The 40,610-nt window shown below is 53.0% G+C and carries 39 protein-coding genes, 1 tRNA gene and 1 pseudogene; 18 read left to right on the forward strand and 23 right to left on the reverse strand.

The window, feature by feature from the left end:
• The 7 genes and pseudogenes from P3X23_RS00310 to P3X23_RS00340 all read right to left on the reverse strand — a co-directional run.
• Positions 1-113, reverse strand: a pseudogene (locus P3X23_RS00310) (Photosystem Q(B) protein 1); the annotation flags it as partial.
• Between the two features lie 242 nt (positions 114-355).
• Positions 356-508, reverse strand: a complete 153-nt coding sequence (locus P3X23_RS00315) for a hypothetical protein (RefSeq protein WP_300871951.1) — start codon at positions 506-508, stop codon at positions 356-358.
• Between the two features lie 489 nt (positions 509-997).
• Positions 998-2,539: a Gldg family protein gene (locus tag P3X23_RS00320; RefSeq protein ID WP_300871953.1), complete on the reverse strand. Its 1,542-nt coding sequence runs from the start codon at positions 2,537-2,539 to the stop codon at positions 998-1,000.
• A 12-nt stretch (positions 2,540-2,551) separates the two neighbouring features.
• Entirely contained in the window at positions 2,552-3,379 is an 828-nt protein-coding gene (locus P3X23_RS00325) for an ABC transporter permease subunit (protein ID WP_300871955.1), read from the reverse strand.
• Positions 3,372-4,343, reverse strand: coding sequence for an ABC transporter ATP-binding protein (locus P3X23_RS00330; RefSeq protein WP_300871956.1), 972 nt, complete (start codon positions 4,341-4,343; stop codon positions 3,372-3,374). Before P3X23_RS00330 ends, P3X23_RS00325 begins: the two co-directional genes overlap by 8 nt.
• 188 nt (positions 4,344-4,531) lie before the next feature.
• Positions 4,532-5,281, reverse strand: coding sequence for an MBL fold metallo-hydrolase (locus P3X23_RS00335; protein ID WP_300871958.1), 750 nt, complete (start codon positions 5,279-5,281; stop codon positions 4,532-4,534).
• Positions 5,282-5,332: 51 nt separating this feature from the next.
• Positions 5,333-5,935, reverse strand: coding sequence for an aminodeoxychorismate/anthranilate synthase component II (locus P3X23_RS00340; RefSeq protein WP_300871960.1), 603 nt, complete (start codon positions 5,933-5,935; stop codon positions 5,333-5,335).
• A gap of 66 nt (positions 5,936-6,001) precedes the next feature.
• On the opposite strand from P3X23_RS00340, the gene P3X23_RS00345 reads away from it, so the two are divergent.
• Positions 6,002-6,751 (forward strand): HAD family hydrolase, encoded by a 750-nt coding sequence (locus P3X23_RS00345; protein ID WP_300871962.1) that lies wholly within the window; start codon positions 6,002-6,004, stop codon positions 6,749-6,751.
• A gap of 37 nt (positions 6,752-6,788) precedes the next feature.
• Here P3X23_RS00345 and P3X23_RS00350 read toward each other — a convergent pair whose 3' ends face one another.
• On the reverse strand, positions 6,789-7,463 hold the full coding sequence (locus P3X23_RS00350; RefSeq protein ID WP_300871963.1) for a RibD family protein: 675 nt from the start codon (positions 7,461-7,463) through the stop codon (positions 6,789-6,791).
• Positions 7,460-7,816 carry a DUF1830 domain-containing protein gene (locus P3X23_RS00355; RefSeq protein WP_300871965.1) on the reverse strand — a complete coding sequence of 119 codons (357 nt, stop codon included), beginning with the start codon at positions 7,814-7,816 and terminating at the stop codon, positions 7,460-7,462. The genes P3X23_RS00350 and P3X23_RS00355 overlap by 4 nt, the downstream gene beginning before the upstream one ends.
• Positions 7,817-8,030: 214 nt before the next feature.
• On the opposite strand from P3X23_RS00355, the gene P3X23_RS00360 reads away from it, so the two are divergent.
• The 6 genes from P3X23_RS00360 to P3X23_RS00385 all read left to right on the forward strand — a co-directional run bounded on the left by P3X23_RS00360 (position 8,031) and on the right by P3X23_RS00385 (position 14,410).
• Positions 8,031-9,593, forward strand: coding sequence for a photosystem II high light acclimation radical SAM protein (locus P3X23_RS00360; RefSeq protein ID WP_300871967.1), 1,563 nt, complete (start codon positions 8,031-8,033; stop codon positions 9,591-9,593).
• Between the two features lie 87 nt (positions 9,594-9,680).
• Positions 9,681-10,694: a type I glyceraldehyde-3-phosphate dehydrogenase gene (locus tag P3X23_RS00365; protein WP_300871970.1), complete on the forward strand. Its 1,014-nt coding sequence runs from the start codon at positions 9,681-9,683 to the stop codon at positions 10,692-10,694.
• Between the two features lie 33 nt (positions 10,695-10,727).
• On the forward strand, positions 10,728-11,882 hold the full coding sequence (locus P3X23_RS00370) for an alanine--glyoxylate aminotransferase family protein (protein ID WP_300871973.1): 1,155 nt from the start codon (positions 10,728-10,730) through the stop codon (positions 11,880-11,882).
• 15 nt (positions 11,883-11,897) lie between these two features.
• A complete protein-coding gene (locus tag P3X23_RS00375; RefSeq protein WP_300871975.1) occupies positions 11,898-12,350 on the forward strand; it encodes an MEKHLA domain-containing protein in 453 nt (150 codons plus the stop codon).
• A 45-nt stretch (positions 12,351-12,395) separates the two neighbouring features.
• Positions 12,396-13,406 carry a DUF389 domain-containing protein gene (locus P3X23_RS00380; RefSeq protein WP_300871977.1) on the forward strand — a complete coding sequence of 337 codons (1,011 nt, stop codon included), beginning with the start codon at positions 12,396-12,398 and terminating at the stop codon, positions 13,404-13,406.
• A gap of 92 nt (positions 13,407-13,498) precedes the next feature.
• Positions 13,499-14,410, forward strand: a complete 912-nt coding sequence (locus P3X23_RS00385) for a branched-chain amino acid transaminase (protein ID WP_300871979.1) — start codon at positions 13,499-13,501, stop codon at positions 14,408-14,410.
• A gap of 20 nt (positions 14,411-14,430) precedes the next feature.
• Here P3X23_RS00385 and P3X23_RS00390 read toward each other — a convergent pair whose 3' ends face one another.
• From P3X23_RS00390 to P3X23_RS00400, 3 genes are all read right to left on the reverse strand, one after another.
• A complete protein-coding gene (locus P3X23_RS00390; protein ID WP_300871981.1) occupies positions 14,431-14,835 on the reverse strand; it encodes an ATP-binding protein in 405 nt (134 codons plus the stop codon).
• Positions 14,836-14,998: 163 nt separating this feature from the next.
• A complete protein-coding gene (locus P3X23_RS00395) occupies positions 14,999-17,587 on the reverse strand; it encodes an AAA-like domain-containing protein (protein WP_300871983.1) in 2,589 nt (862 codons plus the stop codon).
• Positions 17,588-17,693: 106 nt separating this feature from the next.
• Positions 17,694-18,083: a DUF4359 domain-containing protein gene (locus tag P3X23_RS00400; RefSeq protein ID WP_300871986.1), complete on the reverse strand. Its 390-nt coding sequence runs from the start codon at positions 18,081-18,083 to the stop codon at positions 17,694-17,696.
• A gap of 46 nt (positions 18,084-18,129) precedes the next feature.
• On the opposite strand from P3X23_RS00400, the gene P3X23_RS00405 reads away from it, so the two are divergent.
• From P3X23_RS00405 to P3X23_RS00445, 9 genes are all read left to right on the forward strand, one after another.
• A tRNA-His gene (locus P3X23_RS00405) sits at positions 18,130-18,202 on the forward strand.
• A gap of 38 nt (positions 18,203-18,240) precedes the next feature.
• On the forward strand, positions 18,241-19,830 hold the full coding sequence (locus P3X23_RS00410; RefSeq protein WP_300871989.1) for an ABC transporter substrate-binding protein: 1,590 nt from the start codon (positions 18,241-18,243) through the stop codon (positions 19,828-19,830).
• Positions 19,827-20,621, forward strand: a complete 795-nt coding sequence (locus P3X23_RS00415; RefSeq protein WP_300871994.1) for a TlyA family RNA methyltransferase — start codon at positions 19,827-19,829, stop codon at positions 20,619-20,621. Before P3X23_RS00410 ends, P3X23_RS00415 begins: the two co-directional genes overlap by 4 nt.
• A 31-nt stretch (positions 20,622-20,652) precedes the next feature.
• Complete coding sequence (locus P3X23_RS00420; RefSeq protein ID WP_300871997.1) at positions 20,653-21,489, forward strand: amino acid ABC transporter permease; 837 nt, start codon at positions 20,653-20,655, stop codon at positions 21,487-21,489.
• Between the two features lie 92 nt (positions 21,490-21,581).
• Positions 21,582-22,175 carry a peroxiredoxin gene (locus tag P3X23_RS00425; protein ID WP_300872000.1) on the forward strand — a complete coding sequence of 198 codons (594 nt, stop codon included), beginning with the start codon at positions 21,582-21,584 and terminating at the stop codon, positions 22,173-22,175.
• 128 nt (positions 22,176-22,303) lie between these two features.
• A complete protein-coding gene (locus P3X23_RS00430; RefSeq protein WP_300872003.1) occupies positions 22,304-23,602 on the forward strand; it encodes a hypothetical protein in 1,299 nt (432 codons plus the stop codon).
• A gap of 3 nt (positions 23,603-23,605) precedes the next feature.
• The gene (locus P3X23_RS00435; protein ID WP_300872006.1) at positions 23,606-24,757 is read left to right on the forward strand and encodes a hypothetical protein; all 1,152 of its coding nucleotides are present in this window, start codon (positions 23,606-23,608) and stop codon (positions 24,755-24,757) included.
• A 30-nt stretch (positions 24,758-24,787) separates the two neighbouring features.
• On the forward strand, positions 24,788-25,258 hold the full coding sequence (bcp, locus tag P3X23_RS00440) for a thioredoxin-dependent thiol peroxidase (protein ID WP_300872009.1): 471 nt from the start codon (positions 24,788-24,790) through the stop codon (positions 25,256-25,258).
• Positions 25,255-25,710, forward strand: a complete 456-nt coding sequence (locus P3X23_RS00445) for an NUDIX hydrolase (protein ID WP_300872012.1) — start codon at positions 25,255-25,257, stop codon at positions 25,708-25,710. Before bcp ends, P3X23_RS00445 begins: the two co-directional genes overlap by 4 nt.
• Here P3X23_RS00445 and P3X23_RS00450 read toward each other — a convergent pair.
• Genes P3X23_RS00450 through P3X23_RS00480 form a run of 7 tightly spaced genes read right to left on the reverse strand, consistent with a single transcriptional unit; the run spans position 25,707 to position 33,197 of the window.
• A complete protein-coding gene (locus P3X23_RS00450) occupies positions 25,707-26,429 on the reverse strand; it encodes a precorrin-2 C(20)-methyltransferase (protein ID WP_300872014.1) in 723 nt (240 codons plus the stop codon). The genes P3X23_RS00445 and P3X23_RS00450 overlap by 4 nt on opposite strands.
• A complete protein-coding gene (gene feoB, locus P3X23_RS00455) occupies positions 26,429-28,219 on the reverse strand; it encodes a ferrous iron transport protein B (protein ID WP_300872017.1) in 1,791 nt (596 codons plus the stop codon). Before feoB ends, P3X23_RS00450 begins: the two co-directional genes overlap by 1 nt.
• A complete protein-coding gene (locus tag P3X23_RS00460; protein ID WP_300872020.1) occupies positions 28,216-31,104 on the reverse strand; it encodes a GAF domain-containing protein in 2,889 nt (962 codons plus the stop codon). Before P3X23_RS00460 ends, feoB begins: the two co-directional genes overlap by 4 nt.
• Before the next feature lie 30 nt (positions 31,105-31,134).
• Positions 31,135-31,515, reverse strand: coding sequence for a DUF1818 family protein (locus tag P3X23_RS00465; RefSeq protein ID WP_300872022.1), 381 nt, complete (start codon positions 31,513-31,515; stop codon positions 31,135-31,137).
• Between the two features lie 11 nt (positions 31,516-31,526).
• Complete coding sequence (locus tag P3X23_RS00470) at positions 31,527-32,330, reverse strand: MlaE family lipid ABC transporter permease subunit (RefSeq protein ID WP_300872025.1); 804 nt, start codon at positions 32,328-32,330, stop codon at positions 31,527-31,529.
• A gap of 9 nt (positions 32,331-32,339) precedes the next feature.
• The gene (locus tag P3X23_RS00475; RefSeq protein WP_300872028.1) at positions 32,340-32,885 is read right to left on the reverse strand and encodes a DUF3172 domain-containing protein; all 546 of its coding nucleotides are present in this window, start codon (positions 32,883-32,885) and stop codon (positions 32,340-32,342) included.
• Positions 32,886-32,924: 39 nt separating this feature from the next.
• On the reverse strand, positions 32,925-33,197 hold the full coding sequence (locus P3X23_RS00480; RefSeq protein WP_300872031.1) for an RNA-binding protein: 273 nt from the start codon (positions 33,195-33,197) through the stop codon (positions 32,925-32,927).
• A gap of 617 nt (positions 33,198-33,814) precedes the next feature.
• Between P3X23_RS00480 and P3X23_RS00485 the strand changes: the two genes are divergently transcribed.
• Together P3X23_RS00485 and P3X23_RS00490 are read left to right on the forward strand one after the other, a co-directional pair.
• Positions 33,815-34,255 carry a hypothetical protein gene (locus tag P3X23_RS00485; RefSeq protein WP_300872034.1) on the forward strand — a complete coding sequence of 147 codons (441 nt, stop codon included), beginning with the start codon at positions 33,815-33,817 and terminating at the stop codon, positions 34,253-34,255.
• Between the two features lie 56 nt (positions 34,256-34,311).
• Positions 34,312-35,700: an NAD-dependent malic enzyme gene (locus tag P3X23_RS00490; protein WP_300872036.1), complete on the forward strand. Its 1,389-nt coding sequence runs from the start codon at positions 34,312-34,314 to the stop codon at positions 35,698-35,700.
• Between the two features lie 3 nt (positions 35,701-35,703).
• Here P3X23_RS00490 and P3X23_RS00495 read toward each other — a convergent pair whose 3' ends face one another.
• From P3X23_RS00495 to P3X23_RS00510, 4 genes are all read right to left on the reverse strand, one after another.
• On the reverse strand, positions 35,704-37,068 hold the full coding sequence (locus tag P3X23_RS00495; RefSeq protein ID WP_300872039.1) for an S-layer homology domain-containing protein: 1,365 nt from the start codon (positions 37,066-37,068) through the stop codon (positions 35,704-35,706).
• 114 nt (positions 37,069-37,182) lie between these two features.
• On the reverse strand, positions 37,183-39,060 hold the full coding sequence (locus tag P3X23_RS00500) for a sodium:proton antiporter (RefSeq protein ID WP_300872041.1): 1,878 nt from the start codon (positions 39,058-39,060) through the stop codon (positions 37,183-37,185).
• Between the two features lie 258 nt (positions 39,061-39,318).
• Positions 39,319-39,621, reverse strand: coding sequence for a DUF2499 domain-containing protein (locus P3X23_RS00505; protein WP_300872043.1), 303 nt, complete (start codon positions 39,619-39,621; stop codon positions 39,319-39,321).
• Positions 39,621-40,610: alcohol dehydrogenase catalytic domain-containing protein (locus tag P3X23_RS00510; RefSeq protein WP_300872047.1), on the reverse strand; the 990-nt coding region annotated here is incomplete at its 5' end. The genes P3X23_RS00510 and P3X23_RS00505, both read right to left, overlap by 1 nt.

Genomic DNA, 40,610 nt, shown 5'->3' on the forward strand with positions numbered 1-40,610 from the left:
ATCATCAACACGCCGAACCAGCCCACATAAAGGCGGTTGTTGGTGCTGGTGACCCAGCTACAAAATTGCTCCCACAGGTTCAGTTGCTCGCGACGTTGTAAAACAGTCGTCATAGTGATAAGTCCTGTTGAACAAGATGAATGAATATTACAAACCGTTTACAATTCTCCAGCAAGTTTCTGAGAAATCTCAGGAGCACCCGCTGGCTTTGTGCAACGGAATGTAACCATATATTAATCAATCTCTCAGGAAATGTAAAGGGTTACATCCGAATTTTATATTCTGTTAATCATTTCTCAGGGATCAGGGGGAGCCGCGCGCGATCGCTGGCTGGGGATGCAAGCAATGGGCAAGGTCAATAGGTAACGTAACTGGTTACGGTGGCAATCGTAATCAGGGGCAGCATTGCCGTATGGGAAATGACCGTCAGAATCACCGCCAGCTCCAAAGGCGTTTTCGTGACAACCACCGTGATTGCCCCCATCATGCCAGCTAAGGACACATTCAAAAAACACACCCAGACCCGTTGCCATCCCACAGAGGGTAAGAATGCGGGTGCTATCTGGGGGTAGATTCAAACGATCCGCTAACCAACTACCCAAGCCACCATTTCCATCATTGGACTTCCAGAGCCAGCCCTACTATCAAAGAGTAAGGATAGGCTAGAAGCCAATGCCATACCCGGTAGTAAGCGATAACTTCACCGACCTTGGCAGTGTAACTCTGCGATTGCATCCGCTAAGCCCCCTGTTGCCCCAAAAAATTTGACCGATAGACCCACCCACCAGCCACCAAAAGTCGTAACAAGAGGAGTATAAGAATATTTATCTAGGTACTCCCAACTGCCAATGCTTACGTTGCTAGGATCAGTGCCCATAACAGCGCAAACCCTAGCTTGAGGCCCAGATAAAAGACCGTGGCCACGCAGCCGCCGAAAAGACTAACATCAGGGCACAAAGGAGCAAACAAGGGTAAGAAGAGGAGGCTGTTGCTATGGCTAGCGTCGTCGCCACCAGACAAAAATAGCTGAGCCAAAACCCACAAGGGGCAATAGCAACACGCTGATAATCTCAATCCAACGACTGGTAGTCACATTGAGTTGAAGGCGGCGGTTGGTGGTTTCACGAGGACGAATAGAGAGGGCCTTTTGGTCGCGATCGCCCAACCAGAGTACGGAATTGACAAAAAGATCGCTATTAATTCCTTGATAGGCAATCACGCCATCGGTCGCAAACTCTGAGTCGCCAAAGACAACCAAGCGGGCTTCCTTTGGTGGATTGGCACTCAATTGACGAGTAATTGCCACGGCAATCGGCAGTGGACCTTTGGTATCTACGCCTTCAGTGAATTCAAGGTTGCCCGACTGCCACTCGGTTTCTGCCCAAGTTTGTGGTCCAGAGAGGGCAATCTCCACAATGTTATCATCCTTTACAGGATTAATACGAATGGCCTGTGCCCGCGGAAAGACACTAGGCCCTTGGGCAAAGCGTTGAGTAATGGGGTGATTGCCATAGGTGGTAACAATGATGGTGTCAGGACCTAGTCCCACCTGTTGACCCACCCCAGAGCCATCAATAACCCAGCGGTTATCCAAGGTGAGTCCCCAGTTTTTCAGTAAATCCTCAAGACCCGCGTTGACATCAACATCGAGCATCAACAAAAGGCTACCGCCACGATTGAGGTACTCTTTGAGCAGATCCTGCTCAAGCCGCAAAAAGGGCTGCCGCGGGCCAGCCACAACAATGACATTGGCATCCCCAGGAATTTTGCCTTTTTCTAGTAAGTTGAGGGGCTGTAGTTGCACATCTCGTTGCTCTAGGAGCTTAGCGACCTCACTGAGGCTAGCTGCCCCACCTGTGAGGGGGAGTTCATTGTGCCCCGTAGTGAAATAGGCGCGGATTGTGCGATCGCTGGTAACACGAATCAAGGCAGGGGTGAGGTTGCTTTCGGAAAGGTTTTCATCAATGCGCTGAGTTTTCTTCCCCGCCACAACAATCACTTGTCCCACTTGAGTCACGTTGTACTTTTTGGCTAGGGCGGGCTGTTTTTGGGGGTCAATGAACTCGAAGGAAAACTGGTTATTGGCTTGGCGGCGGTATTGCTCTAACAGCAGGCGATCGCGACTGGCCGCATTGGCATCAAATACCAAAACCCGCACCGGCTGATCTAGATTTTGCAAAATATCACGAGTTTCTGCCGCTAGAGTAAAGGCACGGTTTTCAGTGAGATCAACCTCAACACGATAGCGATCGGCCAAAAAGTTGACGATGGCCAACAGGGCAATTACGGCAATCACAGTGAGGATGGCATTAGTACTCGTTTGGGTGGAACGCCGTCCCCAAAACCCTGTGGAGACATGACTTTGCTGGATCAGCCACAGCAGCAAGGCAATCCCCCCCAAGGTTAAAAGACTCAAGGGGAGCCAATTCCAACGCTTGGTGACAATCCCGGCACTCAAGCCAGCAATGATAAAAAGTGGCGCTGCCCACAGTAATACCGTGGTGAATCGGGTGGGTGACTTTAGGGCAAAGCGTTTCATGACCGATACTCCCTAATTGCGCTGGTAACGAAAGGCATCAATGGACTGCGCCGTAAGGAAAATACCTAGAAAAATATAACTGCCAAAAACGACAAGGCTACTGCTGCGAAAAATTCCCCGTGTCAGATGGGTAAAGTGTTCTAGGGGCGAGAGATAGGAAAGGATATCACTGAGATTCCCTCCAGTATTTTTAGCCAAAACATCCAGCACCCAGAGAACTAGCAACACAGCAAACCCCAAAATGGCTGCCAAGATCGTGCTGTCGGTCAAGGATGAGAGAAACATTCCTAGGGAGAGAATGGCGGCGGCCAAAAGAATCAATCCGCCATTGCCCGCCAAAATCAGCCAAGGGGAGAGGGGCGGCGTACTCTGCTGAAGGGCAACAAACTGATAAATAATGACAGGCAGCAGGAGCGTAGTATAAAACGTCAGCACTGCCAAAAGCTTACCCGTTGCCACACACCAGTTGGTAATCGGCGAGGTGGCCAACAGTTCTAGGGTGCCGTGCTTACGCTCTTCGGTGTAAAGCCCCATAGAGAGCATTGGCAAAATAACTTGGGAAATAGATCCTAGGAGTCCAAGGAAGCTTTCCAGAATCAGCTTGGGAACATCAATGGCTTGACTTGGCGCTCCAAACTGCTGTTGCAGTAAATCCTGCTGAGCCACTTGGCTAATAATTGTTGTCATGACAACGAGGAAAAAGAGGCCGCTAAGCAGCCAGAATACTCCGGCAATTACGTAGTAGAAGGGGGCAGTAAAGTAACTCTGGAGTTCGCGGCGGTAAATGGCAAGAATGTTGGCAAAAAGGACACGCAGCCCGTGGCGGGAAACGCTAAGCATGGGCTTCTTCGGGTGCATCGCTGGGTTCTGCGACTGGTTCATCGGTTGTTAATTTCAAGAACACTTCCTCTAGGTTGGCACGGGAGCGGCGCATTTCAAACAGTTGCACTCCATTTTGGACAAGGAGACTGGCGAGATCGGCACCAATTTCTACGGGACTACTTACCCGAAGCTGCTGTCGCTGTTGGACAGTGCTACTGTCCCATGTCATCTGCTGTAGATGGGGAAGGTGTTGTAACAGGGATTCAATCTGGGAGCGATCGCCCACGAGTTCGAGGTCATAGGTGTAGCTACTGCTGAGGCGTTGCAGCAATTCATCCAGTTGACCAATGCCTGCCACCTCCCCTTTGTTGATAATCACTGCGCGATCGCAGGTCATGCTCACTTCCGCCAAAATATGGGTGGAAAGAATCACTGTATGCTGTCCTGCCAAGTTTTTAATTAAATTCCGTACCTCAATAATTTGACGCGGATCAAGACCCACGGTGGGTTCATCCAAAATAATTGCCGGCGGATCGTGGACAATGGCTTGGGCAATGCCGACCCGCTGCCGATAGCCCTTGGAGAGTTTGCGAATAATTGTCTGTTGCTGATCCCAGAGACCACAGCTTTTGAGGGCATATTCTACCCGCTGGGGGCGATCGCCCGCACTGACCCCCTTGATCCGAGCCACAAAGTGCAAATAGCCCGCCACCGTCATTTCCGTGTAAAGGGGGGGATTTTCTGGCAGATAGCCAATGCGCTGGCGTACCGCCATTGGATCGGTGTGGACTTCATAGCCGGCAATGGCAGCCGTACCACTCGTTGCCGGTAGATACCCTGCTAAAATCCGCATTGTGGTGGTTTTGCCTGCGCCATTGGGACCGAGGAGACCGAGAATTTCACCACTGGCGGCTGAAAAGCTGACATCCCGTAGCGCCACGGTTGTACCGTAAACCTTGGTCAGGTGTTCGACCTGAATCATGGTGTTTCCTCAACTCGTTTTACAGCCCTTTTTCCTGAGAGAATACTCTCAAAACAGTCAAAACCACTGTCAAACAGGAATGCATACCCGCAGCCTGCGCGCATCTCCAATCCTTACTAGAAAAGGGCGGTACGGCAAACCCTGACACATAAGACACATAATAATAGCGATAATAGCGGTTTTCCCAATCAAATCCTGAGAACTTGGATAGTGGTCTTCTGGGGCAAATTGGCTGCCGATAAACTGAGGGATGCACTACCACTGCGGCGCACCGGAGTTCCCTCCATCACCTTCAAAAAGTCTTCTAGAGCCGTAAGATTACAATTGTTGGGGTCGGCAGCCGCCGTCCGATAGTGGGAAGGAATCACCAAACGGGGTTGTAGAACCTCAATGGCCGCCTTGGCCTCCTCAGCCGTATAGGCCTTATCACTCCCGCCTACAGGCACAATCACTACATCAGGTCGTCCCATGAGAATTCGTTGCTCAATGGTAATGGGCATGGCAATGCCCCCCATGTGCAGAAGATTGATGCCCCCTTGTTGCCAGCGCCAAACCACATTGATGCCAAAGCGGAAGCCACCGACGCGGTCATGGCTGGTGCGGATGCCCTGAATATTCAGACCATTAACTTTATAGGAGCCCGGTTGAAAGAGCAGTTTAGGTCGGCCCGGTAAGCCTTCAATGTAGCCTTCGTCGAAGAGGCGACTGCTAATCATGACAATATCGGCAGCCACACGGGGAGGCCGTAATCCTTTGGTGCAACCAATGGGACGGAAGGGATTCACCAGTAGCCGCTGACCACTGCCAATAAAGAGAAAACAGGTGTGGCCAAACCACTGTAGGGAAAGACCATTCCCTTGAGCATGGGCTGCCCAGTGTCCACCAAGGCTGGCGATCGCCCCAATTTGAGCCCAACGCAAGAACTGCCGCCGTTCCATTTTTTCTCTCCCCACTCCTATTCCAGCTCAGTGTACCGAAAAGTGGCTGGTTTACAACGATGGACTAGACACCCGTCGCAAAAAGTTCCGTAGCAGGTCTTTGCCGCAGGTGGTGAGAATGCTCTCTGGATGGAATTGCACCCCTTCCAGCGTCGGATATTGGCGGTGGCGCACCCCCATAATTAGGCCGTCTTCTGTCCAAGCGGTAATTTCCAATACATCGGGACACCTGTCACGATCAATGACGAGGCTGTGGTAGCGGGTTGCTGTAAAGGGTTGGGGCAAATCTTGGAACACCCCCACACCACTGTGGTAAATTTCTGATGTTTTGCCATGCATCAGTGTAGGTGCAAGTGTCACCGCAGCGCCAAAGACTTCCCCAATGGCTTGATGCCCCAGACAAACCCCCAAGATTGGCAGTGTGCCAGCATAGGTGCGGATCAGTGGTTCAGAAATTCCCGCGTCCGCAGGGCGACCAGGGCCTGGGGAAATGACAACAGCTGCAGGGGCGAGGGCAGTGATCTCATCGAGGGTAATCTTGTCGTTGCGAAAGACCCGCAGATCCGCAGCAATTGGGAACTCCTGCGCTAGCTCCCCTAAGTACTGGACAAGGTTGTAGGTGAAGCTGTCGTAGTTATCAATGACGATAATCAAGGGGGAAGTATCCTCATCATTTTCTATGCTTCGTGTTTTGATCCTACTACCGAAGAGGTTTGGGCAATGGTGCAGCTGTGGTGTCAGGGACGCTGTTTTCACTCGGTAGCAGCGGTGATCTTTGATAAGGATGGCACATTAGCGGATGTTGCCCATTACCTGAGGTGGGTGGCGATCGCCCGCGCTGTGAAAATTGCCGAACATTTTCCCAATTTGAAAGAGACGCTACTTCAGGCCTTTGGGGTGATTGGTGAGCATCTCGATCCAACTGGATTGCAAGCAGTGGGGACACGGCAGGAGAACTTGATTGCCGCCGCAGCTTTTGTGGCCACACAGGGAATTCCTTGGATTGCCGCCCTAGAACGGGCGAAGGCCGCCTTTTCTGAAGCAGACCGAGAATTTACTGTTAAAGCAGCGTTAACACCGCTCCTGCCGGGGGTGATTGAGCTAGTGCAACGGCTCCATGGGCTAGGATGTGCCTTAGCGGTTATCTCCAACGATCGCACGATAGAAATTGAGGCTTTTCTAGACACCTATCACTTGAAGCCCTTCTTCCAACTCTGGCAGGGGGGAGATGAGCCACCCATGAAGCCCGATCCACAGGTATTCCTCAGGGTGTGCGATCGCCTTGGAGTGCAACCAGAGCAAACAGTGGTCATTGGTGATGCGGATAGCGATGGTCTGATGGCACGGCGGGGGGGAGCCGCGGGGAGCATTGGTGTCACGTGGGGGTGGCATGCGCCACCCATCCTCAACTACTGTGATTGCATTCTTGCCTCACCCTTGGAAATGCAGATTATCCCTGAGGAGAATTGATTGGACGCAGTGGCGATCAAGCATTCTTTGCAATTGGTCAAACATAGTTGAGACGGTAGTGGAGATACACTTCATTGCCCACAGGCAAGACATTGAGCAGCGTCAACGTCCCCGAGAATTCCACTCCATTGGGATAGAGGCTAGGGGCTGCCGACCCTAGGAGTAGTGGGCAGAGGGTCAACCATAATTCGTCAATAGCAGCAATCTGCAATAGGGATGCTAAAAGCTGTCCGCCCCCCAACACGGCCAAGGTTTGCACCCCTGCCCCTTGAAGGCACGTAAATGCCCTCGGCCAGTCAATTGCTTCTTCTCCTACGCACCAACAGTCGTCAAAGGCAGTAGATCCTTGCCAATGGCTAGCGCCCTTCTCAGTGGTCAGCAGGGCGCGGCGAATCGGCTGGCGAAAGAAGGGAAGCGCAGGATCTAAGTTACCACTGGCGGAGCAGACAATTTGCAACGGTTGGGGCGATCGCCCCTGACCTTCGCGCTCAGCAATCAGATGGGGAGATTGAAGGCGCATTGCTGTTCCCCCCAGGCGCAACGTTGTCGCCCCAAAGAGTACGGCGTCCACCTGGGCGACCTGCTGTTCAAGGTGTTGAAAATCGTAGTGAGAGGCAATACGCTTCCCCGCTGCCTCCGAACGGGCAAGCTTGCCATCTAAACTTGTGGCTAAAATTGCAGTGGTGCGAGGGCGCAGACTAACTTGACTCAATGACTTGTTACTTTTGTTACTACCGTCTCAGGAGTCTCATTGATCAATTCTAACTGCTGTTGGATAACGGGATCACTGGGAAAAAAATTACCACCACCTTCTTGAACAAGTAGCTCTGTACAGGGGATGGTATCAGAAAGAATCGCACTGGCCATCATGCCGCTATGAACTTCCAGTTGGCCTGCCCGTGGTGATTCAAACACCAGTCGTTGACCCGGAAAAACAACCCGCTCGAAATACCAATTGGCAATATTTGTAATCCGCACCACCTGAATTTTGCTGGTGGCGTTGACATAACAGCAGAGGATGCGATCGCAACTTTCAGTGGGGATGAGATCAAAGATTTGCGGCATAGGAATTAAGTGGCTTTGCTATGAGAGGTGTCTTTACCCTTGTTAGCCTAACATTGCCAATTCGACATAGTTGTAAACTCAATTACAGATGGATCGTTGATCCTTGCCTTGAGTCCCTGTGATCCCCTGCTAGAAAGGCGCAAATGTGTTAAAACCTAAACAGCGATAGAGATTTATTAAAAATTTAGCGTTTCTATAGATCTTGGGCTAGCCGATGTCTCCCCGTGTCCTCTACGTCCGTCTGCCGTGCAACCCCATTTTTCCCATTGGTGTCGTGTATCTTGCGGACTATATCCATAAGCAATTGCCAAGTGTTGAACAACGAATTTTTGATTTGGGAACGGTGCCGCCCCTTGATTTTCGCCGAGCCCTTGCCCAGGTCATTGAGGAATTTCAGCCCACGCATCTTGTGTTCTCTTGGCGGGACATTCAAATCTATGCCCCTGTGGGGGGACGGGGAGGCAATCCACTGCAAAATGCCTTTGAGGTCTATTACGCTCGCAATCCCTTGGTGAAGTTGCGGGGGGCGATCGGGGGGCTGCGGGTGATGAGTGCCTACTATGGTGAACTCTGGCGAAACCTCAACTTAATCCGTTTGGGACTTCACCATGCTAAGCGTCACCATCCTGAAGTTACGACCATTGTTGGTGGCGGTGCGGTCAGTGTCTTTTATGAACAGTTGGGTTCTCAACTGCCCAAAGGCACCATTGTTTCCGTGGGTGAAGGGGAAACGCTACTGCACAAAGTCTTAACGCACCAACCGATTGGGGGAGAGCGTTGCTACATTGCCGGTGTTGAAAAGCCCCGCGATCGCCTGATCCACGAATGGCCAACCCCCATCGAAAAAACCGCCTGCAACTATGACTACATCGAAACCATTTGGCCAGAATTCGAGTATTACCTTCAGGGGGGTGATTTTTATATTGGCGTGCAAACCAAACGGGGCTGTCCCCACAACTGCTGCTACTGCGTCTATACCGTAGTTGAAGGCAAACAGGTACGCATTAACGCCCCTGCGGAAGTCGTCGCTGAAATGCGGCAGCTCTACGATCGCGGTGTGCGCAATTTTTGGTTTACCGACGCCCAGTTTATTCCCGCTCGCAAATTTATCCCCGATGCGATCGCCCTGCTGCGGGAAATTCTCAAAGCAGGCATGAAGGATATTCACTGGGCAGCCTACATCCGTGCCGACAACCTCACGCCCGAACTGTGCGACCTCATGGTGCAAACCGGCATGAACTACTTTGAGATCGGCATTACCAGTGGCTCCCAAGAACTGGTGCGGAAAATGCGCATGGGCTATAACCTGCGAACGGTATTGCAGAACTGTCGCGATTTGAAAGCTGCGGGGTTTAATGCACTTGTTTCTGTGAACTACTCCTTTAATGTTATTGACGAACGTCCCGACACCATTGCCCAGACGATTGCCTACCACCGCGAGCTAGAACGCATCTTTGGTGCCAACAACGTTGAACCAGCCATCTTCTTCATTGGCCTGCAACCCCACACCCACCTTGAGGAATATGCCCTCGAGCGCGGCATTTTGCGCCCCGGCTACAACCCCATGAGTCTTATGCCTTGGACCGCCAAAAAATTGCTTTGGAACCCCGAACCCATGGGATCCGTCTTTGGGGAAGTGTGCCTTGCAGCTTGGCGACTCAATCCCAATGACTTTGGTCGTACTGTGATGGCTCTTTTAGAGGAGCGCTTTGGCTGTGCTCCCTTAGAGGAAGCCTTGTCCGCTCCTCTGGAGGAGCGACCTTTGGTGCGCCGTTAAAAAAAAGGAAATAAAATGACCATTCCCCCTTAGAATGTTTCCTAGATCATTTCTGGCAATGAGTTAGTAAACAGAGGAAGGGATCAGGTGGTTAGAGTCGCTATCAATGGTTTTGGGCGCATCGGTCGGAACTTCATGCGTTGCTGGTTACAGCGAAAAGCCAATAGCAAGCTAGAGATTGTAGGCATCAACGATACCTCCGATCCCCGCACCAATGCCCATTTGCTGAAGTATGACTCGATGTTGGGCATTTTCCAAGATGCCGAGATTACTGCTGACGATAACTGCATCTATGCAGGTGGGCATGCGGTTAAATGTGTCTCAGATCGCAACCCTGAAAATCTGCCTTGGAGCGCTTGGGGCATTGATCTGGTCATTGAAGCCACGGGGGTCTTTACCAGCCGCGAGGGTGCCAGTAAACACCTAAGTGCGGGAGCCAAAAAAGTTCTGATTACAGCACCTGGTAAAGGCAACATTCCCACCTATGTGATGGGGGTGAATCACCATACGTACGATCCCAGTGAAGCCATCGTCAGCAATGCCAGTTGCACCACCAACTGCTTAGCCCCCATTGTCAAAGTGCTCCATGAAACCTTTGGCATTCAGCAGGGGATGATGACAACAACCCACAGCTACACCGGAGATCAGCGCCTACTCGATGCCAGTCACCGCGATTTGCGGCGGGCGCGGGCAGCAGCCATGAATATTGTACCCACCTCTACGGGTGCCGCTAAGGCGGTGGGATTGGTCATTCCCGAGTTACAAGGTAAGCTGAACGGGATTGCTCTGCGGGTACCCACCCCCAATGTTTCTGTGGTGGACTTTGTGGCTCAGGTGGAAAAACCCACCATTGCTGAGCAGGTGAACCAAGTGATCAAGGAAGCCTCTGAAACCACCATGAAGGGGATTATCCACTACAGCGAATTGGAACTGGTGTCTTCGGACTATCGGGGTCACAACGCCTCCTCGATTTTGGATGCGTCCCTAACAATGGTGATGGGGGGCAATCTGGTGAAAGTGGTGGCTTGGTACGATAACGAGTGGGGCTATAGCCAGCGGGTTTTGGACTTGGCAGAGCATATGGCCGCTCACTGGGCTTAATTTTTCATTTTCAGGATTGGTTCGTAACTCACGATGCAAGATAAATCAATGTTGATGATTCCGGGGCCTACGCCGGTACCGGAGTCGGTACTTTTGTCCCTCAGTAAACACCCCATTGGCCACCGCAGCGGTGACTTTAGCCAGATCATGGCGGCGGTGACAGCGGGATTGAAATGGCTGCATCAAACAACAGATGACGTGCTGATTTTGGCTGCCAGTGGGACAGGGGCGATGGAGGCCGGGATCATTAACTTTCTCAGTGCGGGCGATCGCGTCCTTGTGGGCTGTAATGGTAAATTTGGCGATCGCTGGGCAGAGGTCTGTGAGGCCTACGGTCTGAAAACGGAGCGCATTACCGCCCCTTGGGGACAGCCCCTCAACCCCGATGACTTCAAAGCAGTTCTAGAGGCAGACACGGCCAAAACCATTCAGGCGGTGATCGTTACCCACAGTGAAACTTCAACGGGGGTAATCAACGATCTAGAGGCCATCAATCGGCATGTGAAAGCCCATGGCCAAGCCTTGATCATTGTCGATGCAGTCACTAGTCTAGGAGCTGTCAATGTCCCTGTGGGTAAATGGGGATTGGACGTGGTCGGCTCAGGCTCCCAGAAGGGTTACATGATCCCGCCGGGATTGGCCTTTGTCAGCGTCAGTGCCAAGGCATGGCAAGCCTACGAGCGAGCTAACCTGCCGAAGTTTTACCTTGACTTGGGGAAATACCGCAAGGACGCCGCCAAGAACACCACCCCCTTTACACCGCCTGTGAATCTCTTTTTTGCTTTGAAGACAGCACTGGAGATGATGCAAGCGGAGGGGTTGGAGAACATTTTTGCGCGGCATCAACGATTAATGGCCGCCACACGGGCAGCGATGAAGGCGCTGAATTTGCCCCTTTATGCTGCGGATCACTGTGCCAGTCCCGCAATTACCGCCGTCGCTCCTCAGGGGGTGGAGGCCGAGAAGATTCGCAGTCTGATGAAAAAACGCTTTGACATTGCCTTGGCGGGTGGTCAAGATCATCTGAAGGGGCAGATTTTCCGCGTGGGTCACCTTGGCTTTGTTAGCGATCGCGATATTCTGGCGGCAGTTAGTGCCCTTGAAGCGGTGCTCGGCGAATTGGGATACAGCAACTTTAGTCCCGGTGCTGGGGTGGCCGCCGCGAGTCGGATATTGACCACCATTTAGAGGATGGAGCCTTGGTTGCAGCCGCACGCCGTTCAGCAAGCGCGGCGAATCTGTGCCAGTTTTCAACACTGGACGGGGCGATCGCTCCTACCTAAGGGAGCCAAGGATGACCTGGAATTGGCACAGCAGTTGTTCCACTGGTTCCAACCTGTTCTTTCCCATGGGTGCGAAGCAGATCCAGTGCTCAACTACGGCAACCAAGCAGCCCTTGCCCTATGGGAACTCTCTTGGCCAGAACTGGTACAGCTCCCCTCACGGCTGACTGCGGAACCCATTGCTCAGGCAGAGCGCTCAGCACTTCTTGCCCAAGCAGCAAGGCAGGGCTACATCAACAACTACGGCGGCATTCGTATCTCTCGATCTGGGCGGCGCTTTCGGATTGAAAATGCTTGGATTTGGACTGTCTTGGACGAGGCGGGGGGAGCGGTGGGACAGGCGGCAACTTTTGATCAGTGGCAGTTCCTGTAGGATTGATTTAGTCTTTTCTTGAAAAACTGCCGCCTAGAGTTGCCCATGAAACAAGTTTTTACTCATTGGCTCCATCAACTTCAGTCTTTTCGCTACCACCGCCGCAGCCCCGAAAGCCTCAGTCAGCTCATCCAGATCCTCTATGCCGAATCCCAGCTCAATGTGCCCTACATTGTTCTGATTATTAGCTCATGCGTGATTGCCACCTTTGGTTTGCTGGCCAATAGTGCGGCTGTCATCATTGGGGCGATGGTGATTGCTCCCCTGATGTTGCCGATTCGCGGGCTGGCTCTGGCAGCTCTCATCGGTGAACTTAAGATGTTTCGCGAGGCGGCAACTGCTCTAATTGTTGGTACGCTCATGGCCATTGGCATCTCTTGGATGCTGGGAATGATTGTTGGTCTTGAGGCCTACGGCAGTGAGATCATGGCGCGATCGCAACCGACTCTTCTAGATTTAGGCATTGCTGTTGCGGCGGGAGCAGTAAGTGCCTATGCCATGGCTGAGCCTCGTGTCTCGAATACCTTGGCAGGAACAGCGATCGCTGTTGCACTGATGCCGCCTGTTTGCACCATTGGTTTGGGCATTGCCCAATGGAATACTAGCCTCAGTGGGGGGGCAACACTGTTGTATTTAACCAACCTCTTGGGAATTACCCTTGCCTGCATGCTGGTTTTTGTTCTAGTTGGCTATATTCCCCTGCACCAAAGCCGCCGTCCCCTGAGTATTGCCGCTGCCCTGACGGCTCTTTTGATGATTCCCTTGGCTATTAGTTTTAGCCGCCTCATCGAGCAAGTGCGCTTGCAACAAAAAGTGCGCCAAGCCCTCCTGAGGGGGACATTGACATTTCAACGTTTGGATTTGTTGAACATGGAGACAACCTGGGTAACCGACCCCCCCGTCGTGCGCATTAATGTCCGTGCCCGTGAACCTGTGACCCCAAAACAGGTAGAACTGATGGAGCAGTTTATCCAACAGCGGATGCAACGGCCGTTTCGTCTGGTGCTCCAAGTCTCGAATATCGAAGAAGTAACCTCTGAGGCGCCGTTACCCTAGTTTTTTTGAAGGGTAAGCCAAAATGTTAGACTATGGAAATTCCAGCCTAATTCTGAGTTTCATTCGGCTTTTACAACGCTTCCAATCAAGCCATGAGTAACTTTCTCCCCTACGCCTATCTCAATGGTCAATTTGTGCCCTTTGCAGAGGCTAAAATTTCTGTGGCAACCCATGCACTGCACTACGGAACGGCAGCCCTAGGAGGTCTGCGCGGTTTGCCCAATCCCACGAATGCTCGGGAGATTCTTCTCTTTCGCCTTGAGGATCACTGTCGTCGTCTCAGTCGCAGTGCCCACTATCTGGGCTATGAATTACCAACAAGCGAGATTAAGTCCAAAATTGTCGAATGGGTACAAAAAAATCAACCCAGCGTGCCCTTCTATATTCGCCCTCTAGTCTATACCTCTGGGCTAGGTATTACCCCCCGACTTCACGATCTTGAAAAAGACTTCCTGATTTACGGCATGCCCCTTGGCGACTACCTTTCAGCCGCGGGCGTCACCTGTCGCATTAGCTCTTGGCAAAGGCAGTGCGATCGCTCGTTTCCTTTGCGGGGTAAGCTGACCAGCTCTTACATTGTCTCTGCTCTTGCAAAAACAGAAGCGGTTGCCAGCGGTTTTGACGAAGCAATCCTCCTCAATGATCAAGGGAAAGTCTGCGAAGCCACAGGCATGAATCTCTTTCTGGTGCGGGAAGGCCAACTGATTACCCCCAGTGTGGATCAGGATATTCTTGAGGGGATTACCCGCCGCAGTGTGATTGAACTGGCAGCAGCAGCCGGCGTCAAGGTCATTGAGCGCCCCGTGGATCGCACGGAACTCCTCATTGCCGATGAAGTTTTTTTAACCGGCACGGCTGCGCGAATTGTGCCCGTCAGTCGCATTGAGACCTATACACTGCCTAGCGATCGCCCCTTGACACTCCAACTGCAAAAACAATTACAGGCAATCGTTGAAGGTCGAGAGCCACAGTATCGCCACTGGATTGATGTCATTGCGCTTTAGCCCAACTGGCTGTTATCCACTCATGTGAGGTACTTGCAGAGGCTCAATTCCGTTCCTTTAGGGTTCCAATAGACCTCATCAAAAATGGCATAGATTAAAAATAAGCCCCGACCACATTCACAGTCGGCGGCTGGCAACAATTCATCCGCAGTCTCAGAAACATTACTGGGCGGTGAGAAGCCGTCCCCCTGATCCGTAATTACCCACCAGCATTGATCAGGGGAAAAGGTATAACGGACAGAAACCAGCTTTTCGGGGTTGAGTTGATTGCCGTGCCGAGCCGCATTGACCAGGGCTTCTTGGAGGCCTAGCCTAATTTCATCTTTGTACTGGGGGGGAAGATCACTCAACAGAATTTCTAAAACAGGTTGAAGAAAAAGTGTTGAGGGAAATGCTAGGGTTTGCCATTGAGGTGCAACGTACATTAACGTCATAGACGGCATAACCCGCGAAGAATAACTGGGCAGCGGGATACAGATCCGAGACTAGTCAGAGTCATTGGCGGATAACCGAACCCCTCCACCTCTAGCTTAGCAAGGGAGTTGTTGCTCGCACAACCGCTACTTGGACTACCCATACTTCAGTCAACTAGTGCAGGCGATCGCCAAAATAGCGGCGGTAAAGATCACAGCGCACCTGAGCTAAATTTCCCTCTAGGGTAATCAGTCCCAAACTGTGGAGCTTAAAGCCAATGGTGCTATCAACAAGACTGCCCTTGTCCGCTTGGAGAATCTCCCTAAAGGCGGGCACGAGGTCTTCCTGCTGCTGGAGATGCCACCACTGTCGCCGCAGGTGATCGCGATATAACCCCGTTTCTGAGGCAGCGTTAGCGATTAACTCTTGCCACGAAAGCTCTTGGCGAGCAAGGTGGTACAGGCTAAGACGAATGAGATAGGGATGTCCCCCCACCAAGTGCTGAAGTTCTTGAAGTTGTGCCTCTGAAAGGTTGAGACCGTGGAGGCGACACAATTCGGCAATTTGTTCTTGATTGAACTCAGGGAGGTCAACCGCTAAGCCAACGTTAAAGGGGGACTGGTTAATGTCCAAGGGAATATAAACTTCGGTGCCATGAACCACAATCAGGCGAAGGTTACGCCAAATATCGCGATTTTTGCCCTCTTCATGCCATGCCCGCAACAGGCCAAAAAAGTCACTGGCCACGTTGGGATATTCAAACACCCGATCCACTTCATCTAGTCCCAGAACCAGGGGGCGACTCTCAAATCGTGTCCCCGCTTTTTGACAGTTGGGTAAAAGATACTCCTCAAAATAAGCTGTGCAGTTGTATTTGCTGCCGAAGATGTCATCCCAATACTCATTGAGGCGGTTTTCTAGCCCTAGTCGCCGCCCGACACTGGCACAGAGCCAACGCAGTAGTTTTTCCAAATCGCTGAACACTTGAGCATCTGCCAGTTGGAAACTGAGGGGGACAGTGCCATAGCCCTCTTGGGTGGCGCGGTAGAGGAGCCTTGCCATCAGTGAGGTTTTGCCCATTTGGCGGGGGGCTTTGATGCGAATGAGGGAGCCAGGTTGCAAGAGGGTTTCGCGACAGCGCTGCTCAATCGGAGGTCGCTCAATATAAAAAGCCGAGGCCACTTCCACTTGACCTTCGGGGAGTTCTGGCTCCGCCACGGGAACGGGAGCACCATCCCTCACCAATGGGTCGGCTGGAGCGGGTTCAGCAATAGTTTCTTGGGCGGACTCGCTACTGATGGCCACAGGGGCTGTCGTGGCATTCACTAAGTCGAGAATCTCTTGCAGCAATGGGTCGGTATCCGCTGGCGATCGCCAGAAGCGCTGTTGCAGTCGATGCAAATACCCCCGCAGCTCATAGTTCAAGGGCATATCGAGGGGAAAATTCACCCGTACAGGCAAGATAAAGGGACGGCGATCGCTCCTTTGGGCTTGCAACTGTTTGACGGTGCGGACTTCTTCAAGCACCATTTCACTTTGAGCTGCTGTTTGCGAAAGTAACAGAACAAAGAAATCACACCGCTTTAGCTCCTGATCAATCCGCTGCGCCCATGCCTCCCCAAGGCGGATACTTTGGCTGGCCATAAAGGGTTGGTGCCCTGCTTTTTGCAACACCGCTTGGAGGGCACTTGCCAACTGCAAATCGGTACCGTTACTGGAGTGACTGATGAACACATGGCGACCTTGGTTGGCAGGGACTGCGGTGGCAGCCGGTGTAGAGAAGAGCGGTTTGGGTTCAGTGGCTTGCAGTGGGGAAACAGAAGGCGGCGGAGCAGACGGCATCGTAGCAGCCCCCTCATCCTTCCTTGGCGATCGCCAGAGGTCTTGAACGGGCGTTTTTAGTAATTTACCAAGGCGAACCCAAAAGGATTTGGGCACCTCCACCTGTTGCAAACTGGCAAGGGCATCGGTAGCCGTAGCAAAGCGCTCGTAAGGGGAAGGATGAATTAGCTTGTTAACAAACTGCACTAGGCGATCGCCCACCGGTTCAGCCGCTTGCCAACACCAATAGCCGTAGGGATCTTGAGTGAGTTGCAGGGGATTTAACCCCGTCAAAGCCTGTACAGCCACCATTCCCAAGGAGTAGAGATCACTGGCTGGCCGAGGACGACCTTGGGCTTGTTCCGGTGCCATATACCCCGGTGTACCAATGGCAATCGTCTGGGGATGGGTCTCTCCCACTAAGGTGCCGCCGCCAATAGAAACCCCCATTTCCTTCACTGCCCCAAAATCAATGAGGACTAGGCGCTGATCCGCTTGGCGACGAATTAGGTTATCGGGTTTAATATCGCGGTGAATAACACCACATTGATGAACAAAAGCTAGAATTCCTAACGCATCTTGAAGTAACTCAATCACCCGTGCCGCCGGCCAAGCGCAGCCCGGCAACAATTCCTGCCGTAGGACTTGACCCTCGATAAAATCTTGAACAAGGTAAAACTCGTTGTCTTCCTCAAAGTAGGCCAGGAGGCGGGGGATTTGCTCATGGCTACCCAGCCGCTCTAGAATTTGTGCCTCCCGTTGAAAGAGCGATCGCGCCAAGGGGAGAAACGCTGTATCGGTACGGGCGGGTCGCAGGTACTTGACAACGCATTTGGCACGAATGGGACGGTGAACATCCTCAGCAAGAAACGTTTGGCCAAAGTTCCCCGCTCCCAAGACTCGAAGTAGTTTATAGCGCCCGCCTAGGGTTTTCCCAATCATGGTTAATGTGTGGTTTTGCTGCTCGTTGTTGATATTTGTTGATATATCTTGGCATAGGCGCTTTCTTTTTCCCCACTGCAGACCCCCTGGCTAAGTTGAGCAAGGGTTACTTCTCTAGGTTAAGGGGGATAATTTGACCAAAGAGGCCGAGGCTCCAGACCCTTTGAATGGGCAATTCTGTTACAAAGAGGGTCGCCACCCCCAAGTTGTAGACTTGGGTGTTGTAACTAATGTAGCGTTCGATCGCCTCTGCAGGACGGGACTCCAGTTGCTCGCAAAATTCCAAGGCCAGCATGGCGATCGCCCCATCCCGCTTGAGGATCTCTGGACACACTTGGGTTAAAAGGAACGTGTTAATTTCCGTTGCAGCGTGTTGCTGATAATCGGCGGGGGTGGGATTGGTGAAACAGGCAACAGTGAGGGTTAAAGCCAGAAAGGCACCGCCCCCCCACCAGAGAGGGCGTGCTATAACTTGGGAAACAAGGGGCACTTTCATGGTAGAGGTCTCTATGCTATGCTAGAAGACTAGCTCAGGAAATACGGCGAGCGTCGCCAAGTGGTTAAGGCAGTGGATTGTGGTTCCACCATTCGTGGGTTCGAGTCCCATCGCTCGCCCTTGATTCTAGTGGATGATATACCGAGCGGATGGGTTCGTGGCACAACGACGACTGTGGGAATGTTTTGTCCTGTTGTTGAGTCTGCTACTGGTTGCCTGTGGCGGTGATGTACCCCGCCAAGGGGATCACAGGATTGTCATTGGTACCACGGCTCGCCTGCGCACCCTCGACCCCGCTGATGCTTACGAAAATTTGGCGGGACTACTGCTGTTTAACTTGGGCGATCGCCTCTACACCTATGACGGCCAAAATCTTATTCCCCAACTGGCCACGGCGTTACCTGAGGTGAGTGAGGATGGCCTGACTTACCGCATTCCCTTGCGGCGAGGGGTTCGCTTCCACGATGGCACCCCCTTTAATGCAGCGGCGATGGCCTTTTCCCTTGAGCGGTTTATGAATAGTGGCGGTCAGCCCGCCTCCCTCTTGGCGGGACGAGTTAAAGACATCAGAGCAATCACTGACGATTTACTGGAAATTCGCCTTAGGGAACCCTTTGTTGCCTTTGTGCATCTGCTGGCCTTTAGTGGGTTGTGCGCTGTTTCCCCTGCGGCGTACAGGGCAGCCGGCAATGGGTTTTTGCCAGCACAGTTCGTTGGCACTGGTCCCTATCGCTTGGTGCAGTATGGTAGCGATGGTGTGCACTTGGAACCCTTTGCGGACTATTGGGGCAGCAAACCGCAAAATGCCGGCATTCGCTTGCAAATCTTCTCCAGCAGTGCCAATCTTTACAATGCCTTTCGCACTGGCGCTGTGGATGTGGCAATCGGCGCTCTAGATCCCAATCAAATGCGTGCCCTTAAGGCTGAAGCTGCAACCAAACACTGGCAGGTGGTCACAGGAGCAGGCAATGTGGTCACCGTCTTGAGTATTAACTTGCGGCAACCACCTTGGAATCAATTGGCGGCACGGCGGGTTTTGGCGGCCAGTGTCAATCGTCAACGTCTTACGGAACGGGTTTTTTTGGGGGAAGCAGAACCCCTGTACTCGTTGGTGCCCAGTTTATTTGCTGTGAGTGAACCCGTCTTTCGCGATCGCTATGGAGACGGTCAGTCTAGCCAAATAGACCACTGGCTGCAAAAGACAACCATTTCACCACAGCAGCCTTTAGTGGTTAACCTTTGGTACCGGGCCAATGTGCCCAGTAATGTGCTGGCGGCAACGGTGATTAAAGCTTCATTGGAGCGGGATTTGGGCGATCGCGTTCAAGTGCAATTGGACAGTGCCGACGCTGCGACAATCTACCGCAATTTAGAAAGTGGAGCCTATCCTTTGGTCTTGCTTGACTGGTACGGTGATTTTTACGATGCCGATAACTACTTGGAACCTTTCCTCAGTTGCGATCGCGGTTCTGTGAAAACGGGCTGCGAAAGTGGTGCCAGTGCCGCTTGGGGATCGTTTTTCTACAGTCCTGAGGCCAATGAGCTGATTGTTGCCAGTCGCCGTGAGGCGGATCCCCAACGCCGTAGGGCGCTATTGCGTCAGCTTCAGGAACTCAATGCTGAGGCTGTGGCCTTCTTGCCTTTATGGCAGAGTCAAACCACTCTCTTCGCCCAGCCCAATGTGCAGGGTCTCGCCCTTAATGTCAATCAACTGTTTGCCTTTGCCCCCCTTCAAAAAGACCAATGAATCCCCGCAAACAACGCTTGGATAGTCTCCTTGTGGAGCGGCACCTGTGTGAAAGCCGTCAGCAGGCGCAGCGCTGGATTCGAGCCGGCCAAGTCCAAGTGAATCACGTGCCCATTGACAAACCGGGGACGTTGGTTGCGGCGGATGCCTCAATTCAGATCAAGGCTAAATCCCCCTATGTCTCCCGCGGCGGTGAAAAGCTCGCCCATGCCCTAGGGGTCTTTCCTGTGGTGGTGCGCGATCGCGTGTGTTTGGATGGAGGCATTTCCACAGGGGGATTTACAGACTGTCTGCTGCAAGCGGGAGCCAGACTTGTCTATGGCGTTGACGTTGGCTATGGGCAGGTGGACTGGAAGCTGCGCCAAGACCCGCGTGTTATTTTGAAGGAACGCACCAACCTGCGCTATCTTACGCCTGCTGATCTGTACAGCGATGATGCACCCCGACCAAATCTCGGTGTGGTGGATGTTTCCTTTATTTCGCTGATTAAAGTTTTACCCGCGCTCTGGGAATTGCTCCTACCGCCGCGAGAATTGATTGCCTTAGTTAAACCACAGTTTGAAGTGGGGCGCGATCGCCTAGGCAAAAATGGTGTAGTGCGCGATGCCAAGGCACGTCAAGAAGCGGTGGCTCAGGTGATAGCAGCAGCCGAGGCTTTGGGTTGGCAGTGCCACGGTGTGACTCCCTCGCCAATTTTAGGGCCTGCGGGCAATCAGGAATTTCTTGCCTACTTTTCCTGTGGTTCTGTGGAGAATGCTTCCCCGCAAAACAAGATGGTATCATCCTCCTGACAAAAATCCCGCTCTTTCGAGAATGCAGCAAGTGGCACCGTTAATCCCCCCTTGGGCAAAGTGGCTCAATGGCATCTTTTTACTCTGCCTAGGGCTGGGTATTCTTGCCTTTTGTGGCTATCTTTACTCCTTTCGCGACACGTTAGGACTATATGCACCATTTCTCTTTCAGGCGGCAATTACGACGTTTCTAATCTCAGTCTTTAGTTTGCTTTTGGCGGTGATCTTGGGGGCGATCGCCACCTGGGCAAGGTTACATCCTGCCCGTCCATTGCGTTGGCTCAGTACGGTTTATATTGAATTCGTGCGGGGTACCCCTACACTGGTGCAACTGCTCGTTTGGGGCTTTGGCATTGGTGGCCTCTTAAGTCAGTGGGGGTTTGATCCTCGCCAAATTGCCTTTGATGTCATGACTGTGCTGCAAAGTAACCGCCTTGTGTCACCCCTGTTTAACTACATTTTCTACGGCATTCTTGGCTTGGGCTTTAACTACGGTGCCTACTTGAGCGAAGTCTTTCGCAGTGGCCTAGAGGGAGTTCCCAAGGGACAAACGGAAGCAAGTCTCAGTTTGGGGCTCTCAGATCGACAAACCCTATGGCGGATTATTCTGCCCCAAGCCATTGTGATCATCTTGCCCCCCTTTACCAATAACTTCATTACGCTGATGCAGGACTGCGCTCTGCTGGTGGTCATTGGCGTTCCAGAGCTGCAAAACACGACCAGCACCTTTGCCAATCCGATTACAGATCCGCAGCGGAAGCTCTTTGTCTATGTTTTGGGCGCGATGTTCTACTTTGCCCTCTGTTTTCCCCTGTCACGGCTTTCTCGCCTCCTGGAGCGGCGGTGGCAGCGATCAGCTATTTCATAATCAAAACCGTTATGAGTATGATATAGTAGGCGTAGCTGTTAAAAAATGTGAACAGCCCTATTCAACCTGTCGTAGTTAGGAGTACGAGGTTTATGTCTGACTGTCTGCGCGTGGGTCAGCCCGCCCCTGATTTTGAAGCAGTTGCTGTTTATGACCAAGAGTTTAAAACCATTAAACTCTCGGACTATCGCGGTAAATACGTGGTTCTCTTTTTCTATCCTTTGGACTTTACCTTTGTCTGCCCCACGGAAATTGTTGCCTTTAGCGATCGCTACGACGAATTTGCTAAGCTGAACACCGAAATCCTTGGCGTGTCTGTGGATAGCCAGTTCTCCCACTTGGCTTGGACGCAAACCGATCGCAAAGCTGGGGGTGTCGGCGATCTCAAATATCCCCTTGTTTCCGACCTCAAGAAAGAAATCAGTACTGCCTACAACGTGTTGACCGAAGAAGGGGTAGCCCTGCGCGGTCTTTTTATCATTGACAAAGAAGGGATTATCCAACACGCAACAATCAACAACTTGGCCTTTGGCCGTAACGTTGACGAAACCCTGCGGGTACTGCAAGCTATTCAATACGTTCAAACTCACCCCGACGAAGTCTGCCCTGCGGGCTGGCAACCCGGTGACAAAACCATGAACCCTGACCCCGTCAAATCCAAAGTCTATTTTGAAGCGGTGGGCTAATTGCCCCTCTTTCTCAGACTGATCTGTGCACCGAACCTGCCCATAGGGTGGGTTCTTTTTGTCTCCCTCAGACCTGTCAGAAAACGCTAGGGTGGAAGAAGGACCCTTTGCCAAATAGGGAGGCAAACATGACGGTCGATCGCCGCCTGCTGCAAGCTGTAGAAACACTGGGGTACCGGGTTACCGCCGGGGATGTGGCGGGGACGGCAGGCTTGCCGCTGCAAACGGCTGAAAAAGGATTAATGACCTTGGCTGCCGATGTCGGCGGAACACTCCAAGTGGCTGAAAGCGGTGATATTGCCTACGTCTTTCCCAGAAATTTTCGCAGTATCCTGCAAGCCAAGTACTGGCAACTGCGGCTGCGGGCAGTGGCGCAGAGGGTTTGGGGTGTTGTTTTTTATCTAATTCGCATTTCCTTTGGCATTTTTCTTATTCTTTCGATTGTTCTGATTTTCCTAGCGATCGCCATGATTTTGATTGCCCTTTCCAGTCAAGGGCGAGACAGTGACGATCGCGGTCGAGGGAACACTTGGGGGGGCGGTGGCATTCATTTTTGGGTCTTTCCTGACTTTTGGTACTTCTTTGGTGATCCGTCGCTGCGGCGATCGCCCCCCTTGTCCCAAGACAATGGCGAGGAGATGAACTTCTTTGAGGGGGTTTATTCTTTCCTTTTTGGCGATGGCAATCCCAATGCTGACTTGGAAGAACGCCGCTGGCAACTCATTGGCCAAGTCATCCGCAACAATGGCGGGGCGGTCACCGCAGAGCAAATTGCCCCCTATCTCGATTTAGACACCGATCCGGGGGACGACGAGTGGTATATGCTGCCCGTGCTGACCCACTTTAATGGCCGCCCCGAAGTCACGGAGACAGGGCAGATTATCTATCGCTTTCCTGAGTTACAAACAACGGCTCAAACTCGCAAAGATCAGCGGCAAACGCTTCCCCCGATCTTGGAAGAACGCCTCTGGCACTTTAGTCGCGCCCCCTCTTGGCAAATTATGGTGGCCATTGGCTTGGGCTGTATTAACCTCATCGGGGCACTGATGTTGTGGTACCTGTTGGGAGATGGGGCGATCGCCCAACAACTGGGGGGACTGGTGGCCTTTGTAGCCTCCATCTTTTGGATTTTGCTGGGCTATGGCCTTGGCTTTTTGGGAATTCCCCTGGGGCGTTACTACTGGTTGCTATGGCAAAACCAACGCATTCGCGATCGCAATGCCCGCCGCTACCATTACGCCAATCTCCTAGCCAATCCCACACCGCAGTTACGTGCTAAATTACGGGCGGCTCAAGCCTACGCCCAGCAGCGGCAAATCCATGAGCAGGATGTTATTTATCGCTCAGATCAGGATTTAGTCGAGCAGGAACTCGCCCAATCGGAAGCCATTGATCGCGAGTGGTTACGCCGCCTGGAATCGGAGTAGATCATGACCTGCTCTGCCCGACGCCTCGCGGCTGCCAGAGGGGATCTCGAGGCCATTCAAGCCCTCCTAGGGGCGGCGCTTGCGCCTCAGGGAATCGCCGTAACCGTACACCAGCGGCGCGAATGTCTGTTGTTGCGCCTCCAGTGTCCGACAGCTGTTGCTGCTGCGATTGTGCTAACGCTACTTGCTCGCGAACTAATCTCTTGGCCAAGCTACGCCCACAGCAACATCCTGATCACGGCCTACCAAGACAGCAAGGAACGCTGGCAAGAGGTACTAGATCTCACGCATCCCCATGAGTTGCAACGCCTTGCCAAGGGTGGGCATCTGCGCCAGAACCTCGCGCTCCCCCGCAAGGAAGAGTTTGGCATTCCCGTACAACCCCTCAGCCCCAGAGATTGGCAAGTGATCGCAGCGGGATTCGGTCTATCGCTTCTCCTTTTGGCATCAGAGCAAGTAACCTTTTTACTCAGTCCGCTGATTACCCTTGTCCATGAGATGGGTCATGCAGTGATGGCGTGGCTCTTTGGTTATGCGGCAGTGCCCGCCTTTGATTTTCGCTATGGTGGCGGCGTCACCCTCCACGGCGATCGCGCGGGGGGCATTGTGCTGCTCATTTATACAGGATTGCTGGCCTTGGCCTATTTCTACCGTCACCATCGCCTTACTCTGGCTTGCCTTGGGGTCTTGACGCTGCTTTATACCCTTGTGGCCTTCACTCCCGTCCATGAAATGCTTTTTGTGGCGATGGGGCATGGCTTCGAGCTCATCTTTGCAGTGATTTTTCTCTACTGTGCCCTTAGTGGTTGGGGGTGTCGCTATCCAATTGAACGCCCCCTCTACAGTATGGTCGGATTTTTCATCGTGTTTTTTAACATGCGCTTTGCTTGGCAGTTGCAGTTTAATCCTGTGTTTCGGGAGATGTACCTAATGGGCAAAGGGGGGATGGATCACGATTTTGTTCGTCTGGCCCGCGATTTTTTCCATACCGATTTAGCAACCGTCGTTGGCTTCTATGGCTTTTTTGTGGTTCTAACACCGGCGATTGCCCTCCTACTCTATCGCTATCGCCAGCTCATGGTGTATCTGTTTGTCCGCCTTTTTATTTTTGAGGGCGAGAGCCACCGCCGCAGGCGCCAAACTGGGAGAAGATAGAAATGGCAAAACATTGGGAATTGCTCAGAAATGTCCCTAACCGTTGGGGCGATCGCCCCTCCTTTTGAACTCCCAGACGCCAGGGGGCAGACTGTGCGCTTGGCCGATTTTCAGGGTCAGTGGCTGATTCTCTACTTTTATCCCCGCGATAATACCCCTGGCTGTACCAAGGAAGCCTGTACCTACCGCGATGTCACTCCTGTCTTGGGGGAGCGCAACGTTGTGGTTCTCGGCATCAGCCCCGATAGCGTTGCCTCCCACGCCAAATTTCAGCAAAAGCTCAACTTGCCCTTTCCCCTGCTGTCAGACGCAGACGCCAGCGTTGCCCAAGCCTATGGCAGCTACGGTCCGAAAAAGTTCATGGGCAAGGAATACCTTGGTGTTTATCGGGATACGTTTATCATTGATCCTGCGGGCAAAATTGCGGCCATTTATCGGCGCGTCAAACCCGATGCTCATGTTGCACAAGTGCTAGCGGATCTGGAGCGGCTACAGGGGTGAACTGGTTTTGGCGAATTGCCCGTTTTTTCTTGAAACGGGTGTGGCGACATCCCTTTGTTGCTGTCTCGGTGATTGCCCTGACGGCGGGCGATCGCCTGATTCTCATTCAGCGCCGCGATACAGGGCAATGGTCGCTACCCGGTGGCATGATGGATTGGGGGGAAACAATTCTCGATGCAGGGGCACGGGAGCTGGCTGAGGAAACCGGACTGCACCTTAAACACTTTGAAGGCCTCGTGGGAGTTTATTCTGACCCGCGGCGAGATCCCCGCGTTCATGCTGTGTGTATTGCCATTGCCGCCCGCGTTGTCGGTGAGCCAAAGGTTTTGGATGTCAAGGAAGTGTGTGCGGTACAGGCGTTTCCCCTGAGCGACCTCCCCTTAGCCCATCTCGCCCACGACCATGCCCAACAGTTACAAGACTATTTGAGTGGAAATTTGGGATTGACTTAGACGTTCCGCAGATGCAACTTCCTTTTCCAAACCATGAGCAGTGAAAAGTAGGGCAAAGTTAAGGTCGGAAAGTCCGTAAGGGGGGTGTAGATTTGCTGTTTCGGCGTTGTTGCCCAGCTCACCACTGCTGCCTGTTCCAAGAGGCGGTGTTCCTGGAGCCACTGCCAGGCCTGACCATAGACCGATCGCACCTTCATTAAAACCATTACTTCCGCCCACGCCCACACCTGGGCTAACTCCTCCACATGGTACATCGCCGGCAAAATTGCTAGGCGATCGCTCCCCAAGGTCAGGGGCACCCCCAAACTGGCCGCTGCTGCCAAGGGCGAGCAAACCCCTGGAATGGCCTCAATCTGGACGTGGGGGGCAAGGGCTTGGACGGCTGCCGCCAGATAGGAAAACGTACTGTAGAAACTGACATCTCCTTCGGAGACAAAAACCACATCAGTGCCCTGAACGAGGTATGCATAAACTTGCTCTGCCGCCTTTTGCCATGCCTGTTCTAAAACCGCTTGTTCAAGAACATAGGGAAACTCCAAGGGAAGGCAGGTTTGCCAGGGTTCTTTGTAGCCGGCAATTACCTCCTCCGCGATGCCACGTCGTCCCCCTAGTCCTGCGGGAAAGGCAATCACCTTTGCTTGCTGGAGACGCCGCCAGCCCTTGAGGGTAATGAGTTCGGGGTCTCCTGGTCCTACGCCAATGCCGCAGAGGGTGACCATCAGCCCCATCCCCACCAGTGTCCCAGTTGATAGACACTGCCACTCACAACCCATGCCATCCCTAGGGCATAGAGGGTAGCAAAAAGACTAAACTGCCAGCGTTTTGATTCACTCCAGAGCGTAGCAAGGGTACTGAGACAGGGGGTGTACAGGAGCGTAAAGAGCATAAAGCTATAGGCCTGTAGGGGCGTCAACTCCTGGGCGATCGCCTGCTGTAACGCCGTACCTGAGAGGTGATAAATCACTGCTAACGCGCCAATGACAATCTCCTTGGCCACAAAGCCAACGATCAGGGCAATCGTTAGGGCGGGTGTAATGCCTACGGGTGCCAGCAGGGGTTGCAAAGCGGTACCTAGTTGCCCTGCCCAAGTTTGAGGACTCGACGGCGTAGCGTTTAAGGGCAAATGGGTCAAGGCCCACACCACCAAGACACCAATCATAATAAAGCCCGTTGCCCGCGCGAGGAAATGGTGCACCTCTCCCCATGCCCGCAGGAGCACCTGTTGCCCCGTTGGCCAGCGATAGGGGGGCAGCTCCAGCAAAAAGGGATCCGTGTTGGGGAAGTACCCCTGAAAACAGAGCGCCGTAAGCAAGGCCGCCAGAATACTCCAGCCATAGAGGGAGACAAGGACGGCTGCCCCCCACTGCGGCGGAAACAAACAGGCAATGAGAAACACAAACACCTGTAGCCGCGCCGAACAAAGGGAAAAGGGAATAACCAGCATCGTCAGCAGCCGCAGTCCCGGCGAGCGAATAATGCGAGTCGCCATCAGGGCAGGGACATTGCAGCCAAAGCCCATTAAGCTGAGGACAAAACTGCGCCCATCCAAGCCCAAACGAGCCATCAAACCATCCATCAGGTAGGCGGCACGGGCAAGATAGCCACTGTCCTCGACAATCGCCATCACAATAAAGAAAATTGTTACTAAAGGCACAAACGCTGCCACCGTCGTCATGCCTCCGTAGATGCCCTCAATGAGCAAACTGCTGAGTAAGGGAGGAAGCCCGGCAAGGAATGGCTCCAATACCTGTCCTTGAAAAGCGTCAAAGGTATCACTGAGCCAGCCTTGCACCCCAAGACCTAACACCCACACCACTTGAAAGACAAGGTATAGCCCCGCAAAAAAGAGGGGGAGTCCCCACAGGGGATGCAGCAACCAGTAATCCAACTGCTCTGTTAGTCTGCGAACGGCGCCACTGGGGAAAGTGACAGTGTCCGCCACTAGAGGCGCGATCGCCTCTGGATCAATCTCTGGCAACAGTGGTCTCAAGAGGGGGGTTGCGGGAATGGGCGCCTCCTTGAGGGCATGACAAATCGTTTCATAGGCCTGCCAGTAGCCACCGCCGTATTTAGCACTGAGCGCCACTACGGGCACCCCGAGGCGATCGCTCAATTTCTCCGTATCAATTTGAATTCCCAGTTGTCGGGCTTCATCGGCCATATTCAGAAGTACGACCATCGGTAGCCCCCAAGCCTGCACCTGCAGCGCCAAGCGCAATTGATGCTCAATTTGACTGGCGTTAAGAATCACCAACACCAGCCGCACCGGCACCTGCTGGAAAAACTCACGCACAATGGTTTCATCAGCAGCCGTCCCCGCCAGATCGTAGATGCCCGGCAAATCCACTAGCTTAACCCTCTCACCATTGAGGGCAATCTCGGCTTCTGCCAAGTCCACCGTAATTCCCGGCCAGTTGCCGACATGGGCACGCGCTGCGGCAAGGCGATTGAAAAATGTGGATTTACCAGTATTGGGGAGGCCGAGAAGGGCGATCGTGCTCGAGGTCATTGGCGGGGTTGCGAGGATTGTAGTTCAAAGGTACCCGTGTCGCCATTATTCAGGGGAATCAGCAGACGACTGAGGAAGCGGCCATCTTCTAATTTATACATATCGAGGTTGTAGCCTAGGCGCTGGCACAGGTTAAAGCAGACTTTAAGGTGCCGTCCGGGGGGCTGATCGAGGCTGGAGGGGGCAAGCCAGTCGAGATGTTCGAGTTGGTGCAGCTTAATGAGTAACTGGGGCTCCACTTCGCCGTTGTCGGTAATGGAGAGTTCTAGCCAAGACTGTATTTTGCCCCCTTGACCTAGGCTTTCGATTTGTTGGCACCAAATGTCAATGCGACCTTGGGAGGGCGATCGCTGGCAGGCAAACAGCAGTAGCTCATAGAGGATTAACTCCAGCTTATTGATGTCGCCGCTGAGGGTGAGCACGGGCTGATTGTGCACCTGAATCCACAGTTGCTTGCGCTGCTTCCAGTTTTCAATGCGATCCATTACCCGTTTGAGGAGCACAGCTAGACCCGCTGTGTCACTGGCTTTGTCTAGTTGCCACACCTCATGGCTCAAGAGGGGATGGAGGGATTCCAACTGGGTTTGCAAGAGCGTGCCCAACCGCCGCAGCAGTGGATCCACCTCAGGGTGCTGCTGAAGCCATTGCGTCAACTGATTGCAAAAACCCGCCAGTTGACCATAGACCTGTTCAAGGCGACGGTGTTTATACCAGTTGAGCGTTTCAAGGGTTTGCCAACCTTGGGTGAGCATCTGAATGAGGGAGGTACTGCGGTGTGCCCAAGCCAAATGGTTGACAAGGGTAATGAAGGCCTCTAGGTGCAAGGTTGACCAGTGGCGATCGCGCCGATCAGCAACAATGAGAACTCCCGAAGGCTCATATTCTGGATCTGTGCGCAGGGCGATCGCTAAAATTTGACCAATATCTGGCCCTGAGAGCCACTCCCGCGTGCGTGAATCCAGTTCTGCTGCTGTGGTTTGAATTAACCAAGCGTAGGGATTGCCGTAGTTATCGGCTTGGGAGGCCATCAAGGCGCTGTGGATCAAGGGGTCTTCATAGATGGCCACTTCAGCCTCATGGCGAATGGCAAACTTGGGATGACCAGGGGGGGGTGCCACAATTGAACCAATGGTCTGCCCTGGTCGCCAAGTCACTAGAGCCACAAGGGGCACTTGCATTAAGTTCATAAGCTGCTGCAAACCCGTCAGTTCAATGCGCTCGAGGTTTTGGGTGCGCTGCAGTGCCGTAAGACCCGCCAGCATTGCCGATCGCACCTGCTCCTGCTGTGTATTTGTGTTTTGCAGTTGCCATTGATGGCTAATGAGGCCAAGGGTGCGCGCCACCTCCTGTACCAGGGTTTGCTGACTTTTGCCCCAAGTCGTCGGTTCATTCCGCCCCACCAACAGCAGTGCCTCCAAAGAATGGCCGGGGGTAGTGGTTGCCACTAGAAGAGACTGAATATTCAGCTTGCCGAGAACCTCTTTCCAAGAGTGGAGGCGCAGTTCATGTCTGTAGTCCTCAAGGGCAACAGCTGTTGTTGCTGTTTCCAGAAGCTGCCAATCCATTTTTTGCAGAGGCGGAAATGGCGGATGGCGATCGCGCCCACGGGGAGCTGGATACTGCAACAGGACATCAAAGGCTTGAGTCAAAGGATTGTACGTCAGCAAAAAGACCCACTGTGCCCCTAAATCCGCCGCTAATTTTTCACCCGCATGATGGAGCACTTGCTTCCAGTCCTGCTCATCACAGATAGCTTGGGCCAACTCACTCACTAAGCTTTGGGTGTGCTGAGTTTGTGCTAAAAGGTGCTCAAGGCGTTCAGTGGGGGCTGCTAATGCCAATAGCTCTGCGGCGACTTGGAGGAGTTTCCTCTCGTTGTCGTTCCAAGGGTAAGGTTCATTGTGCTCCAGCGTGAGAAAGCCTATGACATCCGTCCCTACTAGAATTGGGGTCGCGACAAGGGCGCGGCAATTCAGCATTTGCATCAACCGCAATGGCGCAGTGGCACTGACGACACTTTGACTATCGCTGACACTCACGGTTTGACCGCTGGCAAGGGCAGTGTAACAACCGGCTAATTCCTGCTGTGTAATGGCCAAGGGTTGCCGCTGGCTCTCACGGCTTTGGGGTTTACCAACGGTGTAGCTGCGCCGCCGATAGAGGGGCTGCTCCAAATCTCGCCAAAAAAGACTAGTGCGTTGAGGTTGACAGAATTGGTGTACTGCTCGCAACAACGCTTCAATGCGTTGACCTAAACTAGAGGCACGGCTGGCCTCTTGGAGGAGATGACGTATGGGGTCCTCACTGCCAATGGTGGGAGCAGCCGCTTGCTTTGCTGCCGGCGCAGCTTTCGTTGCTTGGGTTGCTGTCAGCCGTTCTAGTTCTGCCCCCAAGGCACTCACCAGGAGGCTCATGTGGGCTAAATCATCCCCGCGCAGGGTATCACCCCATGCCGTGGAACCAACCATGAGAATGCCAAGGGCTTGACGCTGACGAATAATGGGATAGATGGCAGTGCCTTGCAGACCCAAGCGGGTGGCGGCTTCCCGCAACTCTGCCAAGCGCGGCTCCTCTTTTAGGCTGGGTAAGCTAATGGGCTTGCGGTTCATTAATACCTGGTCGAGGAGGCTACCGGCAGCAAGGGTCAATTTTTGCTTAAGCAAGAGATGATCACCAACGGGCGTTGTTCCCCCCTGACCGATGAGTTGTTTAGAGGTTTCGTTGTACAGCGCCAACCAGACAAAGGACATGCCGAGGGTTTCTTGGGCAAAACTCACCAAGGGAGCAATCAGTCCGCCAATTTGCTCTTGCTGTTGCAACTGTTTGATGGTATTGACAAGTGCCGCCAAAGCGGGGCTGACCTTCGAGGACTTGGCAGAGGTCATAGGGGCGATCGCAACCGAGAAGGATGTCTTTTATTCTAAACTTTGACTCTGCGCAATCCTGTCCTGCAATTCACAGCAGGCGAGGAGAAAGTCTGGGGGCACAGGGGCAGGCCATGTCCCCTCCACTCGGCGATCGCCCAACACAATTAAATGCAGACTATAGCTATGGGGATAGCCCTCCAATTCCAAATGGACAGCGTTGTTGCTGCCACTGAGGGTAATCATTTCCTGCGGCATCAATTCAGGGGCGATCGCCTGAAGCTCCCCGTGGAGTTGACGGAATAAATCCACAAATGCCTTGAATTCTCTACTAGTGAGTTCCGTTGCCCAATCTTGAGCCCCCACCAACCCCGTATAGAATTGATCATTGCGCCAGCCCACCCGCCAGCCTTGCCCCACCCGCAGTTCCACCGGTTTGCCCTCTAAAACGTGGGAACAAGGCTACTGTTGCCGCCAAAGAGAGCCCAAGACAGGAAGAAGTTGAGGATAAAGATCGCCAATAGGGAGATCACCACAGCAGCCGTGGTGGATTGACCGACCCCCTTGGCGCCTCCTGTCGTTGTCATGCCCCAGTTGCAGCCAATGATGGCCACCACCCCCCCAAAAATACCGGACTTGATTATCGAACTCCACAGATCCCAAGTTTGCAGGAAGTTCTGAATGGACTCAACATAAACCCCACGGGGAATGCCATAGAGATAATCGGCAATAATCAAGCCCCCCCACAGCCCTGTCACCAATGCCAAGAGATTGAGAATTGGCAACATCAGCACGCAGGCAATAAACCGTGGCACCACTAAATAGTCCACAGGATCTGTGCCCAACATATAAAGGGCATCAATTTGCTCAGTAACTTTCATGGTACCAATTTCAGCCGCAAAGGCGGAGCCAACCCGACCGGCGAGTACCACCGCTGTCAGCACAGGGCCAAGTTCCCGCGCAAGGGCGATCGCCAGCACCCCACCCACCGCAGAGGTGGCACCAAAGGTAATAAATTCACGGGCAACTTGAATCGTAAATACCATGCCCACAAACGCTGCTGTAATTAGGGCAACACTGAGGGAAGCAGGTCCCACCAAAGCCATTTGCTCAATTAAGTTGCGCAGAGCAATCCGGCCCCGCACTAGATAGAAGATGACTTGACCCATCAAGAGAAAGGCCGTACCCAAGCGTTGTACGCCCTGACTTGCACGCCAGCGCAGCCGTGGCCACTTCATTGCCTTCATCGTTGTGTCCTAGAAATTATTGGTTTCCCCCGCAGCACCATTTCCCAACCCTGAGAGTTTGAGGAAGAGGTTTTTATCCGTTGTGCTCTGATAGACACAGCTTATTTCAGGTTTGCCTTCAAGGTTGCCCACATAGCCAAATGTATTCAGCCGCTGCCGACAACTGCGCAATTGTTCTCCTGTAATTAGTTGCCGCTGTTCTAAAAGGGCAACGTTGTTGGCGCGAATCACACAGCCCGGCTGCATCAAGGGTTGAGAAACAAAGACGGAGAAGGGGTTAAAAGTAACAAAAATCCGTGTATCCACGGCGATCGCGCTCGCACCAAACTGCACACAAATATCGGGATTAGGCGCCGCCTGATCAATAAACTGCGTCGAGGCCACGTTATCAGGGTTAAGGGTTGTGGTTTTACTAAAGGTGACCCCCACGCCGACGCCAATAATAAACACCCCTCCCAACACTGCCAAAGTGCGGGTATTCAGCGCTGACTTTGATTCTGGTTGGGGAGAGCGACGAGTTTGGGGACGCGGTGGCGATGGCGAACGTCGAGGCATAGCAGGAAGAGTGAACAGCACTTCCCTACCAGTATGCCCTTAGAAGGCGGGGTTTGACTGCCCCCCCGCCTGTTTTGGCTTCGCCTTGTTGACCTTGAGCACCCGCCCTAGCCATGTCGCACCGTCGAGATCATCAATGGCAGCGGCCTCCTGAGTTTCATCCATCAGTTCGACAAAAGCAAAGCCACGCCGTTTGCCTGTTTCTCGATCCACCGGCAACACAATCCGGCGAATAGCGCCATATTTTTCAAAAACTTCGCGAAGATCGTTTTCTGTGGCCTCATAGGAGAGGTTGCCGATGTACAGTGTCATAACCCGAACTCAGAAGCAGTTTGAGAATCATCATAGCCTCTTACTTTTCACTGTCCATGCGATCCAGACTACAGAACCCAACACCTTGCAAAGAAAATTAACGTTTTCTATCCGCTCCAAAATACACACGGTTAACAAGAAATTAATTCCTCTGCGGCTGACGTGTTGAAAGATACCATCAAAAGCGCTATGTTAAGTCACAGGAGTTCCCCCAGAGCATCAAAACAGGATAGCCACAAGGGGTGAGGCGCTTGAGGATAGATTTGACAGTAGCTCTAAAAGATGACAAAGTTAATGCAAAATTTATGATTTTTTCGACTTTTTAAGGGAGGAAAGGTTGCATTCTTTACGTTTTTCCCAGCCTGTCAAGCTATCGTTCAACACTTCTGGATATCGACTCTCTTCTTGCCAAGAATGTGAATCAATTAACAACGCTAGCAAGGACTATCGTCTTTAGGGGGAAACTTGTGCCTGTGCCACTAGTGGCATAGTTCCAACGAAAAGCGGCTATCAACCTGTCAAGATCAAAGTATCAGCGTAACGACACCGCCCTTCGCTACGGCTGACGCTTCAAAACACTGGTTTAGATGACTTTGCGTTTCAGGTAGGGAAATAGAATGATTTCATTGGCACGTTTGGGTCAGTCACTTTCAGTTTTATTGGGACTGGTTGCCCTTGGGTTTGCCAATGGGCTGGCGATCGCTCAACCACTTTTGGCACGACAAAATCAATTTCCATTGGCCAATGGGCTATATCTTTTTGGGGAGTCTCCGCAGCCCCAACAGGTAGGCCACAGCTATATTGTCTTTGAAGTCAAAGATCGCAATGTCTATGGGGCACTTTATTTGCCCAATTCCTCTTTTGACTGTTTTCGGGGTACCGTTGGCGATCGCCAACTTCAGGTAACCGTTTTCCCCACCTATGAAGAGGAAACCTATCCAGCGGAAATTGACTTATTCAGCTTTTATCACCTACGTCACCTCAGTGCCGGCGATCGCGCCATTTTGGCTGCCTGCAAAGCTGCGCCTCTGCCCATTGCCACCCAAACAGGAAACTAGGCAGAGGTGTTATCATCAGACGGTACCTTTTGCCGTTAACTTTTGGTTAAGTCTGAATGGTTAAGCTGACCCCAACGCCCGCCTACAGTCTAACACTTCAATTAAAAACCTCTTTGGATCCAACAGAATTAGGAACTGTTCTTCAGGTTATTGGGGAACAGCAGGGGCAAGTGGGTTCCATCACCCTGATTGAAAAAACAGCCAATAGCCTTGTGCGGGAACTGGTAGTAGTAGCTGCGAACCGCAATCATGCTGAAGCTATTGTCAATGCGGTCAAATCTGACACTAAGGCTACCGTGCTAGAGGTGAGCGATCGCACCTTTCGGCTCCACGAGGGGGGCAAAATTACCGTTAAAAGCAAACATCCCCTCCAAGAATATGATGCCCTGGCAATGGCCTATACCCCCGGTGTCGGGCGGGTGTCTCAGGCGATCGCTGACGATCCGCACTTGGTGCACAAACTCACAATCAAAAGCCATACCGTTGCCATTGTCAGTGACGGCAGTGCTGTCTTGGGACTAGGGAATATCGGCCCAGAGGCTGCTCTACCGGTCATGGAGGGCAAAGCCATGCTCTTTCAGGAGTTTGCCGGTCTAAATGCCTTTCCCATTTGCTTAGCCACACAGGATGTCAATGAAATCGTTGCCACTGTAAAACGCATTGCCCCCGTCTTTGGTGGTATCAACCTCGAGGACATTAGTGCCCCCCGCTGTTTTGATATAGAAGCCCGTCTGCAAGCAGAACTCGATATTCCTGTCTTCCACGACGATCAGCACGGTACTGCCATCGTCACCCTCGCTGCCCTCAAAAATGCCCTGCAGTTGGTGGGCAAATCCCTAGACACTGTGCGTATTGTTATTAATGGCGCCGGAGCAGCGGGGATTGCCGTAGGCCGACTGCTGCGCAAAGCCGGTGCCCAGAACCTGCTCCTGTGTAATCGCCAAGGTATTCTTTCATTCCAAGGAACACTCACCCCTGCCCAACGGGAATTTGCTGTTACCCAAACCGGCACCCTTGCCGATGCCCTACAGGATGCCGATGTCTTTATTGGCCTGAGCGGCCCCGGTGTCCTCACATTGGAAATGGTGCAACGCATGGCCAAAGCCGCCATTGTGTTTGCCATGGCCAACCCCGTGCCGGAAATTCACCCCGAACTGATCCTTGACCAAGTGGCGGTAGTGGCCACTGGACGCAGTGACTATCCAAATCAAATCAACAACGTGTTGGCCTTTCCGGGGGTATTTAAGGGGGTTCTCGCCTGTCGAGCCCCGCGGCTGACCGAGGAAATGTTTCTGGCAGCTGCAGACGCGATCGCCGCTTTAGTGAGTCCCTCGGAACTGCACTCAGCCTATATCATTCCCTCGGTGTTTGATCCACGGGTGGTACCAGCAGTGGCCAGGGCGGTAGAAGAATGCGCGCGATCGCTGGGGTTGGCTCGTGCCTAGTTGCTATCGGGAGACCGTAAAGGGTTGAGTTAGGGTCAAGCCTAAATCCGTATTGGCATCCACCACCACCAGTCGCTGCACCGCCGGATCAATAACGCCCCCAATGGTTGCACCGGCAGCTGCACCCGTAATCACTTTTTCGGGCGTAACTTTGCGATCGCCAATTACTGCCGAGGCACCGGTGGCCAAAGCGGCACCAATCAGTGTATCGCGAATAATGGAGGTGGCAGGCCGTCCTTGGTTGGTTTCAATGGCTGCCCCCGTCACTGTTCCCGTGAGCACTTTAAGGGGCGTAATCGTGCGGTTTCCTGCAAGACCAGAAATACCTGCAGCTACCGCCGAACCAATGGCCGCATTGCGGAAGACATTGCCAATGTTGGGGTCACGGGCATCGCGAATCGTGCGAATCACTTGGGAATTGGCGGCAATTGGCAGTTGGCGATTATTGATCACCACCGTATTAGCCACAAATTGGGAGCCTCCTTGGGCGGGCTGGATTTGACCAAAAATTTCACTGCCCATGGGAATCACAAGACGCCCTTGGCTATCGCGGACATCGGCAGCCGTCACCAAGCGAATGGCAACCGTTTCATTGGGGCTGAGGACAATCCGCTCCGCATCGGGAAAGCGGGCTGAAATTTGCTGACCCGCTGGCAGACTGAGGGCAATGGGGGAAGCAGTTGCTGCACCGGCAATGTACTGAGTGGGCACCAGGGCTTGGGCGCCGGGGGCACGGGTCGCTTGACAGAGGAAGGCGGCAATATCCGCACGGGTGGCCAGTTGATTGGGGGCAAAGAACTGCACATTGGGATAGTTCACCACCACCTGTTTCGCAGTGGCAGCAGCCACCCCCGTACGCCCGTAGGCTGGAATCGCCGCCGCATCATTAAACTGGGCTAAGACCTCCTCAACCGAGGAAGGGGTGGGATATTGCAAGCCGCTGGCCAAGGCTACGATCGCCTGAACCCGCGGAATGTTCTGATTGGGCTGAAATACATTGCCGGGATAGCCACTCAAAAAGCCTGTACGGGTGGCATTTTGAATTGCACTGGCTGCCCAAAATGTACTCGGAACATCGTTAAACGTGCTGGGGGCGCGCACCACTGGCGCATTGGGAAACGCCTTCCCCAGCATTGCTGCATATTCAGCACGAGTCACTGCCGCAAAGGGACGGAAGGTGCCATCGGGATAGCCACTGATGATATTGCGGCTAGCAAGGTGGTCAATACAGGCCTGTGCCCAGATGCCTTGGGTATCGCTAAAACGGGATTGGGCTTGAGCTGGAATAGCCGCCAAAAGGGCAAGAGTGCTAGAACTCATTAAGCCACAGCTCAAGATAGCCAAGCTGCGCCGTGATAGGTTCTGCATAACAAATCTCTCCAAATAAAGACATTAAAGATGGTTGACGGGTTGCGCCTCCCCCTCCTGAGGGGGACAACACGCAGCTTACTCTCTTGATGCCTATGGACGGTCAGCCGGGGATTAGGTTCCCTTGGCGGTAGAGGCTTCGCTGGGAACGAGCACTGATTCCACTTGGGTATTCATTTGCCAGCCAGAAATGAGAGCTGCCGGCAGGGTGTGGGGTTTGGGGCTGTGCAGCAAATAAATCAAGCGATCCCCCACTTGCCACTCTTCATTGGCTCGCACGACCCGCAATCCCTCTGGCCGTTCCACAAGGAGGGGGAGAACTTTGCTAGAGCGCACTAACGCTTCCAGATGTTGGCGTTGCAACTGCGATCGCTCCTCCTCAATGACCAGTTCCCCTAGGCGTACAGCATTGCTCCTGATGTATTCGTTCCATTTTTTAATGGAAAGTTGGCTAGCAAAGGCAGGACTTAAGCCCAAGGGACAATCCTCTAACTCAAGGGCAGCCAGGACACGGGGGGGATGAAATTCCTCGAGGACGCGCTGTGCCAAAACCGCATTGACTTCCGTATTGCTGGTTACAGCAAGATAGGTGCCCAATTGGGTAATTCCTGCCTCTTGTAAAATATTCAAGTCAAGGGCACTGCTGAGATAGACCGGTAAGTGTTCACGGCGGGCTTGTTCGACGGCCTCTGGATCGGTGTCAATCATCACCACCTCCTCCCCGCGATCGCGCAGAATCCGCGCCAACAGGCGACCCAAGGGGGTGCAGCCAGCAATCATTACCCCCGATGCCCCCTGTGCCCGAACATTTAGTTGCGTTGCCAGCCAGCGAGCCGTTAAGCCCTGACCAAAGACCGTCATGAGAATTGTCAGGAACACCTGTCCCTTGATGGCATCGCCGCCACTAATGCCAGCATTGGTTAGCGTAATTGCAAAAAGAGAGGCCACGGAGGCGGCCACAATTCCACGCGGCGCAATCCAACTGAGAAAGGCTTTTTGTTGCCAACTGAGATCACTGCCCCATGTACAAAGCAGAACCCCAAGGGGACGGATGAGGAACATCAAGCACAAAACCGTGAGCACGCCCGACCAGCCTAGCTCCAACAGGCCAGCAATCGAGAGATCGGCGGCCAGCAGCACAAACAACACCGAGATTGACAGCGTACTCAGTTGCCCTTTGAAGCGCCGCAGCAGCCGTCCCCCCGGCACATCAGACCCCCGCAGCACCAGCCCCAAGACAACGGCCATCATGAGGCCAGATTCGCTCACCAGTTGATCTGAGAGCCAGAACAGACCCCAGAGGACAGCAAGCACTAAGAGATTGCGCAGGTCATCAACCAAAAACCAGGCGCGGCGCAGAAACCGATTCAGGCACCAGCCACCAAGGCCACCCATCAATGCCCCCACCGCCAAGCGCTGAATAATTTCAAGGGCGATCGCCCCCATCCCCAAGTCTTGGTTGAGAACTACGTTGAGCACCACCACTGCCAAAATGGCACCAATGGGGTCAATGAGCACGCCTTCCCCTTCAAGAATCACCGCCAATTTATGCTCCACCCCCACCTGCCGCAGGAGCGGCCCAACCACCGTTGGACCAGTAACAACGATGAGGGATGCGTAGAGAAACGCCAGTTGCCAAGGAAATTCCCCTAGCCAATGGGCAGCCATTGCCCCCCCTACCAGGGTGATGAGGCCACCAATGCTCACGAGTTTCCAAAGGCTACCCGTAATGTCTTGGTCAGCCCGCGTAAGATCGAGACTCAAGCCCCCTTCGAACAGAATCAAGGCTACACACAGGGGCACTAAGACCTCTAAACCTTCCCCTAGTACCTCTGGATGTACTAGTCCTAAGCCGCTAGGGCCTGAAGCAATCCCTGTCAGCAACAATAGGACAATACTGGGCAGCCGCAGCCACTGGGCAATCACTTGGGCACCAATGCCCAAGACAACGGCTATAACAAACAGGGCGGTCAGTTCGGCACTACTTTCCATTGCAGCCTCCACAGAGGTTTAGGCATTGAGGGCTAGATTGATGGGCAAGTATTCCTCCTTGTTCTACGGCGAAGATCGACGGCAAAGATCAAGAGTTGACTATTGTATTGATGTATTGGCCACATTGATCACACCCTTGGCGGGGGAAGGTGGGGAACTTGATTATCAGGATACTGGAAGTGCTTGAGCACTGCCAATTTCAACTAATGCTGTAAGCTTTTCCGAGTTCCCTAGAGGGGGAAGATACGCCACAAACCCCTACGAGACGCTTTGCGATCGCCACCATAGCCATGCGGCAGCCCCACAGAGGGCACAGTTGCCCACAAAGGTTAAAAGTGCTTGCAACTCTACCAACCAAGCTAGGGTGGTTGCATTGTCAAAGTAGTGCCAAGTACAAGCACACATGGCGCTCACCAAAGCTGGCAGCATTGCCCATGCCAACCATCGCCAGCCCCGCTGAGGACAGCGGCGGTCCAGTTGAGCTACAAACCAAATGGCAGCCATCCACTCTAAGACACTGGAAATATGAACCACCCAAGTGGGGAGGGATAGAGCGTGCATCAAGCCCCCGGATAGATGAGAATTTTGTAGGTCTCAGGTGTTGGGTGGATCGCCTGTTCCACAGCTTCAGCCAGTCTTGACAAGGGATAGCGATCGCTCACTAAAGTTTTGACATCAATGCGGCGGTTAAAGATGACATCGCAGGCAAGGGACTGCCAGCGGTAAGAGGAGCTATAGCTGCCCATAAGGTCAATTTCGTGGCGATAGAGAATGTTGGGATTCAAGGGAATTTCCACCTCATCGGGAAACTCAGCAAAAAAGAGAATTTTGCCCCCCTTGCGCGTACACGCCAGAGCTTGGAAAAAGGCTTTCTCGCTGGGTACCGCCAAAAGGCTCACATCTACCCCCAAACCATGGGTGAGGGCTTGAACTTTGGCAGCAAGATCGGGGTCGCGGGCATCAAAGGCAGCGGCAGCACCAGCTTCCTTGGCTTTGGCAATTCGCGAGGGCAGCAAATCGGTGGCGATCGCCCGCGCCCCAAAAAGATTGACCAACATAACAAACATTAAGCCAATAGGGCCAGCGCCAGTTACCAGTACCGTCTGACCAGGGGCAATCCCCGCCTTCTTCACCGCCTTAAGACAACAGTTGGTGGGTTCAACAAAGCTGGCTTCTTCATCACTAATCTCATCGGGAATGGAAATCAATCCCCCATGCTGCACAATATGCCCCGGCACTTTCACATATTCAGCAAAGCCCCCACCACTGGGAATAAAGCCCGCCGTTGTCGTCACTGTTTTATAGACATGGCACATGGAGTAGTTTTCATTCAGACAGTAGGCACAGCGCATACAGGGAATATGGTGCATGACCACCACCCGCTGACCCACCTGCCAACCCCTCACGGCTGCACCCACAGCAGCAATTTCACCTACCGTTTCATGGCCAAAGATACGGGGAGGTTCATAGAGGGGATAGCGAATTTTTTTAATGTCCGATTGGCACAACCCAACCACCCTGACCCGGACTAGCACTTCATCGGCAGCAAT

The organism is Thermosynechococcus sp. Uc, from assembly GCF_029335995.1.
Classification (GTDB): Bacteria; Cyanobacteriota; Cyanobacteriia; order Thermosynechococcales; family Thermosynechococcaceae; genus Thermosynechococcus.

Excerpts from the sequence above, each read along its gene's own strand:
- P3X23_RS00320 (WP_300871953.1), bottom strand. The coding sequence starts at position 2,539 with ATGAAACGCTTTGCCCTAAAGTCACCCACCCGATTCACCACGGTATTA.
- P3X23_RS00325 (WP_300871955.1), bottom strand. The coding sequence starts at position 3,379 with ATGCTTAGCGTTTCCCGCCACGGGCTGCGTGTCCTTTTTGCCAACATT.
- P3X23_RS00330 (WP_300871956.1), bottom strand. The coding sequence starts at position 4,343 with ATGATTCAGGTCGAACACCTGACCAAGGTTTACGGTACAACCGTGGCG.
- P3X23_RS00335 (WP_300871958.1), bottom strand. The coding sequence starts at position 5,281 with ATGGAACGGCGGCAGTTCTTGCGTTGGGCTCAAATTGGGGCGATCGCC.
- P3X23_RS00345 (WP_300871962.1), top strand. The coding sequence starts at position 6,002 with ATGGTGCAGCTGTGGTGTCAGGGACGCTGTTTTCACTCGGTAGCAGCG.
- P3X23_RS00355 (WP_300871965.1), bottom strand. The coding sequence starts at position 7,816 with ATGCCGCAAATCTTTGATCTCATCCCCACTGAAAGTTGCGATCGCATC.
- P3X23_RS00360 (WP_300871967.1), top strand. The coding sequence starts at position 8,031 with ATGTCTCCCCGTGTCCTCTACGTCCGTCTGCCGTGCAACCCCATTTTT.
- P3X23_RS00370 (WP_300871973.1), top strand. The coding sequence starts at position 10,728 with ATGCAAGATAAATCAATGTTGATGATTCCGGGGCCTACGCCGGTACCG.
- P3X23_RS00380 (WP_300871977.1), top strand. The coding sequence starts at position 12,396 with ATGAAACAAGTTTTTACTCATTGGCTCCATCAACTTCAGTCTTTTCGC.
- P3X23_RS00385 (WP_300871979.1), top strand. The coding sequence starts at position 13,499 with ATGAGTAACTTTCTCCCCTACGCCTATCTCAATGGTCAATTTGTGCCC.
- P3X23_RS00390 (WP_300871981.1), bottom strand. The coding sequence starts at position 14,835 with ATGTACGTTGCACCTCAATGGCAAACCCTAGCATTTCCCTCAACACTT.
- P3X23_RS00395 (WP_300871983.1), bottom strand. The coding sequence starts at position 17,587 with ATGATTGGGAAAACCCTAGGCGGGCGCTATAAACTACTTCGAGTCTTG.
- P3X23_RS00400 (WP_300871986.1), bottom strand. The coding sequence starts at position 18,083 with ATGAAAGTGCCCCTTGTTTCCCAAGTTATAGCACGCCCTCTCTGGTGG.
- P3X23_RS00415 (WP_300871994.1), top strand. The coding sequence starts at position 19,827 with ATGAATCCCCGCAAACAACGCTTGGATAGTCTCCTTGTGGAGCGGCAC.
- P3X23_RS00425 (WP_300872000.1), top strand. The coding sequence starts at position 21,582 with ATGTCTGACTGTCTGCGCGTGGGTCAGCCCGCCCCTGATTTTGAAGCA.
- P3X23_RS00430 (WP_300872003.1), top strand. The coding sequence starts at position 22,304 with ATGACGGTCGATCGCCGCCTGCTGCAAGCTGTAGAAACACTGGGGTAC.
- P3X23_RS00435 (WP_300872006.1), top strand. The coding sequence starts at position 23,606 with ATGACCTGCTCTGCCCGACGCCTCGCGGCTGCCAGAGGGGATCTCGAG.
- bcp (WP_300872009.1), top strand. The coding sequence starts at position 24,788 with ATGTCCCTAACCGTTGGGGCGATCGCCCCTCCTTTTGAACTCCCAGAC.
- P3X23_RS00450 (WP_300872014.1), bottom strand. The coding sequence starts at position 26,429 with ATGGTCACCCTCTGCGGCATTGGCGTAGGACCAGGAGACCCCGAACTC.
- feoB (WP_300872017.1), bottom strand. The coding sequence starts at position 28,219 with ATGACCTCGAGCACGATCGCCCTTCTCGGCCTCCCCAATACTGGTAAA.
- P3X23_RS00460 (WP_300872020.1), bottom strand. The coding sequence starts at position 31,104 with ATGACCTCTGCCAAGTCCTCGAAGGTCAGCCCCGCTTTGGCGGCACTT.
- P3X23_RS00470 (WP_300872025.1), bottom strand. The coding sequence starts at position 32,330 with ATGAAGGCAATGAAGTGGCCACGGCTGCGCTGGCGTGCAAGTCAGGGC.
- P3X23_RS00475 (WP_300872028.1), bottom strand. The coding sequence starts at position 32,885 with ATGCCTCGACGTTCGCCATCGCCACCGCGTCCCCAAACTCGTCGCTCT.
- P3X23_RS00480 (WP_300872031.1), bottom strand. The coding sequence starts at position 33,197 with ATGACACTGTACATCGGCAACCTCTCCTATGAGGCCACAGAAAACGAT.
- P3X23_RS00485 (WP_300872034.1), top strand. The coding sequence starts at position 33,815 with ATGATTTCATTGGCACGTTTGGGTCAGTCACTTTCAGTTTTATTGGGA.
- P3X23_RS00490 (WP_300872036.1), top strand. The coding sequence starts at position 34,312 with ATGGTTAAGCTGACCCCAACGCCCGCCTACAGTCTAACACTTCAATTA.
- P3X23_RS00495 (WP_300872039.1), bottom strand. The coding sequence starts at position 37,068 with ATGCAGAACCTATCACGGCGCAGCTTGGCTATCTTGAGCTGTGGCTTA.
- P3X23_RS00500 (WP_300872041.1), bottom strand. The coding sequence starts at position 39,060 with ATGGAAAGTAGTGCCGAACTGACCGCCCTGTTTGTTATAGCCGTTGTC.
- P3X23_RS00505 (WP_300872043.1), bottom strand. The coding sequence starts at position 39,621 with ATGCACGCTCTATCCCTCCCCACTTGGGTGGTTCATATTTCCAGTGTC.